Source organism: Flavobacterium sp. 90 (genome assembly GCF_004339525.1).
Classification (GTDB): domain Bacteria; phylum Bacteroidota; class Bacteroidia; order Flavobacteriales; family Flavobacteriaceae; genus Flavobacterium.
Genome location: NZ_SMGE01000001.1, coordinates 2,479,876 through 2,537,546 on the forward strand (window position 1 = coordinate 2,479,876; position 57,671 = coordinate 2,537,546).

33 protein-coding genes (2 of these 33 only partly in view) are annotated in these 57,671 nt (G+C 35.6%); 24 read left to right on the plus strand and 9 right to left on the minus strand.

Annotated features, from left to right (window positions below; genetic code table 11):
- The 4 genes from radA to panC form a co-directional block, all read right to left on the minus strand.
- A protein-coding gene (gene radA, locus C8C83_RS10030; RefSeq protein WP_099709947.1) for a DNA repair protein RadA crosses the window boundary here: on the minus strand, window positions 1–846 show its 5' portion. Its footprint begins 516 nt before the window's first position; only the first 846 of its 1,362 coding nucleotides appear in the window; it begins with the start codon at window positions 844–846; the stop codon falls past the left edge of the window.
- Complete coding sequence (locus C8C83_RS10035) at window positions 846–2,000, minus strand: alpha/beta hydrolase-fold protein (protein WP_121328316.1); 1,155 nt, start codon at window positions 1,998–2,000, stop codon at window positions 846–848. Before C8C83_RS10035 ends, radA begins: the two co-directional genes overlap by 1 nt.
- 496 nt (window positions 2,001–2,496) lie before the next feature.
- On the minus strand, window positions 2,497–2,847 hold the full coding sequence (gene panD, locus C8C83_RS10040) for an aspartate 1-decarboxylase (RefSeq protein WP_017495920.1): 351 nt from the start codon (window positions 2,845–2,847) through the stop codon (window positions 2,497–2,499).
- 14 nt (window positions 2,848–2,861) lie between these two features.
- A complete protein-coding gene (panC, locus tag C8C83_RS10045; protein WP_121328318.1) occupies window positions 2,862–3,740 on the minus strand; it encodes a pantoate--beta-alanine ligase in 879 nt (292 codons plus the stop codon).
- Between the two features lie 78 nt (window positions 3,741–3,818).
- Here panC and C8C83_RS10050 point away from each other — a divergent pair, with 78 nt between their 5' ends.
- The 12 genes from C8C83_RS10050 to C8C83_RS10105 all read left to right on the plus strand — a co-directional run bounded on the left by C8C83_RS10050 (window position 3,819) and on the right by C8C83_RS10105 (window position 18,524).
- Window positions 3,819–4,625, plus strand: coding sequence for a glycogen/starch synthase (locus C8C83_RS10050; RefSeq protein WP_041520305.1), 807 nt, complete (start codon window positions 3,819–3,821; stop codon window positions 4,623–4,625).
- A 21-nt stretch (window positions 4,626–4,646) separates the two neighbouring features.
- A complete protein-coding gene (locus C8C83_RS10055; RefSeq protein ID WP_121328320.1) occupies window positions 4,647–6,347 on the plus strand; it encodes a DUF4270 domain-containing protein in 1,701 nt (566 codons plus the stop codon).
- A gap of 9 nt (window positions 6,348–6,356) precedes the next feature.
- Entirely contained in the window at window positions 6,357–8,207 is a 1,851-nt protein-coding gene (glmS, locus tag C8C83_RS10060; protein WP_121328322.1) for a glutamine--fructose-6-phosphate transaminase (isomerizing), read from the plus strand.
- A gap of 147 nt (window positions 8,208–8,354) precedes the next feature.
- Window positions 8,355–9,281, plus strand: a complete 927-nt coding sequence (locus C8C83_RS10065) for a hypothetical protein (protein ID WP_121328324.1) — start codon at window positions 8,355–8,357, stop codon at window positions 9,279–9,281.
- 23 nt (window positions 9,282–9,304) lie between these two features.
- Window positions 9,305–10,021 (plus strand): hypothetical protein, encoded by a 717-nt coding sequence (locus C8C83_RS10070; RefSeq protein ID WP_121328326.1) that lies wholly within the window; start codon window positions 9,305–9,307, stop codon window positions 10,019–10,021.
- A 302-nt stretch (window positions 10,022–10,323) separates the two neighbouring features.
- Window positions 10,324–13,170 (plus strand): TonB-dependent receptor, encoded by a 2,847-nt coding sequence (locus C8C83_RS10075; RefSeq protein WP_121328328.1) that lies wholly within the window; start codon window positions 10,324–10,326, stop codon window positions 13,168–13,170.
- 84 nt (window positions 13,171–13,254) lie between these two features.
- A complete protein-coding gene (locus C8C83_RS10080) occupies window positions 13,255–14,811 on the plus strand; it encodes an SGNH/GDSL hydrolase family protein (RefSeq protein ID WP_121328330.1) in 1,557 nt (518 codons plus the stop codon).
- A 234-nt stretch (window positions 14,812–15,045) separates the two neighbouring features.
- Window positions 15,046–16,557, plus strand: a complete 1,512-nt coding sequence (gene atpD, locus C8C83_RS10085; RefSeq protein WP_099709938.1) for a F0F1 ATP synthase subunit beta — start codon at window positions 15,046–15,048, stop codon at window positions 16,555–16,557.
- A gap of 81 nt (window positions 16,558–16,638) precedes the next feature.
- Complete coding sequence (locus tag C8C83_RS10090; RefSeq protein WP_121328332.1) at window positions 16,639–16,920, plus strand: F0F1 ATP synthase subunit epsilon; 282 nt, start codon at window positions 16,639–16,641, stop codon at window positions 16,918–16,920.
- A 722-nt stretch (window positions 16,921–17,642) separates the two neighbouring features.
- A complete protein-coding gene (locus C8C83_RS10095; RefSeq protein WP_132011738.1) occupies window positions 17,643–17,888 on the plus strand; it encodes a hypothetical protein in 246 nt (81 codons plus the stop codon).
- A 37-nt stretch (window positions 17,889–17,925) separates the two neighbouring features.
- Entirely contained in the window at window positions 17,926–18,207 is a 282-nt protein-coding gene (locus C8C83_RS10100) for a hypothetical protein (RefSeq protein ID WP_121328336.1), read from the plus strand.
- Window positions 18,208–18,242: 35 nt separating this feature from the next.
- Window positions 18,243–18,524, plus strand: a complete 282-nt coding sequence (locus tag C8C83_RS10105) for a hypothetical protein (protein WP_121328338.1) — start codon at window positions 18,243–18,245, stop codon at window positions 18,522–18,524.
- Window positions 18,525–18,677: 153 nt separating this feature from the next.
- On the opposite strand, the gene C8C83_RS10110 is transcribed toward C8C83_RS10105, so the two are convergent.
- Window positions 18,678–18,887, minus strand: a complete 210-nt coding sequence (locus tag C8C83_RS10110; RefSeq protein WP_121328340.1) for a helix-turn-helix transcriptional regulator — start codon at window positions 18,885–18,887, stop codon at window positions 18,678–18,680.
- A gap of 2 nt (window positions 18,888–18,889) precedes the next feature.
- Window positions 18,890–19,726 (minus strand): DUF2975 domain-containing protein, encoded by an 837-nt coding sequence (locus tag C8C83_RS10115; RefSeq protein WP_121328341.1) that lies wholly within the window; start codon window positions 19,724–19,726, stop codon window positions 18,890–18,892.
- Window positions 19,727–19,910: 184 nt separating this feature from the next.
- Between C8C83_RS10115 and C8C83_RS10120 the strand changes: the two genes are divergently transcribed.
- The 8 genes from C8C83_RS10120 to C8C83_RS10155 all read left to right on the plus strand — a co-directional run bounded on the left by C8C83_RS10120 (window position 19,911) and on the right by C8C83_RS10155 (window position 27,445).
- A complete protein-coding gene (locus tag C8C83_RS10120) occupies window positions 19,911–21,047 on the plus strand; it encodes a pyridoxal phosphate-dependent aminotransferase family protein (protein WP_121328343.1) in 1,137 nt (378 codons plus the stop codon).
- A 3-nt stretch (window positions 21,048–21,050) separates the two neighbouring features.
- Window positions 21,051–21,458, plus strand: coding sequence for a DUF2007 domain-containing protein (locus tag C8C83_RS10125; protein WP_121328345.1), 408 nt, complete (start codon window positions 21,051–21,053; stop codon window positions 21,456–21,458).
- A 391-nt stretch (window positions 21,459–21,849) separates the two neighbouring features.
- Complete coding sequence (locus C8C83_RS10130; protein ID WP_121328347.1) at window positions 21,850–22,713, plus strand: TraB/GumN family protein; 864 nt, start codon at window positions 21,850–21,852, stop codon at window positions 22,711–22,713.
- A gap of 7 nt (window positions 22,714–22,720) precedes the next feature.
- Window positions 22,721–23,224 carry an RNA polymerase sigma factor gene (locus tag C8C83_RS10135; protein WP_121328349.1) on the plus strand — a complete coding sequence of 168 codons (504 nt, stop codon included), beginning with the start codon at window positions 22,721–22,723 and terminating at the stop codon, window positions 23,222–23,224.
- Entirely contained in the window at window positions 23,214–23,828 is a 615-nt protein-coding gene (locus C8C83_RS10140; protein WP_121328351.1) for a hypothetical protein, read from the plus strand. The genes C8C83_RS10135 and C8C83_RS10140 overlap by 11 nt, the downstream gene beginning before the upstream one ends.
- A 177-nt stretch (window positions 23,829–24,005) precedes the next feature.
- Window positions 24,006–24,623 (plus strand): dethiobiotin synthase, encoded by a 618-nt coding sequence (gene bioD, locus C8C83_RS10145; protein WP_121328353.1) that lies wholly within the window; start codon window positions 24,006–24,008, stop codon window positions 24,621–24,623.
- A gap of 127 nt (window positions 24,624–24,750) precedes the next feature.
- Window positions 24,751–26,022 carry an adenosylmethionine--8-amino-7-oxononanoate transaminase gene (bioA, locus tag C8C83_RS10150; RefSeq protein WP_121328355.1) on the plus strand — a complete coding sequence of 424 codons (1,272 nt, stop codon included), beginning with the start codon at window positions 24,751–24,753 and terminating at the stop codon, window positions 26,020–26,022.
- Window positions 26,023–26,275: 253 nt separating this feature from the next.
- Complete coding sequence (locus tag C8C83_RS10155; protein ID WP_121328357.1) at window positions 26,276–27,445, plus strand: beta-ketoacyl synthase N-terminal-like domain-containing protein; 1,170 nt, start codon at window positions 26,276–26,278, stop codon at window positions 27,443–27,445.
- 114 nt (window positions 27,446–27,559) lie between these two features.
- Here C8C83_RS10155 and C8C83_RS10160 read toward each other — a convergent pair whose 3' ends face one another.
- From C8C83_RS10160 to C8C83_RS10170, 3 genes are all read right to left on the minus strand, one after another.
- The gene (locus tag C8C83_RS10160; protein WP_158598147.1) at window positions 27,560–30,553 is read right to left on the minus strand and encodes a T9SS sorting signal type C domain-containing protein; all 2,994 of its coding nucleotides are present in this window, start codon (window positions 30,551–30,553) and stop codon (window positions 27,560–27,562) included.
- Between the two features lie 249 nt (window positions 30,554–30,802).
- Window positions 30,803–35,032, minus strand: coding sequence for a T9SS sorting signal type C domain-containing protein (locus tag C8C83_RS10165; protein ID WP_121328360.1), 4,230 nt, complete (start codon window positions 35,030–35,032; stop codon window positions 30,803–30,805).
- 452 nt (window positions 35,033–35,484) lie between these two features.
- Complete coding sequence (locus C8C83_RS10170) at window positions 35,485–35,958, minus strand: regulatory protein RecX (RefSeq protein WP_121328362.1); 474 nt, start codon at window positions 35,956–35,958, stop codon at window positions 35,485–35,487.
- Window positions 35,959–36,243: 285 nt separating this feature from the next.
- On the opposite strand from C8C83_RS10170, the gene C8C83_RS10175 reads away from it, so the two are divergent.
- The 4 genes from C8C83_RS10175 to C8C83_RS10190 all read left to right on the plus strand — a co-directional run.
- Entirely contained in the window at window positions 36,244–43,959 is a 7,716-nt protein-coding gene (locus C8C83_RS10175; RefSeq protein ID WP_121328364.1) for a T9SS sorting signal type C domain-containing protein, read from the plus strand.
- 205 nt (window positions 43,960–44,164) lie between these two features.
- On the plus strand, window positions 44,165–47,998 hold the full coding sequence (locus C8C83_RS10180; RefSeq protein WP_233566043.1) for a T9SS sorting signal type C domain-containing protein: 3,834 nt from the start codon (window positions 44,165–44,167) through the stop codon (window positions 47,996–47,998).
- Between the two features lie 735 nt (window positions 47,999–48,733).
- The gene (locus C8C83_RS10185) at window positions 48,734–54,139 is read left to right on the plus strand and encodes a T9SS sorting signal type C domain-containing protein (protein WP_121328366.1); all 5,406 of its coding nucleotides are present in this window, start codon (window positions 48,734–48,736) and stop codon (window positions 54,137–54,139) included.
- Window positions 54,140–54,625: 486 nt separating this feature from the next.
- Window positions 54,626–57,671, plus strand: the 5' portion of a protein-coding gene (locus C8C83_RS10190; RefSeq protein WP_158598148.1) for a T9SS sorting signal type C domain-containing protein. The gene runs 4,367 nt beyond the window's last position; only the first 3,046 of its 7,413 coding nucleotides appear in the window; the start codon lies at window positions 54,626–54,628; its stop codon lies off the right edge, out of view.

Genomic DNA, 57,671 nt, shown 5'->3' on the forward strand with positions numbered 1-57,671 from the left:
AATCAATATTTCTGATGGATTAGAAACTTCTCTTAATCCACTTCCAAGCATTTCGTAAATTCCTAATTCGGCAGTTGAGCCAAAACGGTTTTTTAAGGAACGCAAGATTCTGTAAACGTGATTTCGATCGCCTTCAAATTGTAAAACGGTGTCAACCATATGTTCCAGAATTTTTGGTCCGGCAATATTTCCGTCTTTTGTAATATGTCCAATTAAAATAACCGGAATATTGGTTTCTTTGGCAAATTTAATTAGTTCAGCAGTAGTTTCTCTAATCTGAGAAATACTTCCGGCAGTCGATTCGATATAATCGGTATGTAAAGTCTGGATCGAATCGATAATCACAATCTCAGGCTGAATCGCTTCAATTTGTTTGAATATGTTTTGCGTTTTAGTTTCCGTTAGAATATAGCAATTGTCGCTATTTGGCGTTATTCTTTCGGCACGCATTTTTATCTGTTTCTGGCTTTCTTCACCAGAAACATAAAGTGTTTTATAAGGTAATTTTAGGGAGATTTGAAGTAAAAGCGTACTTTTTCCAATTCCGGGTTCACCACCTAAAAGTGTTAAAGATCCCGGAACAATTCCGCCACCAAGAACACGGTTTAATTCGCCGTCGGTTGTATCCATACGGATTTCCAGCGCCGAATCAATTTCGTTAATTTTTAACGGGCGAGGCGCTTTACCGCTTGGAGTAGGTTCACTTTTCCAGGCTACTTTTTCCTGTTTCTGAATAATTTCCTCGGCAATTGTATTCCATTCTTTGCACGCATTGCATTGTCCTTGCCATTTGGCATATTGGGTTCCGCAGTTTTGGCAAAAAAAAGAAGTTTTAACTTTTGACATTATTTGGTCTTTTTTGCAAGTGTATTCATTTCGTCGATTTTCTCGTACATCAAATCTTTATTCAAATCACCAATTGCTTCCATTTGCGAAGCATTTTGGTATTTTTTTGAAGCGTGTTTAGGATCTCCCATTTTTTCATACATCAATCCTAATTCATATTCTCCAAGCATCGCTTTAGGATAATTTACATTTCCAATTTCAGCCATTTTTCCTAATTCGTCGTAAGCATTTCTCTTTAGAATAATATTTTCGATTACTTTAAAGTCGCTCATTCTAACCGGAATCTGAACTCCCATAACTTTAGACATCATGTCGTATTTGTTTTGAAGATAATCAGCATAACCAGTTTGAAGAACGGCAATTTTATCATTGTATTCCGCAGAATTTATAGGTCGGTAAACTTCAAAAATCTGATATAATGCGCTCGGAATTGAATGTAACACTTCTGTGTAATGAGTTGTTCCTTTAAATAATTCGTATTTATAGTTTACTAACGGATTATTTGCGATTTTAATATTACTGTCTAGTTTTTCTATTGGTTCTTTAATTTTTTTGATGTCGCCATCAGCAGCAGAAAGGTAATAGAAGAATGGTTTTGTTACTTTGGCAAATTTCTCCGGAATACGAACTTCCATTTTTGGAGCAAGTTCCGGGCTTAAACAAATATAGGCGTTAAAAAGCGGTTCTTCTTTATATAAATAAAAATTGATAAAACTTGCTGTAATATCATGGCCTGCAATAACTCTGAATGGAGATGTGCGGTATTTTTTTTCGATATAAGGAACTAATTCTGCTCCGATAAATTCAAAAAATTTAGCTCCTTTTTCAAATGGTAATCCTGTATTTTGATCAATTGTTGAGTCGTCTTCACGTTCTCCATCTTTATTTTGGTGAACACCTATGATAATCATCTCCGGTAAATCGTCCCAATAGGTTCCGTAACTTAAAGCTCCGGAAAATGGATCGAATAAATAATCACCGTCCAATAAATAAAGAACCGGATATTTTTTGTCTGGATTAGATTCGTAAGAAGCGGGAAGTCCGATGGTTATTCTTCTTTCTTCTCCAAGTTTCTCAGATTGAATGTTGTCGAATGTTTTCTGTGAAAAGACAGAAATTGAAATAAAAAGGATTAGTAAGTAAACTTTTTTCATGATTTGTGGCATTTCAGAGAATTAAAAAGTATTGAAATAGTGTAGCAATATAGTACTTTAATTTGCTTTTTTGTCAATGAGAACGTTTAAAAGAGATCAAAATTATAGTGAAAATTTGTTTTATTTGGATGAATGTGAAAACTTGCTTAAAAATATAAAATGTTTTGTATTGACTAATTGTTTTAAACGCAAAGTACGCTAAGATTTTTATCTAAGTAGTATGTTTAAAAACACAAAGTTCGCAAAGCTTTGTAGATAAAAACTTTGCGAACTTTTTTATTAGATTCCGCCACGAATTCATAAATTAACACGATCAAAATCCTTTTAATCTGTGCAATCTGTGGCTAAAAAACTTTCCAAACTTCGCGTATCCCGATAGCTATCGGGATTGTGAACTTTGCGGTTAGATTTATTTCTTTATTTTTAGGGAAAAGTAATCTTGTTTGTTCAAAATAATTTTGACAAATAGTATAAGTATAAAGTGTAAAAGAGAATCTTATGTTAACGAATTGTCGTTCTCATTAGGGAAAATGATCCATGGTTTGAAGGTTTTAGCTTCTTCAAATTCCAGGGTTGCATAAGATATAATGATAATAATATCGTCTTTTTGAACTTTCCTTGCTGCGGGACCATTTAGTGTGATCTCGCCTGAATTTTTTTCTCCTTTAATGGCGTAAGTTTCAAAACGCTCGCCATTATTGATATTTACAATAGCTACTTTCTCACCTTCAATAATGTTTGAGGCTTCCAGTAATGTTTCGTCGATAGTAATACTGCCAATATAATTTAAATCGGCACCGGTTACTTTAACACGATGAATTTTTGATTTTATAACTTGAATTTGCATGGTGCAAAGGTAAATTAATTTAATGAAATGGTATCAATCAGTCTTATAGAATTAACAAATACTGCTATAAATGCACGGTAGTTTTTGTCTTTACTCTTGTGATCGATAGGTAATAATGTGGATTCGTCAGCAATTACAAAATATTCTAAGTCAAACTTTTTATTGTCTTTGAAAGAATTTTCTACAAAAGCGATGGTTTCTTCGGGAGTATTTGTCTGGAATATTTCTTTGGCTTCAGTCAAAACTTTATAAATAATAGAAGCTTCTTTTCTTTCTTCCGGCGTTAGACGCTCGTTTCGGGAACTCATTGCGAGTTGGTTTTCTTCTCTAAAAATTGGACAACCCACAACATTTACGGGTAAATCGTTCTTTTCGACCATTTTCTTTACAATCTGTAATTGTTGAAAATCTTTCTCTCCAAAGTAAGCATTTGTTGGAGTAACGATTTCGAATAAACGTTTTACGATAGTTCCGACTCCGTTAAAATGTCCTGGTCTGAATTTCCCTTCCATCTGATTTTCCAGTCCGTCAAAGTCGAAAGATTGAGAAATCGTGTGTCCTTCATAAATATCATCCACTGAAGGTGCGTATAAAATTATTTTGTCACTTAAACCTCGCATTTTTTTTACGTCTTCTTCAAGTGTTCGCGGGTATTTTTCGAGATCTTCGGGATTGTTGAATTGCGTTGGATTGACAAAAATACTCACAACTGTGTCGTCATTTTCTTTAAGTGATCTTTGCATTAAAGCTAAATGCCCTTGGTGTAAAGCGCCCATTGTTGGTACAAATCCAATGGTTGAATTTACCGTTTTGATAGTTTTTAAATAGGCTATCAATGCTACTTTACCGTAGAAAATATGCATGCCAGTATTATTAAAATTTAGTGCAAACATAATATATTAGTTATAAACTGCATAAATTTTTGTAATTTTGCAACGTTTTTATTACCAAAAATTAAGTAAAATACTATTATGAAAGATAAGAGGATATTATATGTATCATCTGAAGTCGTGCCTTATTTGGCTGAAAATGAAGTTTCTTTAATGTCTTATGACGTTCCAAAAATGATTAACGATCAAGGAGGACAAATAAGAATTTTCATGCCAAGATATGGAAATATCAACGAAAGAAGACACCAATTACATGAAGTTATTAGACTTTCAGGAATGAATTTGGTAGTGAATGACTTAGATATGCCATTGATTATTAAGGTAGCTTCAATTCCTAAAGAGAGAATTCAGGTTTATTTTATTGATAATGATGAATATTTTAAGCGTAAAGCAACTTTTGCTGACGAAGAAGGTGTTTTGTATCCTGATAATGACGAAAGAGCAATCTTTTTTGCAAAAGGAGTTGTTGAGACAGTAAAAAAATTGAATTGGGTTCCTGATATTATCCATGTTCACGGTTGGCTTGCAGCTATGTTGCCAATTTACATGAAACATTATTACAAAAATGAAGCTTTATTTTCAGAAACTAAGATTGTAACCTCTGTTTATGGGCAATCTTTTGACGAAAATTTAGATTTGGAAATGATAAACAAAGTTAAATTTGACGGCGTTCCACATGAATCAGTTGCTGATTTAGAAACCCCAAATTACGAGAATATCTTAAAGGCTAGTATCTTACATTCTGATGCCGTGATTATAGCATCTGAGAATGTATCTCCAAGTTTAACAAAATTTATAGAATCTTCAGGAAAACCTTTTTTACCTTTCGCCACGAAAGATGCATTCGCTGAAGCGTATACAAATTTCTATAAAACGATGGGTCTTTAAAAATTAACATTATTATTAAACATGTATAATACTTCTTTTATTAAGAAAATTCTATTAGTTGCAACTGTTGTTCTTTTGTATTCGTGCGATAAAGATTTTAACGCTATCGGTGATGAATTAATTGGTGATAATCATTTTGATTTAGTTCCGGAGCAATATGGTGTTACGGCATTTAGCCAGGAAGTAACTCCTATTCAGTCAAATGGATTGCCATATTATAGTTTAGGGATTTATGATAACCCTGTTTTTGGAGAAACTACCGGGAATTTTGTTTCTCAGGTTGGATTAACTGCTTATAAACCAACTATTGGTGAAAGCCCTGTTATAGAAAGTGTAGTGCTTACAGTACCTTATTTTAGCCATGCAACTGCTGTTGACTCAAAAGGAGGTAATGTTTATGCGCTGGATTCTATTTATGGTCCAAAAGAAGGAAAACTTAAACTTAGTGTTTACGAATCCGGAGCGCAAATGTACAGTAGCTATTATGATGGTAATGGTTCTCTATTAGGAAAGTTATATTATAGTGATCAGGATACAAATACACCTCCACTAGCAGGTGAGGTGAATTTTAATACTAAAAAGCTTGGTATTCCGTTAAATGATTCTAAAGACAAATCACAGAATGATAACTTCGTTTTTAGTGCAAAACAAACGGTAGATTCAACTGTAGTAGATGCTAATGCTGCTATTAAAACGTATACGTATCAATATTCTGCACCACAAATGCATTTGGATTTGAATAAGGCTTTTTTTCAGGCTAAAATTTTAAATGCGACGGCTGCAAATCTTTCATCGGATGATGTTTTTCAGCAGTATTTTAAAGGTTTGTATTTTCAGGTTGAAAAAGCGGTGGATGGTAGTCCGTCAAATATGGCATTCTTAGATTTTTTAAAACCTGCCGGACCAGCTAAAATTACCATAAAGTATAAGGCTAAAACAGCAATTACGACTGATGGTGAAACAACAGAAGATAAAGTTATTACAATTAATTTGACAGGCGCGGGAACAAGTTTATTAAAAGATGCTAAGAGTTCTACTTATTCAAATGGACTAGCTAATAGAAATAAAGATACCGGTGATGACAGACTTTATCTAAAAGGAGGTCAGGGATCAGTTGCTGTTATTAATCTTTTTGATAAAACAGACCTTATAGGATATGATAGTAATAATAAGCTGGAAAATAAACCTAACGGTGTTTCAGACGAATTAGACGAAATCAGACATAACGTTATTGTTAAAAAATGGTTGGTTAACGAGGCTAACATAGTTTTTTATATTGATGCAGATAAAATGAAAACTGCAGAAAGAGAGCCAAAAAGAGTTTATCTATACGATCTGGACAATAATACAATTATTGCTGATTATGTTGATAATAGTACTAATGCTATAGATCCAAAACAAAACAGAGCTGTTTTTGGAGGTATAATAGCTCTTGATGCAACTACTAAAAAGGGAGTTAGTTATAAAGTTCGGGTTACCAAACATATTAGAAATCTTATAAAAGATGCTACTATAAAAAATGTCAGATTGGGCTTATCAGTAACTGAAGGAATTGATATTGTTTCTTCGAACAAATTAAGATTGAAAAATGATGTTATTTCAGAAGCGCCAAGAGGTTCAGTTATGGGGCCATTAGGAACAATATTATATGGTAATAATGTTTCTGCGGCTGATGCAGATAAGAAATTAAAACTTCTGATTTACTACACGAAACCAAATTAATAAATATATATGTGTGGAATTGTTGGATATATAGGTCATAGAGAGGCGTATCCTATTGTAATCAAAGGATTAAAACGACTCGAATACAGAGGATATGATAGTGCTGGTGTTATGTTGTATGATGACCAGGATGGAATAAAACTTTGTAAAACAAAAGGTAAAGTTTCAGATCTTGAAACAAAAGCAAAAGATAATTTTACAACGAATGGAAGTATAGGAATTGGACATACTCGTTGGGCTACACACGGAGTTCCAAATGATGTAAACTCACATCCGCATCTTTCAAATTCAGGTGAGTTGGTTATTATTCATAATGGAATCATTGAGAATTATGCACCGCTTAAAGAAGAATTAAAAAAAAGAGGTTATACTTTTAAATCGGATACAGATACTGAGGTTTTAGTGAACTTAATTGAAGAGGTTCAGAAAAAAGAAGGTCTTAAATTGGGTAAAGCAGTTCAGATTGCTTTAAATCAGGTTGTAGGTGCTTATGCAATTGCAGTTTTTGATAAAAAGAACCCAAATGAAATTGTGGCTGCAAGATTAGGAAGTCCATTAGCGATTGGAGTTGGAGAAGGAGAGTTTTTTATTGCTTCTGATGCTTCACCGTTTATCGAATATACTTCGAATGCAATTTATCTTGAAGACGGTGAAATGGCAAATATCAGATTGCACAAACCTCTTAAAGTTAGAAAAATAAAAGATGACTCTTTAGTAGATCCTTATATTCAGGAACTTCAAATGAATTTGGAGCAAATTGAAAAAGGTGGTTATGATCACTTCATGCTTAAAGAGATCTACGAGCAGCCAAGTGTTATAAAAGATACTTACAGAGGAAGACTTCATGCAAATGAAGGAATTGTTCAAATGGCAGGTGTTGAGGATAATCTTGAAAAATTCTTAAACGCTGACAGAATCATTATTGTAGCTTGTGGTACTTCATGGCACGCAGGTTTAGTAGCAGAATATATTTTTGAAGAGTTTACCCGTATTCCGGTTGAAGTAGAATATGCTTCTGAGTTTAGATACAGAAACCCTATCATTAATAAAAATGACGTAGTTATTGCAATCTCTCAATCTGGAGAAACTGCAGATACTATGGCGGCTATTAAGTTGGCAAAAGAAAACGGTGCTTTTGTTTTTGGAGTTTGTAATGTAGTAGGTTCTTCTATTTCGAGAGAAAGTCATGCAGGTGCTTATACACACGCAGGACCAGAAATTGGAGTAGCTTCGACTAAAGCTTTTACAACACAAATTACTGTTTTAACGATGATTGCTTTGCGATTAGGAAAAGCTAAAGGAACATTGTCAAACACTGATTTTCATACGTACTTGCAAGAATTAGAAATAATTCCTGAAAAAGTAGCTGAGGCATTAGAAACTAACGAAAGAGCAAAAGAAATTGCGGCAGCTTTTAAAGATGCTCCAAACTGTTTGTACTTAGGTCGTGGATATAACTTTCCGGTAGCGTTAGAAGGAGCTTTAAAGCTTAAAGAGATCTCTTATATTCATGCTGAAGGTTATCCTGCTGCAGAGATGAAACACGGTCCTATTGCGCTTATTGATGAGCATATGCCGGTTATCGTGATTGCGCCTAAACAAGGTCATTATGATAAAATTGTAAGTAACATTCAGGAAATAAAATCAAGAAGTGGTAAAATCATCGCTGTAGTTACTAAAGGTGATACGCAAGTTCGTGAATTAGCCGATTATGTAATCGAGATTCCTGAAACTTCGGATGCTTTATCTCCATTGATTACAACTATACCGTTGCAATTATTGTCATATTACATAGCAGTAATGAGAGGATGTAATGTTGATCAGCCACGTAACCTGGCGAAATCAGTTACTGTAGAATAAAGTTTATAAAACTCTATATAGTATTTAAAAGCGAGACGTAAGTCTCGCTTTTTTTATGCGCTTATTTTTCATTTAATTTTAAATTACGTAAGGTTTAGATTATAAGTATATATTTGTAAGAAAATATTTAATTTAAATTTTTTGCAAATGAAAAACTTTTTTATATTATCCTTCATTATTTTATGCTCTATAAAGGTTGCGGCCAAATCGCAATATTTCAGCAGTGCAGTATTTGTTAATGAATATGAAAGGGCAGTGACTTTTCCTGCCGGATATAATGTTGGTGATTATGTTGAATTTGTAAAGGTTAGCCCTTTATCTGCGGGGGCAAGTGGTAATTATCAAATTTCTATAAATTATTCACGTGGCAATATTGCGGCAGGGGCTACACATCTGGCTTCTCTATCTCATGCAAATCCCGCATTGTGGAGAGAAGTCGGGCGTACAAATAATAATCCGTATGTAAGTCTGCAAACAAATTTTACAATTGATTGTAATACAGAATCGTCAAATCCACGATTTCGTATTAGAGCAATTAATACTTATGGAACCACTACAGCACCTATTACGGTTTATATAAAAGTCGTTTCTTTAAATTCTAATGGTGCTTTTACTGCATTGAGTCTAGCTGGAAATGATCAGACTGTTTCAAAATTTTTGGCAATGACTACAGATTGGGATTTGTATGTAGGAAATAATTTTACCGCCACTGGAGCTTTGCTTGCAATTAAGGCAATTCAAAATGGTAATGTGGGAATAGGGACATCAAATCCAACAGAAAAGCTTACTGTTGCAGGAAATATAAGTTCAAGAGAAGTAAAAGTGACTGTGGACGCCGGAGCCGATTTTGTTTTTGAGAACGATTATAAACTCAATTCTTTGGACTTTTTAGATAAATACATCAAAGAGAATAAACATTTGCCTGAAATTGCTTCCGCAGAAGAAATGCAAAAAGATGGAATCAATCTGTCTGAAATGAATATTAAACTTTTGCAGAAAATTGAAGAATTAACTTTGTATGTAATTGAGCAGGACAAGCGTTTAGAAAAGTTGGAAAAAGGGAATAAGCTATAAAAAAGTAAAATGAAAAAAGTAAAATGAAAAAAGTATTTAAATTAACTATTGTTTTGTTATTGTTGCTGTGCTCTCAAAAAAGTATTTCACAAGGTATTATTACATCAACAGATGGGAGTGTAAATGCGATTAATGCATCTTCAACTACAATTCCTAAAACTGATTTAAGTAATGCAATGTGGACCGCAACTAATGCATATTGGGCAACGCCACTTATTTACAGATCAAGAAGATTCCCTGAAGATGGAACTGGAATTTTTCCTTTTAATAATTATGGAGAATTGATGATTCAAGGAACATCTCACGGAAATTATAATAAAGGCATTAGTTTGTTAACGTGGGACGGGGTTAGTGCATCCGCAGAAATTAGAATGAGAATTTCACCAAATGGTAATGTTGGTATTGGAACAATAACAACAGGAACTCATAAACTTGCAGTTGAAGGTTCAATTGCAGCACGAGAAATAAAAGTACAGGCTACAGGCTGGGCAGATTTTGTTTTTAAAAAAGAATACAATTTGCCAACACTTCAAGAAGTTGAAAAACATATTGCTGAGAAAGGGCATTTGGAAAATATTCCAAGTGAAGAAGATGTTTTAAAAAATGGAATTAATCTGGGTGAGATGAATGCTAAATTACTGCAGAAAATAGAAGAAATGACTTTGTATATGATTGATCAGAATAAACAAATAATCGATTTGCAAAAAAGATTAGAAAAAGTAGAAGTACACACAAGATAATTTAAGATTACAAAAGTGTTAAAAAAGCAAGATTTATGTCTTGCTTTTTTTAATTACCATATTTTTTTTCTTACCCATGTATTTTTATTAAATCCTTATTTTTTTTCTTAAAAATTATATGTATGCATAGTAATTTGTGACTTGTGTGTTTGATGTTTGATTTTAATTTAATAAATCGAACTGACGAATAGTTAAAATACTAACTAAAAACATGCTAAATATTAATTTATTTTAACGTTTTTTTATTAATATTAAAAATATTTGTATTTTGGCTATATAAACTAACCAAAAACAAACCTAACATGAGAGTGTATTTACTAATTATGTTGTTTTTCAGCGGAATATCCTTTGCGCAGAATACAATTACTGGTTCTGTTACTGACGGTAACAAACAAGCTATTCCTGGTGCCAACGTTGTTATTGTAGGAGATCGCAGCGGTGCTTCTACTGACTTTGATGGGACATTTAAATTGACTACTTCAACTAAGCCGCCATTTACTATTAAAGTATCTGCGGTTGGATTTACTTCTAAGACGGTAAATGTTACATCGGCTAACCAAAAGATAGATGTGGTTTTGAAAGATGAAGAAAATAAACTGGATGAAATTGTAGTTTCTGCTTCAAGAACTCCTGAACGTGTTTTAGAATCTCCGGTTACCATTGAGAGAATGGGAATTCAGGATATTAAAAAAACTGCTTCACCATCTTTTTACGACGGTATGGAGAATATGAAAGAGGTGCAGATGAATACCAGTAGTATGACTTTTAAATCTGTAAATACCAGAGGTTTTGCAACTGTAGCAAATACTCGTTTTATGCAATTGGTTGACGGAATGGATAACTCATCTCCATTGTTGAATTTTGTACTTGGTAATATGATCGGGGTTTCTGAGATAGATGTTCAGAGTGTTGAGCTTCTACCGGGAGCTTCTTCTGCGTTATATGGAGCGAATGCTTTCAACGGAATTTTGTTTATGAACAGTAAAAGTCCGTTTACAAGTCAGGGGATTTCGACTTACTTAAAAATGGGGCAAACTTCTCAAAATGCTGCTGGTAACAACATATATTATGATTTTGGGATTAGAATGGCTCATGCGTTCAATAAATATATTGCTGTCAAAGCTAACTTTACTTATATGGAAGCTACTGATTGGTATGCAACAGATTATAATGATAAAACAATTGCCGGAATCGACAGAAGTAATCCAAATTATGATGGTATAAATGTTTATGGTGATGAGGTTTCTACAAACCTAAAAGGAGTAGGGCAATCATTGGCAAGTTTAGGATTGATTCCTGCTGCAGCTGTAAATTTATTGCCAAGCACAAATGTTAGTAGAACTGGTTATAAAGAAACAGATCTTACAGATAATAAAGCAGGTAATACCAAAATAGATTTTTCATTTCATGGAAGACCTTTTGGAGATGAAAGATTAGAAATTATCTGGCAAAGTAAATTTGGTTTTGGTAACGCTGTTTATCAGGGAGCAAACAGATATTATCTGAACAACTTTGCAATGCAACAACATAAATTAGAATTTAAAGGAAAGAACTTCTTTTTAAGAGGATATACAACATCAGAAGATGGTGGTAACTCATATGATATGGTGTTTACAGGAATTAATGTAGATAGAAAATGGAAAGATGATAAAACATGGTTTGGTCAATACGCGGGTGCATATATTCAGTCTACTTTAGGCGGAGCTACTCCGGAACAGGCACATTCGATTGCAAGAAGTACAGCTGACACAGGACGTTACGTGCCGGGATCGCAAGCGTTTAAAAATGCTTTTAATCAGGTAATCAATGACGAAAGCGTGCTTACAGGTTCTAAATTAGTTGATAATTCAAGAATTTACCATTCAGATGCCAATTATAACTTTAAAGAAATGATAAAATGGGCTGAAATTCAGGTTGGAGGATCTTTTAGATTGTATGAGTTGAATTCTCACGGAAGAATCTATACAGATGCAAACGGTCCTATCAATTATAATGAATATGGAGCTTATACACAATTAGCTAAAAAATTCATGGACGATAGACTAAAGTTTACAGGATCTATTCGTTATGACAAATCAAAAAATTTCGACGGAAATTTTTCTCCTAGATTAGCACTTGTGTATTCTGGAGGAGAAAAGAAGAATCATAATTTCAGAGGATCTTTTCAAACAGGTTTCAGAAATCCATCGACACAAGATCAATACATTGGATTTAATATTGGAAATGCTGTGTTGTTAGGTTCTGCTCCGGATAACTTAGGAAGATTTAGTGAAACTTTTAATGTAAGTGCCGAAGGTCAGGCATATAATGGTGGACAGGCAACAAAAAATATGACAGGTTATGATGCTTATGATAATTCTTATATCGCAAGTTCAGTAACAGCTTTTGGTGCAATGGCAGGAACTAATCCATACGAAGCAGTTAAATTACTGAAAAAAGCGAGAGCAAATTTGGTGCAACCGGAAAAAGTAAAAGCTTTTGAGTTAGGATATCGTTCTGTTTATGAAGGTTTTTCTATAGATGTAAACGGTTATTATAATATTTACAATGACTTTATTGGTAACCTTAATGTTATTTCCACTTATTATGGACAAGCTCAGGATAGTCCAAACATTGGTAGTCCTGGAGTTCCTCCATCACCAGCAGATAAAGGTTTTCAATCAGTACGTGCAATCCAAAACGGAGAATATAGAGCATATCAATTATATACAAACTCAGATGTTGAAATTCATTCGTTAGGTTTTGGTATTGGACTTTCTAAAAAAGTAATTGCTGATTTTGAATTAGGATTAAACTATAACTATGCTCAATTTGATTTTGATCAGGCAAAAGATCCAAGTTTTGAAGCTGGTTTTAATACGCCAAAACACAGAATTAAAGCTTCTATTGGAAATGAGAAATTATTCAAAAACTTCGGATTCAATGTAAGCGGAAGATGGAATAGTGAATACATGTGGGAATCAAGTTTTGCTGACGGTTTAATTAAATCGGCTACAGTAATTGATGCGCAAATTAATTATGCGGTGCCGGTATTGAAATCTGTTTTCAAAATAGGAGCAGCAAATATTGGAGGAAAAGAATATACTCAGGTAATTGGAGCAGGAGCTATTGGTCAGCAATATTTTGCTTCCTGGACAATCAATCCGTAATTGCAAAATCTCAGATAAAACAAATATGTTATTTACTTTTCTTAAGTAGGATTTAGAAAGTGATAATTTTAAAATATATAAATTATGATAAAAAATTTCAAATGGCTTTTATTGGTTTCGTTGACCTTTGGAGCCTGTAATAGTGATGACAATGCTACAACTGTAGTAGATTCATCTGATGGATTGCCTTTGACAGCGGGTTCTGCTAATTTTTCAAAATACGTTGCATTAGGAGATTCTTTTGCTGCAGGATTTAGTGGGAATGCTTTATTTGTTAAAGGACAAGAAGGAGCTTATCCAAATTTATTAGCACAGCAATTTGCTTTAGTAGGTGGAGGTGAGTTTAAAACGCCTTTTGCAAATGATAATATAGGAGGGCTTTTATTAGGAGGAAATGTTATTGCCGGACCTCGTTTGTATTTTAATAATGTTATAACGCCAGAGCATCCTGCTTCAAGTGTTGATCCTGTAAGTGGAAAACCAACAACTGAAGTTACAGCGCACTTGTCTGGATCTTTTAATAATTTAGGAGTGCCTGGGGCTAAAAGTTTTCACTTGTTGGCGCCTGGTTATGGTAATCCTGCAGGAGTAGCTGTGGGAACGGCAAATCCATATTTTGCTCGCTTTGCTTCAAGTGCAACTACAACAGTTTTAGCAGATGCTCTAAGTCAGAATCCTACTTTTTTCTCCTTATGGATTGGAGGAAATGATGAATTAGGTTATGCAACCGCAGGTGGAGATCCTGCCGTAAACCCTTTAACGCCTCCTGCTACTTTTGACGGTGCATATAAAGCTTTAGTTGATCAGCTTGTAGCTGGTGGAAAAAAAGGCGTTGTGGCTAATTTGCCTGTTGTAACGACACTTCCTTATTTTCATGTTATAGCTTATAATCAATTAAGTCAGGCTAGTTTAACTGTTGGAGGAGTTAGTATGGTTAATACGTTAAATGCGCAATTATACGGACCTATACATGGTGCGTTGGCTTATTTAGGTCAGGGAGATAGAATCAAACTTTTGTCTACAACCGGGAATAACCCAATGATTATGGTAGATGAAAATTTGCCTGATTTGTCTGCGAGTTTAAAAGCGGTATTAATGGGCGGCGGATTAGATGCTACTACTGCTACAGTATTAGGACAGATTTTTGGAAGAGCAAGACAAACGCAGCCAACTGATTTAATTTGTTTAAGTGCTTCTTCAAGAATTGGTAAAGTTCCGTCGGTAGCGGCTGATGGAGTTGCTTCGCCTTCGCCATCGTTGTCGCAATTAGGAGTTACTTTTCCTTTACCTGACAGATATGTATTGTTGCCAAGCGAAGTAGCAGAGATTGAAGTGGCTACTACGGCTTATAATGCAACAATTAAAGCAGCGTCTGACGCGAACAATTTAGCATTTGTAGATGCGAAAGCAATTATGGATCAATTAGGTACGACAAACGGAATAACGACTAATAATGTCACTTTGACTTCTACATTTGTAACCGGAGCAGCTTTTTCTGTAGATGGAGTTCATCCTTCTCCAAGAGGATATGCTTTGATTGCAAATAAATTTATAGAGGCAATTAATTTAAAATACGGATCAAACCTTAAAGGTGTAGACGTAAGTAAATATCAGGTTTTGTTTCCTGCAGTATTACCGTAAAGCCAAATTTTTTTTAGTAAGAAAGCCGCGCATTTCTAAAATGTAGTGGCTTTTTTTTATTTTGGTAAAAAATGCTTTTTTCTGTATTTGAAGCCTGAGTTTTAGGAATCAAACAAAATAATAGTATTTTTTATAAAAAAAAATTGATTTTATATTTTAAAAAATTATCTTTGCGCTCTGAAAAAAGAGGTATTTTCGATAAACCTAAATAGCTATTTAATAAATACATAAGTAATGTCAAAAGTAATAGGAAAAGTTGCTCAAATCATTGGACCAGTAGTTGACGTAGTTTTCAACGGTAAAGATGTTGAACTTCCAAAAATTTATGATTCACTAGAAATCACTAAAAAAGATGGAACATTATTAGTTCTAGAAGTGCAATCTCACATTGGAGAAAACACTGTTCGTACCATTTCTATGGACTCTACAGACGGTTTGTCAAGAGGATATGAAGTAGTTGGAACTGGTAATCCAATCCAAATGCCAATCGGTCCAGATGTATATGGAAGATTATTTAATGTAATTGGAGATGCAATTGATGGTTTAGGAAACTTGCCAAAAACAGGAGAAAACGGTTTGTCAATTCACAGACAAGCACCTAGATTTGAAGATTTGTCAACTTCATCAGAAGTTTTATTCACAGGTATTAAAGTAATCGATTTGATCGAGCCTTATGCAAAAGGAGGTAAAATTGGATTGTTTGGTGGTGCAGGTGTTGGTAAAACAGTATTGATTCAGGAGTTAATCAACAATATCGCAAAAGGTCACGGTGGACTTTCAGTATTCGCAGGAGTAGGAGAAAGAACACGTGAAGGAAATGACTTACTTCGTGAGATGTTAGAGTCAGGAATTATTAAATATGGTGATGATTTCATGCACTCTATGGAAAATGGAGGATGGGATTTATCTAAAGTAGATATGCCAGGAATGAGAGAGTCTAAAGCTACTTTCGTTTTCGGACAAATGAATGAGCCTCCTGGAGCTCGTGCTCGTGTAGCACTTTCAGGATTATCTATCGCTGAGTATTTCCGTGATGGAGCTGGAACTGATCAAGGTAAAGACGTATTGTTTTTCGTTGATAACATCTTCCGTTTTACACAAGCAGGTTCTGAGGTATCAGCACTTTTAGGACGTATGCCTTCTGCAGTAGGTTACCAACCAACTCTTGCAACAGAGATGGGAGCTATGCAAGAGCGTATTACATCTACAAACAAAGGATCTATTACATCTGTACAGGCGGTTTACGTTCCTGCGGATGACTTAACTGACCCGGCACCGGCAACAACGTTTGCTCACTTAGATGCTACAACAGTATTGTCTCGTAAAATTGCTGAGCTAGGTATTTATCCAGCGGTTGACCCGTTAGATTCTACTTCAAGAATTTTGACTCCTCAAATCTTAGGAAATGAGCACTACGACTGTGCACAAAGAGTAAAAGAGATTCTTCAAAAATACAAACAATTGCAAGATATTATTGCGATCTTAGGTATGGAAGAGTTATCTGAAGAAGATAAATTATCAGTATCCAGAGCACGTCGTGTTCAACGTTTCTTATCTCAACCTTTCCACGTAGCGGAGCAATTTACAGGTATTCCTGGAGTTTTGGTTGACATTAAAGATACTATCAAAGGATTTAACATGATTATCGACGGTGAGTTAGACCACCTTCCAGAAGCAGCTTTCAACTTGAAAGGTTCTATTCAGGATGCTATCGAAGCTGGAGAAAAAATGTTAGCTGAAGCTTAATATAATTATGAATTATGAGTTATAAATTATGAGTATCAACTCACTTATAACTCATAACTTATAACTCATAACTAAAAAAAGATGATTTTAGAAATAGTATCACCAGAAGCAAAATTATTTTCAGGAGAAGTAACAGCCGTTACATTGCCTGGAGTTGATGGAAGCTTTCAAATATTGAATCACCACGCTCCTATTGTTTCTATTTTAGAAAAAGGAACTATTAAAATTGCAGCGTCAAGTTTCAATTTCCCTAAAGAGGTAGCGAGTAAATTCACGAAAGTAAATGACCAAACCTATACATTAGAGATTACGTCAGGTACTATCGAGATGAAAGACAATAAAATTATTGTATTAGTTGACTAAAACAATTTTAGAATAAATATTAAAAGCCATTCACTAAGTGAATGGCTTTTTTGTTTTTGTTTATTTTGAAGTGATGGTTTTCTATTTTTGTATTATTCCCCAAAAACTGCTGGAAACATATGCGTTTAAAGTTAATCCGGAGATAATTGCGTGATGGATAGAACAAAACAGAAATCGGGAAAATTAAAAGCGTATTTCTCAATATACAAAAGCCTAACATTTACGTTCCTGCTGCCAGATGCTCTGTATAGTTTTAGTTTTCTTTTTTATAAAACAGCCAGTAAGTGGTAAAGCCATCATCGCCATTAGATTTGAGTACTTTCTCATGAAATGAAGCGTTTTTTCTTTTCGTTCATAACGTGTATTATTTTTTCTTTTTGAACAGGATCTGAAATCGCAGTGATTTCCTGATTTCCTTTGTGAAGATCAATAAGAGGAGTTTCTTTTGGAATATTAGAAATGAAAACAAAAATAGTCGCAACAAAGAAGAAAAAAATAATATGAGAGAATTTTAAAATAAAGATGAAAAGTTAGATATCAATGTAGAGCTTTTTTATACTTCATATGCAAGGAAAGCGCATCTTTAATCATAAATATGTCAGAAAATTAACAAAATATGCGAAAAACACGCAAAAAATATGCAAATTTTTTGCTGCATATCTGATATATTTGTAAGTATATTAACACTTAAAAACATTATTATGAAAAAAGTTGTTTTAGGAATGCTATTAGTAGCATTAGGTTTTGGGACGATGTCTCTAACTACGAGTTCTGAGTATGTTGTCAAAACGTCAATGAATCAAAAAGAAGTTGTAGTTGGTCCTACTTACACAATTCCTTGGAAAAGTTGTTGTGAATCACCGCTTACGCCTATTTACATAGACTTAGCTAAACGCGGGTATCCAAGTTCAACTAATTTTACTATTAATAGTACCACAAGTACTACTGTTACTTATACAATTTGGTAATATTTGTTAGCATATTAATATTTTAAAATAATTTATTATGAAAAAAGTTTTTTTAGGAATGTTATTATTAGCATTAGGTTTTGGAACGATGTCTCTAACTACAAGTTCTGATTCTGTTGCTAAAACTTTACTGTCCCAAAAAGAGGTTGAAGTTGCAAAAGTTACATTTGGTCCTACATATACCATTCCCTGGAATAGTTGCTGTGAGTCACCGATTTTTACTATTGAGCGTGATATTGCGGCGCGAGGGCTACCAGCAAGTACTAATTTTATAATTAAAAGCACCACAAGTACTACTGTAACTTATAATATTTTTTAATACACCCAAAATATTAAACATTTAAAGAATTTACTATGAAAAAAGTTTTTTTAGGAATGCTGCTAATAGCATTAGGTTTTGGGACAATGTCTCTAACTACAAGTTCTGATTATGTTGCTAAAACTTCAATGAATCAAAAAGAAGTTGAAGTTTCAGTTGTTGTATTTGGACCTACGTATACCTGTTCTTGGAATAGCTGTTGCGAGTCGCCAATTACTGCTGTAGAACGCGATCTTATTCGTCGTGGATTGCCAGTTACAACAAATTATAATTTTAATAATACTACAAGCACTACCGTTACCTACACACTTTATTAATCTGTTAATAGGTAAAGTGTTTATTTGAAAATAAATTAAAAAGCCATTCGCTGCGGCGAATGGCTTTTTTGTTTGTACTATTTTCAATTTATATATTTTGCTAATTGTATAGTGTTTGATGTAAGATGAGAACAATACTTTTTAATTAAAAAATTATTCGTCCTTAACAAACTCCATAATATCTCCGGGTTGGCATTCAAGAACTTCACAGATAAGTTCTAAAGTCGAAAACCGAATAGCCTTTGCTCTTCCTGTTTTCAGGACAGAAAGATTGGCTGTAGTAATGCCAATTCGTTCTGCTAATTCGTTTGAACGCATTTTTCTTTTCGCAAGCATTACATCAAGATTTACGATGATTGGCATAATTATATTGTTAAGTCATTTTCATTTTGTAGATCGTATCCATAGCTCAATAATTTTGCTAAAACTACCAAACATAATCCCATAAACAGCGTTTGCCAGTTATATTCAATGTATGTATTAAGATTCATGAATTGAAATTTTGAATTTTCAACTTTTGGAATATAATGATAATAACTTATAGTTGATAAATATTGCGTTGTTATAATACTAATTATCATGTTTATAATTTGATATGATATAAACGAATATCCTATAATTTGGATCCTGTTATTTAATAATTGATCAAATGCAAAGTTAGCTCTTAACTGTTTAAATAATAGCATAAGATGATAGCTGACAAATAACGCTAAAAGTATTGCTAGATAATTTTTTACTAACATAGCAGCTTTAAAAAAGTAATTTTTGGGATTAACTAGAACATTAAAATCAGAACTGACACCCTGTGGTTCTATATTATCAAATTTCTTTTTAGCATTAAAATCATGATCACCAGAATTATAAATATCAAAATTATTGATTTGATAGGTTTTGCTTAATTTTTTATCGTTTTTTATTTTATTAAAAATAGCATTGTATTCACTATTGCTTGTTTTTGCGGCTGATCCACTTGTTCCTGTTTCTTTATTGTTGTAAAAAATTACTGTGTCCGGAATGCTTAACTGAATTTGGGTTTTTACTAAATATCCTTTTGAATGATGGGTGGTAGAATTGAATCCTCCTAAACTTCCATCTGGAATACATTCAAAAATTAAGGCAAATAATAGAATAAGTTGAAAAGCGCGAAAACTTAATCGTGATATAATATAAAGCACTGTTACTAATCTGTTGTTGTTTTTCATAACTTTTTAGATTTTTATTGGATGTAAATATATTAAAATTATCGATAAACAATAATAAAAAATCAATAAACGATAATTTTTTTATTATGGTGAATTTTGTTTCGATTAATCAAAACTTGGTAGAATGTATTTCTGTCTAGTGAATTAACGTCACATCACTTTATTTTTTTCTAACTTTGCTTTTATGAAATTACCCGAAAACCTGATTCAAAAGCTCGAAAATCGAAAGCAAAATAATTCGTTAAGACAATTGCCAAGTTTCAATAATCTTGTCGATTTTTCTTCAAACGATTATATTGGATTTTCAAAATCTGAAGCTATTTTTAAACAGGCACATCATTATCTAATCGAAAATGATATTATTCAAAATGGAGCGACAGGTTCAAGATTAATTTCGGGAAACCATTCCTTATACCAAATTGCCGAAACCTTTATTGCGCAATTTCATGACGCTGAATCGGCTTTAATCTTTAATTCGGGTTATGATGCCAATGTTGGTTTTTTTAGTGCTTTACCGCAGCGAAACGATGTTATTTTGTATGATGAATTAAGTCATGCTTCTATTCGGGACGGAATCGTAATGTCGAACGCAAAATCATATAAATTCAATCACAATGATTTTGAAGATTTAGAACGTCTTATTGTAAAATTTCCCAATACAACCATTTATATTGTTACCGAAACTGTTTTTTCTATGGATGGAGATTCTCCAAACTTAGAAGAACTTGTTATGCTGTCTGAAAAATACAATTGTTATCTTGTAGTTGATGAAGCACATACTTTGGGTGTTTTTGGAGAAAAAGGCGAAGGTTTGATGCAATATCTCGAATTGCACAACAGGATTTTTGCAAGAATCATGACCTTCGGAAAAGGTTTGGGATGTCATGGCGCTGCCGTTTTAGGAAGTGTAGAACTTAAAGAATATCTGGTAAATTTTGCCCGAAGCTTTATTTATACCACAGGATTATCCCCACATTCGGTTTCTACAATTTTAACCGCGTATCATCAACTCGAATTAGAAGCAGAAACAATCGAAAAACTGCGTCAAAATATTGTGCTTTTTAACCAGCAGAAAAACTTATTAGGCTTAAAGCCAATGTTTGTTCGAAGCAAATCAGCCATACAATCAGCAATAATTCCGGGTAACGAAAATGTAAAACGTCTGGCGCAACAACTACAAGATAAAGGTTTTGATGTAAAGGCAATACTTTCGCCTACAGTTCCGGAAGGACAAGAACGCCTTCGTTTTTGCATTCACAGTTATAATTCAGAGGAAGAAATTAATCAGATTTTGGAGTTGTTAAGAGACTTTGTATTTTAAATCATGGAAGAAAATTTTAAATTAGTTAAAAGTTTCCAATATTCATCGGAAGCACAGATTTTTAGTGGAAAATTAGAATCTGAAGGGATTGAAGTTTACTTGCGCGATAATAATATAGTAGATTCAAATCCTATTTGGAGCAATGCTGTTGGAGGAGTCAAGCTTTTTGTAAAAAGCGAAGACTTCGAGAAAGCAAATATAATTTTATCAGATATTAGTCAATTTTCCTTCGATGAAAATAATAGGCTACTTAAATGCCCAAATTGTGGTGCTGAAGAAATTGAAATGGTAACCACGATAAGAGATAATAAGACATTTTTTGCTTTTCTCTTCTCATTGCTTTTTGTTTTGTTGCCTTTATATGCAAAACATAGGTATAAATGCAATAAGTGTAAATTTGAATTTAATTAGTTTTAATATGACTGTCAGGCTGAGCGAAGTCGAAGTCCATTTCAATTAGCGAGCCTTCTCCCGAAGCTTCGGGATCGCTCAGGGTGCCCCATTGGTTTTAAATTTCGGTGAAACCCCAGATTTCAAAAGATTAGTTTACACCAATAACAGAAAGTCAAACTTAAAAAATCTACAATAAAGTATTCAGGAAAACATAGTGTCAACTTTGTTTTTAGCAAGAATAAAAAAGCAGTAAAGATCCGTTAAACCCGCGTCATCTGTGAGCGAAATCCCAGTGTTAAAAAACTTTCAATTTTTTTTGTAACGTTTTGACGATTCCATTACTTACGAGTCGTAATCAAAATCGCAAACCGTAAAGAGTTTCAATCATCAACTTAGATCAATCGACAAAATGAAAAATTTATTCAAATTAATAGCATTATTATTTATACTTATTTTTAGTGGAACAGCAAGAGCACAGATAAAATCTGCAAAACTTGAAAACTCTCTTTTGTGGGAAGTCTCAGGAAACGGATTGTCAAAACCAACTTATTTGTACGGAACGATTCATATGATTTGTTCAGGTGATTATTTCCTTTCGGATAAAACAAAAAAAGTATTTGATGCCTCTGAGAAATTAGTTTTGGAAATCAATTTTAATGACCCAAAAGAAATGGCAGAAATGCAGCAATTGGCGATGGGAAAAGAACCTTTAACTAAAAAATTAAGTCCGGAACAAATATCTAAATTGGATGCGATATTGAAAAAATCAGCTGGAATGACTATTCAGCAAGTAGATGCTTTTAGTTTAGTGACGGTGATGAGTTTAATTTCGATGAAGACTTTTGGTTGTAATGATTTGAAATTCTATGAAATGGATTTTATTGAAAAAGCTAAGGCTAAAAATCTGGAAATTGCCGGATTAGAAACCGTAAAATCTCAGTTTAAAACGTTGGATGATGCTTATTCAGATTCAGAAATGATTGCTATGCTTGAAGAATCAGATGTTGAAGAAACCAAACAATTGGTGACAGACTATAAACAAGAAAACTTAGAATCTTTATATAAAAATACAACGGCTGAAAATATAATGAATGCAAAAGCCAAAAAATATATGCTGGACGACAGAAATTTAAATTGGGGAAAGATTTTGCCTGAAATGATGAAAAAAGAGAGTTTGTTCGTAGCAGTTGGAGCGGCACATTTGGCTGGTGATTTAGGATTAATTAATTTATTGAAAAAAGCAGGATATACAGTGAAACCAGTAATGCAATAGTATTGTTTTGAAAGAAAAAGAGCAAGAATTTTTAAATCGGATCGAAAAGCACAAAGGAATCTTGTACAAAGTTTCTAAGATGTATATGGATAATCATGATGATCAACAAGATTTGTTTCAGGAGATTGTTTGTCAACTTTGGAAATCATATGAATCCTTTAGAAATGAAAGTCAGTTTTCGACCTGGATGTATCGCGTTGCCGTAAATACTGCAATTGTTTTTCTTAAAAAAGAGAAACGAAAGGTGGATAAATACGAAATCGCTTCAGAAAATATTAAAGAAGACGAAGGTGATTCGCATATAAAAGAAAGTCAGATTGATCACTTTTATAAAGCTGTTCAAAAACTGGAAAAAATAGACAAAGCGATTATTTTTTATCAACTCGAAGGTTTCTCACACAAAGAAATAGGAGATAATCTTGGAATTTCTGAAGGAAACGCCAGAGTGAAATTGAACAGGGCAAAAGAAAAATTAAAAGAAATTATTAAAAATCAAGGATATGGATTTTAACGATATACAAAACGCCTGGAACAACGAAAAGACTGAAAATGTCGTTCTTCCGAGTAATTTAGAAAAAATACAAGAAGCAAATACACCATTAGACAGAATCAGGAAAAATCTTAAAAATGAATTTATTTACCAGATCGTTTCTATTATTTTAGTTGGATTTGTGCCATTGATGTACAGTTTTCCCGAAAAAATGATGACTTACTATTATCTAATTTTTAGTTTTTATGTGGCAGTGTGTATTTACTATTTACTAAAGTTTTATGTGTTTTACAAAAGATTGAGCTCAATCACTTTAAAAACAAAAGACAATTTATACGAGACTTATTTTGATATAAGACTTAATATGGAATTGTATAAAACTTTTGGATTTGCTTTGACTCCGTTTTTGATTCTTTATTTAATTAGTTTTTTGTGCTTCGAGTTTTCTAAAATTCCGGGTTTTATCTCTAAAGAGTTTACCAATTATCAATTAATCTCTTTGTTCTCGATTATAGTTTTTAGCATGTTGTTCATGGGGATTTCTCTGGAATGGTGGGTGAAAAAGTTTTACGGTAAATATGCTCAGGAAATCAGGAAAGTGATAGACGAATTAAAAGAAGAATAGAAAAAACAGAACCCATCGTAATGATGGGTTTATTGTTTATTGGTATTTTTGCATCATGGCTCAAGGATATGACGGATCGAACAGATTTACACCGATTATCTTGTTGGGTTTTTGCAAATAAAAAAATAAATCCGCGGTAAACCTGTTCAATCAGTGTTATCTGCGGTCCATATCATTATGAAAATATTCGTAACAGGAATTTCAACGGATGTTGGTAAAACCATAGCTTCCTCAATTATTGTTGAGTCTTTAGAAGCTGATTATTGGAAACCCATCCAGGCAGGTGATCTTGACAACTCAGACAGTCACAAGATCAAATCAAAAATCTCCAATCAAAAATCTAAAATTTTCGAAAACGCTTATAAGCTAAATACGCCTGCAAGTCCGCATTTGGCTGCAGAAATAGATGAAATTACAATTGATTTAAAAGAAATAAAAGAACCGGAAACGGAGAATCATTTAGTAATCGAAGGTGCCGGAGGAATTTTTGTTCCGCTAAATGAAACAGATACAATTGTAGATTTGATCAAACCCGATTATAAAGTAATTGTGGTTTCGAGACATTATTTAGGAAGTATCAATCATACTTTATTGACGATCGAAGCAATTCGAAATCGTGGTTTTGAAGTTGCCGGGATTATCTTTAGCGGAAGCGAAAACAAATCTACCGAAAGTTTGATTCTGAATAAAACAGGAATAAAAAGCATTGGAAGAATTGACGAAGAACCGTATTTCGATCAAAATGTCATTAGAGAATATGCCGATTTATTTAGAGAGAACTTATTAAAATTGTAAAATGTGGTTTGTAAAATGTAAAAAGGAAAGCATCTTATGCATTTGAAACTAAAATTGTAAAAGTAATTTGTGAAAAGTAAATGACAGAATTTTACATCTCACATCTCACAAAAAACATTTCACTACTATGACATTAACAGAAAAAGACAGCCAATATCTTTGGCATCCTTATACACAACACAAAACGTCACAAACTCCAATCGCGATTTCCAGAGGTGAAGGCGCATTGCTTTGGGACGAGAACAATAAAGAATATATTGACGCAATTGCTTCTTGGTGGGTAAATCCGTTTGGACACAGTAATAAAATTATTGCAGATGCGATTTACAAACAATTGACGACTTTAGAACACGTTTTGTTTGGAGGTTTTACACATGAACCTGCAATAAATGTAGCGGAGAAACTTATTGAAATCCTGCCGAAAAATCAGCAAAAAATATTCTTTTCTGATAATGGTTCAACTGCAGTTGAAGTTGCGATAAAAGTCGCTTTACAATATTTCTTTAATAAAGGCGAAAAACGAACTACGATTATTGCTTTCGAAAATGCTTTTCACGGAGACACTTTTGCGGCAATGGCAGCAAGCGGAATTTCATTTTATACACAAGCTTTTCAAGGAATGTTTATTGATGTGGTCAGAATTCCGGTGCCGGTAAAAGGGCAGGAGCAAGAGAGTTTTGATGCTTTGCGAAATGTGATTCAAAATCATAATTGCGCCGGATTTATTTTCGAACCTTTGGTACAAGGTGCAGCAGGAATGGTAATGTATGAACCGGAAGCTTTGGCAAAATTAATCCAGATTTGTAACGAAAATAAAGTCCTGACTATTGCCGATGAAGTAATGACAGGTTTTGGTAAAACAGGAAAAACCTTCGCAATGGATTATGTTTCGGAAGTTCCGGATATGATTTGCTTGTCTAAAGCGCTAACCGGAGGAACAATCCCAATGGCAATTACAACATTTACGCAAGAGGTTTTTGATGCTTTTTATGATGATGATATTAATAAAGCATTATTCCACGGACATACTTTTACAGCAAATCCAACAGGTTGTGCGGCAGCGCTGGCAAGTATTGATTTGTTGCAAACAGAAGAAATGCAAGCCAATATTCAAAGAATCAACGCAAGTCATTTGAACTTTCAAAAGAAAATTGAAAAGCACTCAAAAGTAATTACTGCCAGAACTCTGGGGGTTATTTTTGCGGTTGAAATTAAATCAGATTCAGAGGAAAGTTATTACGGATCAATGCGAACAAAACTCTATAATTTCTTTATCGAAAATGGTATTGTTTTGAGACCGGTTGGTAATATAGTTTATATTCTTCCGCCGTATATTATGACAGATGAACAACTTCAGAAAGTATATAAAACAATTGAAAAAGCTATTGAAATGGTATAATTTTAGCCTACGGATTTAACGGATGTGGCGGATTTCTGCGGATTATTAATTTTAATTGGCTAGATCAAAGTTCAATTTTTTACAAAATTTAGATATTAAATTAATATTGTATAATATTTGACTAAAGAATGAATCAGATAAAAGAGATTTTTGCTAATTAATTTAAAATCTGTGATAATCAGTTTAATCCGTGTTATCAGCGTGCCATCTTTCATAAAACTTCGCGAACTTTGCGATTAAAAATATCACAACATTGAATACAAAAATATCTATAACAGCTTTTTCGTCTATTTCTCCTTTAGGAAATAGTGCTGATGCCGTTTGGGAAAAATATCTGGAGAACGAACATTGTTTTACGAGACAATTTTTAGATCAACAAGAAACTTCGGTTGCTTCTTTAAGTGCTGAATCAAAACAAATTATTGCTGAAGTCCGTGAATCGGATATTAAATATAAATTTTTAGACGATTCGGTTTTGTTTGCTTTGGCAGCTTCTCGAAAAGCGGTTGAACAGGCGGGATGGAAATCAAATGATGTTTTTGGAATTAATATAGGTTCGTCTCGTGGCGCTACAGATTTATTCGAAAAGCATTATAAAGAATACTTAGATACCGGAAAAGCACAGACATTAGCATCGCCAACAACAACTTTAGGGAATATTTCGTCTTGGATTGCGCACGATTTGCAAAGTGTTGGTCCAGAGATTTCACATTCTATAACGTGCTCAACAGCGCTACATTCTTTATTAAACGGTTTTGCATGGTTAAAATCAGGAATGGCTGATAAGTTTTTGGTTGGCGGAAGTGAAGCTCCTTTAACAGATTTTACGATTGCACAAATGCGTGCTTTAAAGATTTATTCACGTATTAATCAAACAGAAGAAGACTGGCCAAATCTGGCTTTTGATTTTGAGAAAACTCAAAACACTATGATTCTGGGTGAAGGTGCTGCGGTTTGTTGTCTGGAAGCTGGCGAAAAAGAAAATGCAATCGCTTATGTAACCGGAGTTGGATATGCGACAGAGATTTTGGAACATAATATTTCGATTTCTGCGGAGGCAGATTGTTTTCAGAAATCAATGAAAATGGCTTTGAAGGATGAAAATTTAGAAGATATTGACGTAATTGTAATGCACGCGCCTGGAACAATAAAAGGGGATTTAACAGAATTGCGCGCTATCGAAAAAGTCTTCGGATCTAAGTTGCCATTATTGACTACTAATAAATGGAAGATTGGACACACTTTTGGTGCTTCGGGAATATTGAGTTTAGAACTTGCCCTTTTAATGATGCAAAACGACACTTTTATTGGAGTTCCGTTTGGAGAAAAACAAAATCAATCTGGAAAACCAATTAAGAAAGCACTAATAAATGCTGTTGGATTTGGAGGAAATGCCGTTAGTATCTTAATCGAAAAACGATAATTTATACTTTAAGAGAGATTCAATAATATCATTAAGATGAATAAAAAATCCATTCCGTTTTGCGGAATGGATTTTTTATTTTTTGAAGATACTTAACGTTATATTGTTAGGTTCCTATTGAAATATTATTTTTTCGGTTACTGTAAAGTCATTTTCTAAAGTAACTTTTAGCAATAAAACCTGAGTGCTTGATTGAAGGTTTTGTATTTGTAGTTCAGTAGCGCCAATTTTATTCTTATTATAAAGAAGTTTTCCGGTGATATCATAAATAGCAACTTCTTTAATGTTTTCTTTAGTAGAAGTTACTTTAATCACTTTCTCTTTTACAGAAACTAAAAGATCGTTTTCAGTGTTTTCAAAATCTCCTGTTCCAAGAGTTTTCTTGGTATAAGCAATTGTAAAACGGTCTGTAAAAGTTCCAATCGCAGTTGTAAAAGTATAGTTACCTGCTTTTAAGTCAGTAACTTTTCCAGTTGTTTTATCTTCCAGATATACTGCCTGATTATTGAAAAATCCGTCAGCATGATCGATTGCAATTATGAAATCACCCGCAACAGTAGTTTTATATCCTAACGGAATTCTATCTGTATCTGCAAATGGTAAAGCACGTCCCTGAATAATCAATTTATCTGCTTGATTGATACTGTAGAAATCTACAAAACTATTACCATTATTTGTAGCAGCATCATAATTAACATCCCAGTCATTTGTTGCGCCTTCGATATAACCAACCAAAACTTGTTTGAAAGCTCCCTGATTACTGGTAAGATTTAACCAAATACGATTTTTCTCGAGCTCATTTACTTTTGTAGTTTTATAAAATTCATTATTGCTTCCGCTTATACGCATATCATTTGTGAACTTAACAACACCCGGAGCAGAAGCCAACATAAAGAAAGACTGACAGGCAGCTATTTTGCCTGATGGAGGAGGTGTTGCGCCTGTTCCCGTTGAGCCGGATAAATTAAAGACGGCATAATCGTTACTGGTGTAATCATATGAACCACCTGCTGAAGGTAAACTACTTGGAGGGGAATTATGCGTCCAAAAGTATAGTGATCCAACATCTACAGATGGTGAAGCATCATGGTTAATTTTAATAAATTTTTCTGCATCTATTGCTGATGGATACGGGTTTCCTATTAAACTCCATTTTGCACCATATATCGCAACTGAATAATTACCGTTATTAGGAACTCCTGTAAAGACTGCCGGATAAACTGTAGGAGCAGTAATCGAAAAAGTTTGCGGAGCTCTTACTGCATAACCTACAGCAGGTTCCATATCTTTCAATCCGTTTAAATGAATGTTCCATGATGATGATGTCGAATTATAGCTCTGATACTTGTCTAATAAAGTACCCGGAGATAAGTCCTTAAGCTTATAAGGTTGGGCAGTATTTGTTATTGGCGTTGACCAATAAGTAAAATCATATCGACGAACAGGTTGTGTATTACGTTGATAGATAATATTGCCGGTGTTTGCATTGGTAACTCCATTAGTTTGTAATAAACTTGAATTGTTCTGAAATGTTAGAGATCCTCCAGAGACAACATTAAGTGCATTTTTAATGTTTAAAGTACGTCCTGCAGGAACAATTATATTAACCCCTGAATTAATGGTACAAGAACAAGCTTCTATGTCTGCTGTTATTGTAAAAGGTCCGGCAAATATGGCACTTTTGGTCGCATTTGGATCACCAGTTGACCATGTGGTTCCGTCCCAGGTTGTAGAAGATTGATTTGTAATGGTAACTTCAGCGCTTGACGGAGACATGAAGCAGGAATTATAAACTTTATAAGTATATTTTCCAGCCGGAATTCCTGTAAGCGTAATTGATGTTCCTGAACTCGTAGTTTTCACTGCTCCCGGACTTCTTTCAACAGTCCATGTTCCGCTAGCGGGTAAATCACTTAATGTAATAGTTCCCAAAGTGGTACATGTGGTATTTGTAAAACTAGTGATCGTTGGCGGTGTTAACAAAAATGTCGTTGTAGGTGTATTATTAAATTCAACGGTGTTTAATGATGGATCGACTCCGGTAACTTTTCCTGTGTTTATAATTTTACCTGCAGTAACATCTGCTGCGGTAATGGTATAAACTCCCGTTAGCGTTGTTTTTGCGCCAACAGCCAATGATGCAATAGGATTTCCTGATATTGCTATTCCGGTTAAGGCATCGGTAACTTTAATATCAGTGATAGGAACTTCGCCGGTGTTGGTTACCTCGAAGGTGTAGTTTATTTTGTCTCCAGCTTTCCCGCAAGATGTTAATGTACCTTTTGTAACCAAAGTTAGCTCGGCTATTTTTAGTGAATTGGTATTAAAAGCGATAAAAGCACAATCTGAACTTCCGGAAAAAGTAACTACAAAACGATCTACACTTGCCGCATTTGCTGCTGTAATACCAAATTCGCTGGTTTCAATTGCCAGCATTCGAATGTCTCTGGTTGCAGCTGGTGTAAAAGCTCTGGCAGCATTATCAGCGCGGAATAAATCCAGGCTGTAAGTACCAATAGCTGACATCGAACCAAAATTTGTAGATAAGGCATGACCGACAATATTATTGTCTTTGTCTACAAATTTGAAAGTATCTGGGTTACCTCCCGGCTCTGCTACTTGTGTTACAATTAAATCAGGAATATTATCGCCAAGACCACTGAGGTTTAGATTATTTGTTCCCACTTTAAATTCTGCTGAACCTGCTTTTATATTGGCAATACCCGTTCCAAGAGTTAAACCGTTAATACCATCTGTAAGTCGGGAAGCAAGTTCGGCGCCTGTTGACGTCGCTCCTGCAAGTGGCGGAATTAATTTTGTGATTGCGTCATCTCCGTCTATTTTTGAACCTTGTAAAAAATACATGGAATTTGCGTCCAGACCTAGGGTTTGAATTTTTAGTGCTCTAAATTTTTGTGGGCTATACGTTATAGGTTTTCCATTTAGGATATTGTCATTTACTCCTGTTGAATATGTTTTGCTATTCCATTCAAAAGCAAGTAAATTGTTTTCGGTGTCAGGTCTGTTTCCGGCAGCAGTTACGCCATTTGATTTCCAGTAGCCATTCCAGTCTGTATATATTGTTGTTATTTTGGTTTGACTCGACATCTTGAAAGAAATCAATAAAAAAAACAGTACGATTTTCGATATAGAAAATGTATGATTAGGCAATAGTGATTTATGGAGCATGGTGGGCTTGGTTTTTTTGTAGAGTTGGTTATAGATTTAGAGCTGTCGTTTTAGGAGATCTTTAAATGATAGATTTTTTTTAGTGTTTATAATTCAGTTTTAGGGGAGTTATTACATACAAAAATCCGGCAGCTTTCGCTGTCGGATTTTACATATAAAATTGTAGGTTTAATTAAATATGATTTTTTTTGTTACAACATAGTCATTGTCTAATGTTATTTTTACCAATAAAACCTGTGTGGCTGATTGAAGGTTTTGTACTTGTAATTCAGCTGCGTCAACTTTCTTTTTATTGTAAAGAATTTTTCCTGATATATCATAAATAGCAACTTCTTTAATGTTTTCTTTAGTAGAAGTTACTTTGATTGTTTTCTCTTTTACAGAAACCAAAAGATCGTTTTCAGTAGTTTCAAAATCTCCTGTTCCAAGAGTTTTCTTCGTATATGCAATTGTAAAACGGTCTGTAAAAGTTCCTATTGCAGTTGTAAAAGTATAATTACCAGCTTTTAGATCTATAACTTTTCCTGTCGTTTTATCTTCTAAATATATTGCCTGATTATCGAATAATCCGTCAGCATGATCGATTGCTATGGTAAAATCACCTGCAACAGTAGTTTTATACCCAAACGGAATTCTGTCAGTATCTGTAAATGGTAAAGCACGCCCTTGAATACTCAATTTATCTGCTTGATTAATACTATAAAAATCTATAAAAGAATTCCCATTCATAGTACTAGCATCATAATTAACATCCCAGTCATTTGTTGCACCTTCGATATAACCAACCAAAGCTTGTTTGAAAGCTCCCTGATTACTCGTAAGATTTAACCAAATACGATTTTTCTCAAGCTCATTTGTTTTTGTTGTTTTATAAAACTCATTATTGCTTCCGCTTATACGCATATCATTTGTAAACTTAACAACACCAGGACCAGAAGCCTTCATAAAGAAAGACTGACAAGAAGCTATTTTTCCAGATGGTGCAGGTTCGTAAGTTCCGTCAGGTCGTTTTGCACCTGTAGAAGTTGATCCTGATAAGTTTAAAACAGCATAATCATTACTGGTGTAATCATAAGATCCTCCTGCTGAAGGCTTATCACTTGGAGGCGTATTGTGTGTCCAAAAGTACAATGATCCAACATCTACAGATGGTGTAGCATTGTGGTTTATAGTAATAAATTTCTGTGCATCTATCGCTGATGGATAAGGATTTCCTATTAAACTATAATTTGTAGCATAAAGTTGAATTGAATAATCACCATTATTAGGAATACCATTAAAAATTGCCTGATAAGTCACTGGATTTGTGATTGAAAAATTCTGTGGCGCTCTAATTGCGTATCCCACACCAGGTTTCATTTCATCTGTTCCGTTTAAATTGATCTTCCATGCATTTGCTGAAGAATCATAGCTCTGATATTTGTCTAATAATGTACCTGGTGACAAGTCATGCATTGTATAAGCCGGAATTTTGGTTAGTGGTGCTGACCAATACGTAAAATCATAACGTTTCACCAAATCTGTATTTCTTAGTACCTGAAAAGAATCTGCTGCACCTTGATAAGAATTTGTCGTGGTACTAGTTTGTAGTAATGAAGCTCCATCTTCAAGCAGAAGTTTTCCACCCGTTCCAACAGTTATATTTTGGTTAACCGTCAATGTTTTGTTAGAAGGTACGGTAAGAACCACATTTGGACTAATTGTACAAGAACAAACTTCGATATCGTTATTTAAAGTTGTATTTGTGGTTATTTTAATAGATGTTGAGTTTGGGGGTATAGTTCCCGTGCCATTATTATATTCAGTTGGTGTATCAATAAAATTAAGAGCAATATTAGCATCACCAGCATCTTCTCTAAGGCGTACTTCTACTGTAGAGTTTTCGTTTAGGAAATATGTGGTAGTTCCATTTACTTGTACATTAGCATTGCTGTAACCATTTTGAGTAAAAATGTCAACTCCATTAATGAAAATTTTTGCCACATCATCACAATTTGGCAGCACAAGTTGATAGCGACCGCATGGAAAGCCCTTACGTTTATAAGTAATAGTAAAATTGTCGATAGGCATTGGTGCTCCTTGCCAATTAGAGTAATATGAAGGTGATTTTGTTTTATTCCAAAAAAGTTGTGAGTCAAAGTTTAGATTTGGATCAACATACATTCCTGCGAAACTCGAAGCTTGTAAATTGATATCTGGTAAATTGAAACCGTAAACGTTCCATTTATTAATTCCAAACTCAAGTGAGGCGTTAGTTGCTATAACCGCGCCATGTGAAAAGGATACTCTTGCGATTCCTCCTTTTTCATAATATTCAAGTATAAAGCTATGTGATGCTGCAGTTAACGGAACCTGAGCAGTATAAACGTTATAGCCGTGATCACCCCATGAACCTGTTGGCGAAAGAGTAATTAAGTTTCCGTCAATATACAATCGAACACCGTCATCTCCTCCTATTGTAAAATTATAAGTGTCAGCTGTGGTAGTGGTTTGCATTAAATAGCGCACCATAAAATTTTCAGCCGGTACCGGACCACAAAAGTTATCAGCAGCAACACTTTGGTCACCTGTTATTGTTCCGTATTGTACATCTCTTTCAAAATTTGGATTTTCGTAAACCGTTCCAACATATGTAGTTGGTGCTGGTGTTCCTGTATAGGTGTAAACATATCCGTTCCATTGATTTATTCCAGGTGTTGGAGTAGCAGCACATGGTGGTGGTGTAACGGTTACATAAACAATTGCCGACGAATAAGCACTTCCGTTATAAAGAGTATATACAAATGATGTTTCACCAGAAAAACCTGTAGTTGGGGTAAAAGTTACATCAGTAAGACCATTAGCTACAGCGACACCATTTAGAGATTGTGTTGATATAGTCATAGTTTGTAATGGAATTGATCCTATGATATCATTATTCAAAACCGGAATGTGTACTGCTTGATTCGCTGGTGTAGTTGCCGTATCATAGTTAGCAGTTAAGGTATTGGTACTTGAAACAACGCCTGAAATTGTTGGACCTAGTTCTCCTCCGTTATCATGTACAAGATAGTAATCTGAGTAGTATTGATCATTTTCATAAACGTAGATTCGGATATAAAATACTTGATTTTGTGTCGCTACAACGCCAGGAGGGAAATTAGCTGTTACAGTTGTCTGTGTATTTAATACAGCAGTTGTTTCAGCTATTAAACTCGTTCCGTTTCCTGGAAAAGCTGGGTCTAAAGAGTATCGAACCTGATATTTTTTTGGACCTGCATTATTTGAAGATGTTGAATTGTAAGTAAATTTAAATTGCGTAAGGTCTATTTTATACCCCGTTTTAGGGCTAACACTCATTTGAATATATTTTGAGTAATCTAATGAAGTTGGAGATCCATTTACTCTAAAGCCACTATTTACTGCACCAAAAGACATGGTGTTGTTTGTTGTGATATCTGAGGCGGTAATATTAGAATCTGAAACCGCAGCAGTAGGTTTTGGAGTAGATCCTGATCCATTCCAGATCACAAGGCTTGGAGTAATGTCATCTACATTTACAAATACAGTTCCTGTGGATGATTTAGTTGAATTGGAAATGGTGTATTTAAAAGAAGTTTGTCCCGTAAAATTGTTTCCAGGATTAAAAGTTAAAGATTTATCCGGGTTTACGGTTACGGTACCTTGCCCTGTTGCAGGTTGATTTGCTATTACAATGTTGTTAATAGAACTGGTTCCAGCTGTATCATTATTTAAAACGCCTATTGTGATTGCCGTATTTTTTTTGGTAGTTACATTGTCATCATTAGCATTTATATCACTTGCATCATATGTTAAAACTGTACCGGTGATTGTAGGTGTCGTATTTCCTGTTTGAGTGATAGTATTTGAATTGGCTAAAAATATTGGAGCATTTAGATCTCCGTATACCATTAACTTATAACCATAAATTCTTATAGTTAGTGTTTCTCCTTGCGTCAAAGTTAAATTGGCAAGGCTTAATGATCTGTTTATTTTTCCTGTTGTAGTTGCTTCATCCAGTAATAGATAGCTTGTTGTAAAGTTGTCTTTGGAATATCGTACCTGATATCTTTGTACATCAACATGAGATTCACCATTGTAAGTAAAATTGAAAGCTCCTAATTTAAGTTTGTATCCTGTTTTTGCACTTACCGCTACTTGAAAATACTTGTTGTCGTCTTTAACGAAAGTAGTAGGCCAACCTGTTCCTTTAAAACCTTCGTATGCTAAAATTTGTAAATTTGAGTTTGGACCTGCTGTAATTTGGGCTGCTGAAACTGCCGCTGTAGAAGCTACGATTGTTCCGTTAGCGTCGCTTGGCCCATTCCATTTTACAAGATCAGTTTGTGCAATTCCAAAAAAAGGTAACAATAAAAATAAAAGTAGAGTTTTCTTCATGTTAAATGTTTTCTATCAGATTGTTATGTTGGCATAGGATTTTTTTGCCCACGCAAAGATAGATACATCTACGTTTTGGATATCGGAACGGTTTTTAGAAGAACGATATAGTCGATGAAATGTTAAAATAATCGATGAACTACATCATAAAATTGATCAAATTGCGTTATTTCTTATAAATCAGCTTTTTTAAATATAAGAAAAATCGCAAAATACGCTTTGAAATTTAACCTTTTTTGAATATTTAATTATAAAAAAGTGATTTATGATGCAGATTGTGCAAAAAACGGAAGATTTATGATTGGTGGTTTTTCTTATAAAAACGCAATTTTATGTCTTGTTGCATAACGTAGTTTTTTGGATTTGCTATTTTAAAATTTCAGTGAATTATTTTTTTATTTTTTAGATCTTAAAATAGATTTGGGTCTAAATTTTCAAACGATAAAATTGAGTTATGAGTTTTTTTCCAATTCTTTTACTTTGTCGTAAACTAAAAAACTTTCGAAACCACGTCTTAGCATATAATCGCAGAATTTTTTTCTCTTTTTCAGTACGTCTTTTTCACGTAAATTTTCCCAACATCTTTCTGATAATTGCTGAAAAGTAGTGTCATACTCTTCAGGAGATATTTCTTTTAATGCTATTTTGATATTTGTCGAAGAAATTTGCCTTGCTTTTAGTTCATTTGTGATTCTGATAGTTCCCCATTGTTTGATTCTGTGTTTGCCTCTGGCAAAACTGCAGGCAAAACGAGTCTCGTTCAAAAAGTTACTTTCGATTAGCTGAACTATGATTTGTTCTGATTCATCATTGGTCATTTTTAAGCTGTATAATTTCGTAACAACCTCTGCATGACAGCGCTCCTGATAGGCACAAAAGTGTTCGAGCTTAAGTAAGGCTTCCTTGGGAGTGCAGAATGGTTTCATGAGTTTTTTCTTTCTTTTTAACTATTTGTTCTAAAAATAGTCATTTTGTTGTTAAAATTGTACGTCTTTTTTTGCTTTTTCCTAAAAATATTGTTTGCTAAAATGTTGTGTATGTGTGGAATTATAATATTTTTGTACGAGATTTTGATAAGTTTTAATCTGTCTAAAAAACAGGATTTTAGCTTTAATTTTCAGATTAAAAGCCAAATTTAAAGTATTGTTTTAAAAATGCAGTGCTGTTTTATTTCTTTTAACGCCAAAAACTAATATAAATACCGCGCCTATATGATTCGAAAACTACTTACGAATAAAAAATTACTATTAAGTCTTGTATTATTTTTTACTTTTTTTATTAATTATGGACAATCAGCCAGTAATTATTGTTTTACAGCAAGATCAGGGACCTACCCAACTTTAACCGGGACTACTAACGTTCCGGGGTTAGCTGCTACAGATGATGAGGCAGTCTCTAACGCAATAACCCTGCCTTTCAATTTTACGTTTGGAGGATCGGCATATAATCAAGTTAAAGTTTCAAGCAATGGTTGGCTTACTTTTGGATCTACAACAAATGCGGCTTATGTTAATACATCAGGAAATGCAGCATCATCAAAGCCAATTTTATTTCCGTTATGGGATGATTTACAGAACAGAACGATTCCGAGGTATGTTGTTTCCGGATCTGCTCCAAATAGAATTTTTAAACTTGAATGGTCGCAACAAGAATGGGATTTTAATGCGAATAATGATGTTATTTCTTTTCAGGTATGGCTTTATGAAACTAGTAATGTAATTGAATATTATTATAAACAAGGAGGAACGGCTGTAAATAATGGATCTGCTTCCATAGGTATTTATGACGCGAATGATACGTATTTGACGTTAAATACTCCAAGCGCTGCACCAACTGCGCAGTCGTCAACTTTTACTACAAGTATTAGTGCTAAACCAGCAACTAATCAGATTTACAGCTTTGCTCCGCCAACAACTATTTCGCAAGCAGGAGCAGATCAATATAAAAATACTCCATTTACATTAGCGGCAAATGCTGCGGGAAGTGGTAATACAGGAACATGGTCAATAGTTAGTGGCCCAAGTACTTCAACAAGTCAATTTAGTGATGTTTCCAGCCCCACGGCTCTATTTACACCTTCGGGATCAGGAACATGGGCGTTAAACTGGACTATAACGAATGGCTGTTGGACATCGACAGATCAGGTTCTTATTACTAATTGTGCTGGAAATTCAATTACTAATGGCGATTTTAGTGGTGGAGCTACTAGTTGGACACCTGCTATTAATTCAAAAGGACCTGTTAGCGGTACTTCTTATGTTGAGGTTTTGAATGAAAAAGTCTATTTTGGTAATAATAATGATGATAATACAGCAGAATTAGATAGCCAGGCATCTCTTGGTCAAACTGTATCCGTTATTCCAAATGTTCAGTACACACTAAATTTTCTTTATGCTCGAAGACCGGGATCTCCGGCTACTGTTGCGGTTGACGTCAGAGTATATGAAGGTGGCTCAATTACAGCATCAAAAAATATTACTACCAGTGATACTAATAATACTCCTCAAGTAGGTACTTTAACGTTTACGCCAACAAGTTCTTCAATAGTGCTTGAATTTTTCAACTCCTTAGGAGGATCAAGTACTCTGGGGTCTATTGTAGATAATATAGTTTTAGTTCCATCTACTCAGGTAGTTCCCATTGCGATAACAAATCCTAAAGGGAGCTATAAAACCTTAACTGTTTGTGTCGGAGGATCTGCAGGATTAGATGTGGATAATATTTCTGCTTCAGGTGTAACTTATGCATGGTCAACACCGTCTGCGGGAACAAGTTTTACTACAGCTACAAATATTAAAAGTCCTGCAGTTACATTTACAACAACTGGAATGAAGGAATTTAAAGTATTGGCAACCAATTCAAGCGGTTGCGGAAATGTCTCTTCCAGTACATTTGTATATGTAGTTGATCTTCCGGTAGTTTATAATGTTACAGGAGGAGGACCATATTGTTCTGGAGGTACCGGAGTTTTGGTTGGTCTGGATGGTTCGGCTAGTTCGTCTTTAAATATTAGCTATCAGTTGCAAAGAGACGGAGTTGATGTTGCGGGTGCTGTTGTTACGGGAACAGGGTCTGCGATTAGTTTTGGTCTTCAAACGGTAGCTGGTACATACACAGTGGTTGCTAAAAATGCTGGTTGTACTTTAAATATGAATGGTTCTCCAGTCATATCAATAACTACTCCACCAACTGTAAGTATCACAGGTAGCAGCAATATTTGTGTGAATGGTACAACTAAATTATCTCCTACAACTGGAGGCACATGGGTAAGTAACAATCCTTTGATTGCCTCTGTAACGAATAGTGGTGATGTAGTAGGTTTAGCAACAGGAACAGCTACATTTACTTTTACCAGCAACATTGCACCTAATTGCTCAGCTACTACGGCAGCAGTAAACGTTTCATCATCAACTATTGTTTTTGATTCCACAGGTTCTTATACTATTCCTGCAGGAGTTACAAATATTCAAGTGGAATGTTGGGGAGCTGGCGGTGGCGGTGGCGGAGCGTCTAATAACCCATCGGCTGGTGGTGGTGGAGCCGGAGGTTCTTATGTTAAAAACGCATCTTTTACAGTTACACCTAATACTGCATATACAATTAATGTTGGTACTGGAGGGACTGTGTCTACAACTGCTGGTGGAGGAACTGGAGGATCATCTTGGTTTGGTTCAGCGACAACAATTGTGGCCGTAGGTGGTAGAGGCGGACTGGTAGGAAATAATACAACTAATAATGGAACCGGAGGTACGGCTGTTTCAACTGGAAATGTTGGTGGTACAACTACTAGTACATACGGTGCGGCCGGAGGTTCAGCAAATTTAACTGGTACTAATCGTATTGCAGGTAGTGGAAGTGCAGGAGCTAACGGAGGCGCAATAGCTGCTGGTACTACTACTAATGGTAAAGGAGCAGATGGAAATGCCCCTGGTGGTGGTGGTGCAGGAGGACGCAACACAAACGGTACTAATAGTTCTGGAGGTGTTGGTGGTATGGGTAGAGTTACTATAACCTTACCTACTCCAACAGCAAGTGCAGGAGGTAGTCAAACAATATGCCAAACTGGAACAGCATTAGTAAGTGGTGCAAATGCAACAAATGGAACTATATTATGGTCACATAACGGTGCAGGTTCATTAAGTAATGCAACAACGTTAGCACCAACATATACAGCTGCATCAGGAGATGCAGGAAATGCTGTTGTTTTAACCATGACGGTATCAAATGGACCTTGCTTAGTAACTACGGCTACTTATACTGTGAATGTTACACCGACAGTTGGTACGCCAACAGCAATTACTCCAGCTTCACCAGCAACAGCAACAATTTGTCAGGGAAGTGCAAACACTACTTATACTACATCTGCTACTAATGCTACGAGTTATACATGGAGCGTTAGCGGTACAGGAAATACAATATCAGGAAGCGGAACAACAGGGACGGTTACCTGGGCAGCAGGATTTTCAGGTCCGGCAACGGTGAGTGTTGTGGCTAATGGTTGTGGCACTTCATCAACAGTTTCAACAACAATTACTGTGACACCAACAGTTGGTACGCCAACAGCAATTACTCCAGCTTCACCAGCAACAGCAACAATTTGTCAAGGAAGTGGAAACACTACTTATACGACATCTGCTACTAATGCTACGAGTTATACATGGAGCGTTAGCGGTACAGGAAATACAATCTCAGGAAGCGGAACAACAGGAACGGTTACCTGGGCAGCAGGATTTTCAGGTCCGGCAACGGTGAGTGTTAAAGCTAATGGTTGTGGCACTTCATCAACAGTTTCAACAACAATTACTGTGACACCAACAGTTGGTACGCCAACAGCAATTACTCCAGCTTCACCAGCAACAGCAACAATTTGTCAGGGAAGTGCAAACACTACTTATACTACATCTGCTACTAATGCTACGAGTTATACATGGAGCGTTAGCGGTACAGGAAATACAATATCAGGAAGCGGAACAACAGGGACGGTTACCTGGGCAGCAGGATTTTCAGGTCCGGCAACGGTGAGTGTTGTGGCTAATGGTTGTGGCACTTCATCAACAGTTTCAACAACAATTACTGTGACACCAACAGTTGGTACGCCAACAGCAATTACTCCAGCTTCACCAGCAACAGCAACAATTTGTCAAGGAAGTGGAAACACTACTTATACGACATCTGCTACTAATGCTACGAGTTATACATGGAGCGTTAGCGGTACAGGAAATACAATCTCAGGAAGCGGAACAACAGGAACGGTTACCTGGGCAGCAGGATTTTCAGGTCCGGCAACGGTGAGTGTTAAAGCTAATGGTTGTGGCACTTCATCAACAGTTTCAACAACAATTACTGTCACACCAACAGTTGGTACGCCAACAGCAATTACTCCAGCTTCACCAGCAACAGCAACAATTTGTCAGGGAAGTGCAAACACTACTTATACAACATCTGCTACGAATGCTACCAGTTATACATGGAGCGTTAGCGGTACAGGAAACACAATATCAGGAACCGGAACAACAGGAACGGTTACTTGGGCAGCAGGATTTTCAGGTCCGGCAACGGTGAGTGTTGTGGCTAATGGTTGTGGCACTTCATCAACAGTTTCAACAACAATTACTGTCACACCAACAGTTGGTACGCCAACAGCAATTACTCCAGCTTCACCAGCAACAGCAACAATTTGTCAAGGAAGTGCAAACACTACTTATACGACATCTGCTACTAATGCTACAAGTTATACATGGAGTGTTAGCGGTACAGGAAATACAATTTCAGGAAGCGGAACAACAGGAACGGTTACCTGGGCAGCAGGATTTTCAGGTCCGGCAACGGTGAGTGTTGTGGCTAATGGTTGTGGCACTTCATCAACAGTTTCAACAACAATTACTGTTACACCGACAGTTGGTACGCCAACAGCAATTACTCCAGCTTCACCAGCAACAGCAACAATTTGTCAGGGAAGTGCAAACACTACTTATACTACATCTGCTACTAATGCTACAAGTTATACATGGAGCGTTAGCGGTACAGGAAACACAATTTCAGGAAGCGGAACAACAGGAACGGTTACTTGGGCAGCAGGATTTTCAGGTCCGGCAACGGTGAGTGTTAAAGCTAATGGTTGTGGCACTTCATCAACAGTTTCAACAACAATTACTGTGACACCAACAGTTGGTACGCCAACAGCAATTACTCCAGCTTCACCAGCAACAGCAACAATTTGTCAGGGAAGTGCAAACACTACTTATACGACATCTGCTACTAATGCTACGAGTTATACATGGAGCGTTAGCGGTACAGGAAATACAATCTCAGGAAGCGGAACAACAGGAACGGTTACCTGGGCAGCAGGATTTTCAGGTCCGGCAACGGTGAGTGTTGTGGCTAATGGATGTGGTACTTCATCAACAGTTTCAACAACCGTTACTGTAACTCCAACTTTATCAGCAGTTGGAATTTCACCAACAGGTGGTCAGGCATTATGTCTAATAGGTACAGGAACACTTTTAACGGTAGCAGAAACCGGAGGAGGTACAATTTCTCGTCAATGGGGTAAACGCTTAGTTTCTGGAGGAGCGATTACAAATATATCAGGTCAAACTGCACAAACTTTTACTCCAACAGGAGCAAATTTAGGAGTTGGTGACTGGCTTATAGTTTGTACTTCAACGCCATCATGTGGAAGCGCAATTATTTCTAATGAAGTATCAGTGAAGGTTTCACCAGACCTTCCAGCAAGTGTTAATATTGCAGCTTCACCATCGGGAGCAATTTGTGCGGGAACACTGGTAACTTTTACAGCAACACCAACTAATGGAGGAACTACTCCAACCTATCAATGGTACAATGGATTAACTGCAGTAGGGACAGGTTCAACTTATAGCAGTTCAACTTTAGCTAATGGCGACGCTATCAAAGTTGTAATGACATCGAATGCAAGTCCTTGTTTAACAGGAAGTCCAGCGACGTCTAATACAATAACAATGTCAGTAAATGCATTACCAGGAACACCAAGTCCGGGAACTCCAACACAACCAACATGTGCTTCACCAGTAGGTAGTGTTTTGTTGAGTAATTTACCGTCAAGCGGAACTTGGACAATCACACAAAGCGGTTTTGCTCCAGGTTCATATAATGGTACAGGAACAACATACAATGTGCAAAATCTTGCGCCGGGTAATTATACTTTTACGGTTGTGGGTGCTGCTAATTCTTGTAGTTCTTTAGCTTCTACAAATGTGACAATAAATGTTTCTTCATCTAAAGTATGGACAGGAAACTCAGATGCAAACTGGAGTAATCCTGCAAACTGGAATCCTTCAGGAATACCATTACCGTCAGATTGTGTTGTAATACCAGATGCGTCAGTGGTACTAAATGTTCCAACGATTACAGGAGCTGGAGTTGTTGCAAATGCTTTTACACTTAATGTAAATGACAATGCTTCATTAACAGTAAACAGCAAAAATACTTTAAGAGTAGTAGGTAGTGTAACAGTAGCGCCTTTAGGTTCTTTAGTTTTTAAAGACGAAGCCAGTTTAGTGCAAACAACAAATGCTACAAATACAGGAAATATTACTTATAATAGAAATACAGAACCAATTCGTCGTTATGATTTTACTTATTGGTCAACACCAATAACAAATACTGCTCAGCCTTATAAACTTAAGGACTTATCTCCGGGTACTTTATTAGACAAGTATCAGAGCTATAATTCGACAACATCATCATGGGACATCCATCTAAACGGATTGAAAGATATGGAACCTGCCGTAGGTTATGCAGTAAGAGCTCCGCAAACTTTTTCGATCACTGCTCCCATAGTTTATCCGGCAGTTTTTACGGGAACCCCTAACAATGGAGATTACACAGTTGCGATATATGGTGCAAAATGGAGTTTAATAGGTAACCCTTATCCATCAGCAATAGATGCAGAAAAATTAATTCAAATTAACCATGATGCTTCACCATCTGTAGATGTTGGATCATTATACTTTTGGACGCATAATTCTCCTCCAAGTAGTACGCCTTCAGCAGGGGGATCTTATGATTACACCAGTAACGATTATGCTGTATTTAATTTATCCGGCTCAACAGGAACAGGGCCAACACCACCGCCAACAGGCGATATAGCTTCATGTCAGTCTTTCTTTATGTTGGCTTCTGCTCCGGGTGTTGTTAAATTCACAAATGATATGAGAGTTGACGGAAGAAACGAGCAATTTTTCAAAACAGCAAAAACAAATGCTATCGAGAAAAATCGTGTATGGTTAAATCTTACGAGTAATCAAGGAGCTTTCAAACAAGTTTTGGTTGGTTATATCGAAGGCGCAACAAATGACTGGGATGTTAATTATGATGCTGCTACAAATAATGGTAATAGTTTTGTAGATTTCTACAGTATCAATCAAGCAGACAAATTGATTATTCAGGGTCGTGCTTTACCATTTGCAGATACAGATCGCGTTCCATTAGGATATAAAACTACAGTTGCAGGTGATTTCATAATTGCGATCGATCATGCTGACGGATTATTCAATAATCAGGCTGTATATCTGGAAGATAAAACAACAGGAAAAGTTACAGACCTAAAAGCTGGTAACTATACTTTTACAACGGCGATAGGAACTTTTACAGACCGTTTTACAATTGCTTATACCAAGAAAACTCTTGGAACAGGAGATTTTGAAAATCTTGAAAACACGGTCTTTGTCTCTATAAAAGACAAAACGATCAAAGTAACTTCTAGTAAAGAAACGATCAAAGAAGTTACGATTTATGATATCAACGGACAGCTTCTTTATAACAAAAAGAAAATAGACGTTAATGAATTGCAAATACCAAATTTACAATCAAGTAATCAGGTGTTATTAGTAAAAGTTACTTTAGACAATGGTTTTACAACAACCAAAAAGATTATATTTCAATAAATGATCTAGAGATTAAAACATCTTTAACATTTTAAATTATCTAAATCCATTCCGTTTTTTCGGAATGGATTTTTTTTGCAATAACCATAAATTTAACCAAAAGTGGGTATTGCTGTAGTCATAAAAGAATTTTACATTTCGGTTTATTCTTACAAATAGTAATAACCTGAAAATTTAAATTTTGATTAGAAAATTATTTTGTTCCTTGATTTTAATTAGTTCGACATTTACGCCACAACTTTATGCACAGCAAGGAAAAGTAGATATTACCTTTAACACATTTGATGATGGTTTAAATGGAGATGGTTTCGACAATACAGTCAGGACCTTATCGCTGCAATCAGATGAAAATCTAATAGTTGGTGGAGATTATTTAGGACTTAACGGAATACCAAGTACTTATTTAACCCGATTAAAACCTGATGGAACTAACGACTTAAGTTTTAGTACCGGAACTGGTTTCAATGGTAAAGTATATACAACTCACATTCAGCCTGACGGCAAAATACTGGTTGGCGGAAGTTTTACATCTTACAACGGTGTAAGTTCAGGAAGGTTGATTCGTCTAAATAAAAATGGAACAAACGACACATCCTTTAATACATCGATCGCGGCCACAACAGGTATTATCTATAATATTTGTCCACAACCAGACGGCAAAATTATTATTGTAGGCAGTTTTACAAAATATAATAATATTACAGCAAATCGAATTGCACGTTTACTTCCAAATGGAACCTTAGATCCTACTTTTATTACAGGTTCCGGTTCATCAGTAATTATCTCAAATGCCAGAGTTTTAGCCAGCGGAAAAATTCTGATTTCCGGAAATTTTTTAGCATTTAACGGCGCTTCAAAGAATAAAATTGCCCGTTTAAATTATGATGGAAGCATAGACGAAACCTTTAATATCGGAACTGGTTTTAATGATGATGTCGATGCAATAGCAGTTCAGGAAGATGGTAAAATTATTCTGGGCGGAAGCTTCACAACCTATAACGGAATTATAGCAAATCGGATCATACGTCTAAACGAAGACGGCACCTTAGACAATAGTTTATTATCAGGTTCGGGCATAAACGGAGGCGCTGTTCAAGCAATCAAAATAGATGCTTCAGGTCGAATAATGGTTGGAGGATCTTTTGCAGGCTTATATAATGGCAATGCAATTAATAGAGTTTTTCTTTTAAATTCTAATGGAACTCTAAATTCAGATTTTGATATAGAATCCGGACCAGGTTCAGGCTCTGTTTTAGCATTAATAAATGACTCAAATGGCTCTTGGTATATTGGAGGCTCTTTTTTAACTTTTGACGGGCAAAATCAAGGCAGATTAGTAAAAGTTAACCCAGACGGAGATCATGATAGTAGTTACCTGTCTGCAGGAGTTGGTTTTGATAATTCGGTTTTAAAAATTTTGCCATTAGAAGATCATAAAACAATGATTTTTGGAAGTTTTACCAAATTTAATGGTGACCCAATTTTTAGAATCGCCCGACTTTTAGAGAACGGATTTTCTGATTCATCTTTTAATTCCAATAAATCGGGAGCAAATAATCTCATAAAATCTGCCGTATTACAAACAGACAGGAAAATTGTTTTTGGAGGAAACTTTACGAAGTATAACGATGTAATCTCCAATCGGATTACCAGAGTTTTTCCGGATGGAACAATTGATCCTACTTTTAATATCGGATCCGGATTTAATAGTCAGATATATGCAATGGCAATTCAGCCAGATGGAAAAGTAATTGTTGCAGGCAATTTTACCACTTATAATGGTTCAACTGGAGTGGGAAGAATCATTAGATTATTATCAAATGGCTCTCGTGATAATAGCTTTAATACAGGTCTTGGTGCTGACGCTATTATTGAGGCGATTTTAATTCAGCCTGACGGAAAAATTTTGGCAGGAGGAAGATTTAATAGTTTTAATGGGAATAGTTTCGCTCGTTTAGTCCGTTTAAATCCCGACGGAAGTATTGATTCCGGTTTTAATATTGACGATGGTTTCGATAAAAATATATATGCGATCGCACTACAATCTGATCAGAAAATAATCATTGGAGGTTCTTTTTTAAGCTATAATAAAGTTGCACAAAAACGAATACTTCGGCTAAATTCTAATGGTGATTTAGATACTACATTTGATTCAGGTACAGGTTTTAGCAAAGGAGAAGTTCGCAGTATTCTTGTTCAGCCCGATGATAGAATTCTCGTAGGAGGAACTTTCTCAGGAACCTACAAAAATTTGCCTTCTCAGCGATTTATACGTTTGTTGAAAAATGGCGATAATGATGTCTCTTTTGATGCTCCTTTGAACAATACTCTTTTTGCAATGAGTTTTACATCAGATTACAGAGTATTAATTGGAGGGAATTTTAATTCTGTTTCCAGGATTGCAAAACATAGAATTGCACGTCTCAAACTCTGCGTTGATTCTACAATCTGGAATGGTATTTCCTGGAATAATGGAAAGCCATCAGCAGGTAAAGAAGTGTTTTTTAAAGAAAATTTTGCTTCGTTGACAACTACAAATATTTGTAGTTGCTCAATTGACGAAGGAAAAACAGTAACGTTATTAAGTGGTAATACTTTAGGAATTGAATTTTCATATGTAGGTTTAGGAACGTTAGTTTTAGAAGATTCAACAAGTTTATATCAATCAGACGATGATATGATAAATACAGGAATTATTCATTTTAAAAGAAAAACAAACCCAGTCTTAAGATATGATTTTACTTATTGGTCTTCTCCCGTTGAAAATCAAAAATTGATTGATGTTTCTCCAAATACGTTATTCGATAAATATGAGTCTTATGATAGTTTAACAGAAAGCTGGACATTCGAGAAGCCTTCCAATATCATGATTGTAGGCAAAGGATATGTTATTAGAGCGCCACAGAATTTTTCAATTACAGAACGATCTGTATTTGAAGCTACTTTTAAAGGGATTCCAAATAATGGGAAAATTAACGCTGATTTGGGAATGGAGGACAGTTATAATTTAGTTGGAAATCCCTATCCGTCGGCAATTAATGCAGATGTTTTTTTGACGAATAATGACTTACAAATAAAAGGAGCACTGTATTTCTGGACTCATAATACGCCAATAACCAATTTTAAATATACAGCTGATGATTATGCAACTTATAATTTGCTTGGAGGTGTTGGCACAGCCGCAACAACTTCTGTTTCTAATAAAACAGAGCCGAATGGTGCGATTGCAGCAGGACAATCCTTTTTTCTGCAAAGTAAGGATTTAGGATTTGTCAGTTTTACAAACGAAATGAGGATAGTAGGAAGAAATGCAAGTTTTTTTAAGCCGGCAAATCACAATAAAGAATCAGATCAAAGCACGATTGAAAAACATAGATTTTGGTTGAATCTAAGAAATGATGAAGGTGCATTTAAGCAAATTTTATTGGGTTATATAAAAGGAGCAACCAACGAGTTCGATGATAAGTATGATGCTTTAAGTATGAACGGAAATCCGTATGCTGATTTCTACAGTATTATCGAAAACAAAAAATTAGTAATCCAGGGACGTGCTTTGCCTTTTACTGAAAAAGATTCTATCGTATTAGGTTTCAAATTAGGAATCGAAGGTAATTTTAATTTTAGCATTGATCATAAAGACGGAATTTTTGAGAAAACAAATGTTTTTATTGAAGATAAAGATTTGAAGACCATTCATAATTTATCTCAATCGCCCTATTTTTTTAATTCTTCAATAGGAACTTTTAATGAACGTTTTATAGTAAAATTTACTGATAAAACATTAAGTATTGATAATTTTGAAGTTCAGGACAATGATGTTGTAGTTTGGAAAAAAGATAAAATGATTTTTATTATTGCCAAAAATCAAAATATAAATGAAGTTGTTGTTTTTGATATTTCCGGAAAAAGTATCTACAGAAAAGATAAATTGGATACAAATAAATTAACCATTCAGAATTTGTTTTCAGCACATCAAATTTTATTTGTAAAAGTGAGATTGGAAAATGGAAATTCGATAATAAAAAAAATACCTTTTTAAGAAGATGTTTTTCAAAATATTTACAATCCATTCTGCAAAACGGAATGGATTTTTTGTGCAATAATTTTTGATTTTATGTACTTGTCAGACGTTTTTTGAGATTAAATTACCTCTTGTTTTTCCAAATCAGGTATTAAAACCACAAAAAATTCAGAATTAGCATTTTATTTATTTGGATGAGCTACATTATTTAAATGATGAACTACATTAAAAAAAAAACTTTATGCGAAATTACTTAAAAATATTTAATTTTTTAATTATAAGTATCTGTTTTTTAATAAGTTAAATAATATTTTGTAAATTGTTAGTACACTTTTTTTAACGGAATTCTACTATTACATTTTGTTAAAACTGCTCTTAGAAGTATTAAAAATGTAAACAAAAAAATTTTTTTTCGGGGCCCTTCTACCTACTTACAACTACTGATTGTTTAATTTAAATGCCACACTAAATAAACAAAAAAGTACATCTTAATGACTACGATCTGAATGTCAAATAAAAAAAGTAAACACAAATTTTACGAATTAGTTCGTACAATTAAATTCACCAACTAAACATTAAGTTTAGTATCAGTTTGTGAAACTCATGTTCAAATTTTTCTATAACATTTTGTGTTCATGCGTAACGTCTTAATCATTTCCTTTTTATTGTTCTGATTCAAAATTGCGGTATTTAAATAGTCTAAAAATGATTTTCAACTGAATCTGATTTTTTAATGATTTAAAACGCCTTGATATGAAAAGATCTTTACTTATTCCATTATTGATTTGTTTTCCTGTTTTTTTCTATGCACAGACTACAACTACATTTTCAGCTGCTGGTTCACAAACATTTGTTAGTCCTGCTGGAATAACTTCAATCAATGTACAAGCTTGGGGAGCCGGTGGTGCAGGAGGTAGCTCGACTGCTCCTCCCGGATTTAGTGGTGCAAGAGCTGGTTCCGGAGGTGGTGGAGGTGCATTTGCAAGTGCCTCTTTGACAATAACCTCCGGGGCTTTATTACCAGTAATTGTTGGAGCTGGAGGAAAAGGAGTTTCCGGAGCAAATGGAAATTTTGGAGGTTTTTCGGCCATTACCGGATTTTCACTTAAAGCAGATGGAGGAAAGGGAGGTCTTGTAAATACAGGAAACCAACCTGCAGGAGGTTTAGGAGGTGCGAGTGGAGCATCTGTTGGAACAACAACAATTTCAGGATTTCCAGGTCTTGCCGGAGAATCTGGTTTTGTTGATGACACAGGATCTGTTATTAGTTCAGGTGCCGGTGGAAATGCTGCAAATGGCGGAGGAACGGGTGGTGCTGCAATTACAGGTGCCTTTGTGACCAATGCAGGTAATCCGGGTAATCCTCCGGGAGGTGGTGGTAGTGGTGGTAGATCTTCTTTTTTTCAAAGTGCTAGAGTAGGTGGAGATGGAGGAGACGGAAAAGTAATTATTTCTTATAATTGTCCCACCTATAGTTTATCTGGTGCAGTGGCTTCTGCAGTAAATGTTTGTTCCGGAAGCTCTTCAGAGATTACTTTAACGGGAAATTTGCCTGTTGGTCTTTATAAAGTTTCTTATGAAATACAGGGAGTAGCACAAACTCCTTCTGCAATGAATGTAACAACAACCGGGACCGGATCCTTTATTGCCAGTGGTTTTACTGCGGTTGGATCTAAGTTTGTAAAAATTACTGCCTTAACATCCGGATCAAGTACAGTAGCTTCTGAAAATTGTACTTCACCAATTACAATAAATAATTTAGCAACAGTCGTAGTAAATTCATCAGGAACTGCTCCGGTAGCTGTGGCTGGTTCTGGTGCTACATGTACGCAAATAACCGCCAATTGGCAAGCTGTCTCAGGTGCATCGTATTACGAATTAGATGTTTCTACAGATAATACTTTTGCGACTTTTGTTACAGGTTACAGCGCGCGTAATGTTGGCAATGTGCTTACATTTAATATAACTGGTTTGGTAAATGATACTTATTATTATAGAGTAAGAGCTTATAATGGTACTTGTGTTAGTGCTAATTCTAATATTATAACATACGCAACTACAGTAGCTCCTGCTACGCCAACCTCAAATGCAGGTTCTGGGAAAACGTGTTCACAAATAACCGCAAATTGGACCGCAGTATCAGGTGCAACTAGTTACTTTTTAGATGTATCTACACAAAATGGAGCTAATTTTAATACAAATATGTTAGTTGGCTACAATAATTTAAATGTTGGAAATGTTGTAACGAAAGATGTTACAGGATTGGCTGTAAATACAAACTATTATTATAGAGTGAGAGCTACTAATAGTTGTGCTACAAGCTCAAGTTCGGCTATTATTAACTACAGTACCTCAACGACTGTTGCTGGAATTCCTGCAACACCTACTGCGAATGCGGGATCAGGTCAGACATGTTCTCAATTTACGGCAAATTGGGCTTTGGCTGCAAGAGCAACAAGTTATATTATAGATGTCTCTACCCAAGCATCAGGAACTGCTTTTACAAATAATATATTACCTGCTTACAATGGCTTGAATGTTGGAAATGTGCTTAGTTTCGATGTAACTGGATTAAATGCGAATACCACCTATTATTACAGAGTCAGAGCTACTAATACTTGTGGTACAAGTAGTAATTCGGGTATTATTATGTATGGAACAACAACGGGAGGTTCAGGGACGCCCACTGTACCTACGGTAAATACACCTACAGGGCAAACATGCACTCAAATTACAATAAATTGGAGTTCAGCTACTCGTGCAACAAGTTATATTATAGATGTCTCAACCCAAGCATCTGGAACTGCTTTCACGAATAACATATTACCTGCTTACAATGGTTTAAATGTTGGTAATGTGCTTACAAAAAACATTACAGGATTGTCGGCAAATACGATCTACTATTATAGAATCCGAGCCACAAATAATTGTGGTACAAGTGCAAATTCTACAATAGCAAACACTTCAACTACGCCTGTACCTGCGGTTCCGGCTATTTTGCCAACTTCTACCACAATTTGTCAGACAGATGGTGTAAGTCTTAATGTAGTTTCTCCTAATGCTGCATATACATATGTTTGGTCTACAGGCGAAATGGGTTCGTCTATATATGCAACTGCAGCTGGTAGTTATACTGTAAAAGCAGTTAATTCAGGTGGGTGTTCAAGTGCAGATTCTCCAGCAGCAACCGTCATAGTACAAGGTTTGCCAACTGCAATTGCTGGAGGAAGTGTAACAATATGCTCTAATCAACCTGTGACCGTAACAGGAGCATCGGCAACAAATGGAACAATAAAATGGACGTTTAGCGGTGGTGCGGGAACCTTAACTGGTGATACTACATTGACACCGATCTATACTCCGGTTCAGGGCGGAGCAGCAAGAACGGTTGTTTTAACAATGACTGTTACAAGTACTAATGCTTGTATGCCACAAATTGCCACAGCAGCTTATACTATAAATATTCAGGCTGCGCCCACAGCGTCAATTTCTGGTACGCAAAGTACGTGTTCAAACGGATCAGTTACACTCGCCGCCGGAGAGGCAAATGCGTCAAACGGAACCATCTTATGGACACATAATGGTGCCGGATCAATTTCGGCAGGAGCAACAACATTAACACCTACGTATACTGCCGCCGCCGCCGATGCTGGAAAACAGATCACATTAACAATGACGGTAACTGCATCGCCATCTTGTTCAACTCCTTATATAGTAACAGATATTTATCCGGTTATTGTTAATGCAGAAAACACTGTTACAGGGGCTTCTTCATCTCCAATATTATGCATAAATACCTTGATGCCTAATATTACGCATACTACTACTGGCGCAACAGGAATTGGAGCACCACTAAATTTGCCAGCGGGAGTTTCTGCCAGTTGGGCATCTAATACAATTACAATAAGTGGTATGCCAACACAATCTGGAACTTTTAGTTATACTATTCCATTAACGGGAGGTTGTAGTATAGTGAATGCCACGGGAACAATTGTTGTAAAATTAGATACAGTTGGAGCAGCGTCAACATCTCCAATAATTTGTTCTCACACCGTAATGCCAAATATCACACATACCACTACAGGTGCAACAGGAATTGGTGCGCCGGTAAATTTACCAACGGGAGTTTCTGCAAGTTGGGCATCCAATACAATTACAATAAGTGGTACTCCAACACAGTCAGGGACTTTTAATTATAGTATTCCTTTAACAGGAGGTTGTGGACCTGTTAGTGCTGTGGGAACTATTGTGGTAAAACCTTTGCCGTCTACTCCAATATCCGGAACAATTACACAACCTACCTGCAGTAATACAACAGGAAGTATTGTATTAAATGGTTTGCTTTCTACATCAACATGGATTATTACTCAAAGCGGAACTGTTTTGAAAACTTATTCGGCTTCTGGAACCACTTATACAATTTCTAATTTATTACCCGGAAATTATAATTTTACGATCGAAGATGGGGTCAATTGCGCTTCGTTACCAACAATAAGTTTAGAGATTAAGGCGCCAGTTACAAATATTTGGGACGGAACATCTTGGTCAAAAGGTGGCATTCCCATAAATACGGATGGTGTTGAGTTTTCTGCAGATTACCAATCAACAGGAGATTTAAATGTCTGTTCATGTAAGATTGATTCCGGAAAAAGTGTAACAATAAATTCGGGACATACTTTAACAATAGAAAAAGAATTAAATGTTGATTCAGGAGCAGGAACCAATTTGATATTTCAAAATGATGCCAGTCTGGTACAAACAACAAATGCAGTCAATACAGGAAACATTATATATCATAGAGATACAGAACCGGTTCGCCGATATGATTTTACCTATTGGTCAACACCAATAACAAATCCTGCACAACCTTATACGCTTCATGATTTGTCTCCAAATACATTGTTAGACAAATATGAAAGCTACAATTCTTTAGCGGGAGCATGGGATATTAGCTTAAATGGAACGCGAGTAATGGTTCCGGCAGTAGGTTATGTGGTTAGAGCACCACAAAATTTTTCTATTACTGCTCCTGCAATTTATCCTGCAATTTTTACAGGTGTTCCTAATAATGGAGACTATTCAGTTCCGCTTTTTGCAACAAAATGGAGTTTAATAGGAAATCCTTATCCATCAGCAATAGATGCAGAGGAATTTATTAACATAAATCATTTCGCATCACCGTCTGTAGATGTTGGAGCCTTATACTTTTGGACACATAATACTCCTCCAAGCAGCACAGCTTCATCTGGTGGTTCTTACGATTATACCAGTAATGATTATGCTGTTTTTAGTTTGTCCGGAGGAATTTCAACAGGAGCCAGATTGCCTGACGGAACTTATGGACCTGCACCATCAGGAAAAATAGCTGCTTGTCAGTCTTTCTTTATGCTGGCTTCAGGTCCGGACGCTGTTAAGTTTACAAATGGCATGCGAGTGGGCGGAAACAATGGAGAATTTTTTAAAACAACAAGACCAAGAGTGTTAGAAAAAAATCGATTATGGTTAAATTTAACTAATACCCAAGGGGCTTTCAAACAACTTTTAATAAGTTATATCGAAGGAGCATCAAATAGTTGGGATGTTAATTATGATGCAACTACAATGGAGAGTAATAGTTTTATAGATTTTTATAGTATTAATGAAAGTGAAAAACTAACGATTCAAGGTCGCGCATTACCATTTGTAAATACTGATAAGGTTCCGTTAGGATATAAAACGACCATTGCGGGTAATTTTAATATTGGAATTGATCATGCCGATGGGCTTTTTAATAATCAGGAAGTATATCTGGAAGATAAAATAACAGGAAAGGTTACAGACTTAAAAGCCGGTAATTATACATTTACAACTGCAATAGGAACTTTTACAGATCGCTTTACTATTAACTATATTGACAAAACCCTTGGAACAGGAGACTTTGAAAACCCTGAGAATGATGTTTTGGTTTCGGTAAAAGATAAAATTATAAAAGTAACATCTACTAAAGAAGAACTTAGAGAAGTCGTTTTATTTGATGTTTCGGGAAAAATGCTTTATCATAAAAACAAGATAACGAATAAGGAATTAGTGATACCAAATTTGCAATCAGGAAATCAGGTTTTATTAGTTAGGATTGTTTTAGACAATGGATATTCAAGCTCCAGAAAGGTTATATTTTAACGATAGTATTTTAAAAAAGAAGGAATCCATTTCGTTTTGCGGAGTGGATTTTTTTTGTGCAATATTTTTTTCTCAGTACTTTTTTACTATTAACACTCTTTTTCTAAAAGGGATGTTATTGATTTCAATATGTTAAAAAACAATTCTTTACGTTAAAATATTTTTCTGTTGTAAATAAAATCGTACCTTGTTGGAGGTTATAATCGACGAACTTACATAAAAGCCTGTTGTAATACAATTTTACTCACTACCTCTCAAAAACTAAGATTATTTTTTTAGTTTTTTATTCGCCTAAATACTGATTGTTAAATTTAAATACCATTAAATAAACAAATAAGTACTTAACGTTTATTTCTACATCTTTTCCTAGGTTTTAGGACGTTTTTTAAGCGTTCCTGTTCCGCTTATATGGTATTTAAAGTTTTTTAAGAGAATTCATGCTTTGATTGTGGATCTGTTTTTTTTTAATTATCTAAAATGCCTCTTATGAAAAGAATCTTACTTAACTATTTGATTTTTATTCCTGTTCTAAAGGAACATTTGTTTCTAAATGAGCAATATAAACCAGCATTTTTTAATAGAAAGTTCAAACTAGTTTTAGTTTTATCTTTTGTATGCACTTCACTGTGGGCTCAGCCACCTCACATATTTACAGCTGATGGCACAGTAGTTATTCCGGCAGGAATTACCTCTATGGATATTAAAGCATGGGGTGCCGGTGGTGCTGGTGGAGGTGCAGGTAGTTCTCCTTTACTTAGTGGAAGAAGTGGTGCAGGCGGAGGAGGAGGAGCATATGCAAATGGTCTCATAACAGTTAATCCATTATCAGGAGTGCCTTTAAATATTAAAGTTGCCGTAGCGGTTACTGGAACAACTTCAAGTGGAACAGCAGGAGGCAGTTCAACAATACAAGGTTTTGAAGCAGTTATTTTAGCAGTTGGAGGAGGAGGAGGTACAGCCAATACAGCAGGCGGTACACCCAGTGGCGGAGCAGGTGGATTAGGCAGTGCTTCGATTGGTTCCATTTCAACAGCTTCTGGGATAAATGGAGGAAACGGAAGTGCTGCCTTATTAAGTTTGGGGCTTTCATCTGGGGCTGGTGGTAATGCAGGTGGTACCGGAGGAGGTGCCGGAGGTGCAGCTCTTTCAACTTTATTATTAGGTAATGGACCAGGAAATGCAGGTAGTCCACCCGGTGGTGGCGGGAGTGGTGGATTGCAGACCGTAGGAAATCCTTCTCAAGTAGGAGGTTCAGGTGCTCACGGACAAGTTACAGTTACTTATACATGTCCAACTTATAATATTACGGGAATATCAGCAACGAATGTTTGTATTACATCACCAACATCTTCAGTAACAGTTACATCGAGTGCTGCATCTTTGCCTATTGGTATTTATACGGTTACTTATAATCGAGGTACACCCGCAGCTACTGGATTGACAGCAGCAATGACAGTAAATACAGCAGGTACTGGAACTTTTACAGCAGTAGGCCTAACAACTGCAGGTACAAGTTCGATTGCTGTTACAGGATTAACATCAGGTGTTTGTGTTTCTCCCATTTCAGGAATAACTACTAATGTAACAATTTCTCCGGACACAGTAGCGGGATCCGCTGGTGGAGGAACAACAATTTGTAGTGGTTCAACAAGTGCTGCTTTATTATTAACCAGTAGTGTAGGCTCAGTTCTTAGATGGGAATATTCAATAGCTCCGTTTTCAACTTGGACTCCCACATCTGTTGCAAATACAACAACAACATATACTTCGGACGCACTTACACAAACTACACAATTTAGAGCTGTAGTGCAAAGTGGTACTTGCTCGACATTAAATTCTACAGCAACTACCGTAACTGTTAACCCGTCTCCACAAGGAAGTTTGTCAGCCAATGGCCCATTTTGCGCGACTGGCGCTGGACAATTAACTTTTACTGCAACATCCGGAACCGGACCGTTTACGGTGGTTTATAATGATGGCGTTACAAATCGCACTGCAAATAGTGTAGTAAGCGGAACAGCTTTTGCAACGGCTGTCACTCCGGTTTTAAGTACAACAACCTATACTTTAGTTTCCGTTACCGATGCCAATACTTGTATAAGAAGTTCTGGTTTCACCGGAAGTTCAGCGACTATCACCGTTAATCCATTACCACAAGGAACCTTATCGGCTAATGGTCCTTTTTGTGCGACTGGCGCGGGACAATTAACTTTTACAGCAACATCAGGAACAGGACCATTTACTGTCGTTTATAATGATGGAATTGCCAATCGCAGCGTTAGTGTTGCAAGCGGTACAGCTTTTGCAACGGTTGTCACTCCGGTTTTAAGCACAACAACCTATACTTTAGTTTCCGTTACCGATGCCAATACTTGTGTACGAAGTTCAGGTTTCACTGGAGGTTCAGCCACGATAACCGTTACCCCATTACCACAAGGAAGTTTGTCAGCCAATGGTCCTTTTTGTGCGACTGGCGCGGGACAATTAACGTTTACCGCAACATCCGGAACAGGACCATTTACAGTGGTTTATAATGATGGAGTGGCAAATCGTAGTGTAAGTGTTGCAAGCGGAACAGCTTTTGCAACGGCTGTCACTCCAGTTTTAAGTACAACAACTTATACTTTAGTTTCAGTTACCGATGCCAATACTTGTATAAGAAGTTCTGGTTTCACCGGAAGTTCAGCGACTATAACTGTTAGACCTTTACCACAAGGAACCTTATCGGCTAATGGTCCTTTTTGCGCGACTGGCGCTGGACAATTAACTTTTACCGCAACATCCGGAACAGGACCATTTACGGTGGTTTATAATGATGGAGTGGCAAATCGCAGTGTAAGCGTCGCAAGCGGAACATCTTTTGCAACGGCGGTCACTCCGGTTTTAAGCACAACAACCTATACTTTAGTTTCAGTTACCGATGCCAATACTTGTGTACGAAGTTCTGGTTTCACCGGAGGTTCAGCCACGATAACCGTTACCCCATTACCACAAGGTAGCTTATCAGCCAATGGTCCTTTTTGTGCGACTGGCGCGGGACAATTAACGTTTACCGCAACATCCGGAACAGGACCATTTACTGTGGTTTATAATGATGGAGTTGCCAATCGCAGTGTAAGTGTGGCAAGCGGTACAGCTTTTGCAACTTTCCAAACTCCGGTTTTAAGTACAACAACTTATACTTTAGTTTCCGTTACCGATGCCAATACTTGTATAAGAAGTTCTGGTTTCACCGGAAGTTCAGCAACGATAACCGTTACCCCATTACCACAAGGAACCTTGTCAGCCAATGGTCCATTTTGTGCGACTGGAGCGGGACAATTAACGTTTACTGCAACATCCGGAACAGGACCATTTACTGTGGTTTATAATGATGGAGTTGCAAATCGTAGTGTAAGTGTGGCAAGCGGAACCGCTTTTGCAACTTTCCAAACACCGGTTTTAAGTACAACAACTTATACTTTAGTTTCCGTTACCGATGCCAATACTTGTGTACGAAGTTCAGGTTTCACCGGAGGTTCAGCCACGATAA

Bases quoted from the DNA above. Each gene is read 5' to 3' on its own strand.
- C8C83_RS10035 (WP_121328316.1), bottom strand. From the start codon at position 2,000: ATGAAAAAAGTTTACTTACTAATCCTTTTTATTTCAATTTCTGTCTTT.
- panD (WP_017495920.1), bottom strand. From the start codon at position 2,847: ATGCAAATTCAAGTTATAAAATCAAAAATTCATCGTGTTAAAGTAACC.
- panC (WP_121328318.1), bottom strand. From the start codon at position 3,740: ATGTTTGCACTAAATTTTAATAATACTGGCATGCATATTTTCTACGGT.
- C8C83_RS10050 (WP_041520305.1), top strand. From the start codon at position 3,819: ATGAAAGATAAGAGGATATTATATGTATCATCTGAAGTCGTGCCTTAT.
- C8C83_RS10055 (WP_121328320.1), top strand. From the start codon at position 4,647: ATGTATAATACTTCTTTTATTAAGAAAATTCTATTAGTTGCAACTGTT.
- glmS (WP_121328322.1), top strand. From the start codon at position 6,357: ATGTGTGGAATTGTTGGATATATAGGTCATAGAGAGGCGTATCCTATT.
- C8C83_RS10065 (WP_121328324.1), top strand. From the start codon at position 8,355: ATGAAAAACTTTTTTATATTATCCTTCATTATTTTATGCTCTATAAAG.
- C8C83_RS10070 (WP_121328326.1), top strand. From the start codon at position 9,305: ATGAAAAAAGTATTTAAATTAACTATTGTTTTGTTATTGTTGCTGTGC.
- C8C83_RS10075 (WP_121328328.1), top strand. From the start codon at position 10,324: ATGAGAGTGTATTTACTAATTATGTTGTTTTTCAGCGGAATATCCTTT.
- C8C83_RS10080 (WP_121328330.1), top strand. From the start codon at position 13,255: ATGATAAAAAATTTCAAATGGCTTTTATTGGTTTCGTTGACCTTTGGA.
- atpD (WP_099709938.1), top strand. From the start codon at position 15,046: ATGTCAAAAGTAATAGGAAAAGTTGCTCAAATCATTGGACCAGTAGTT.
- C8C83_RS10090 (WP_121328332.1), top strand. From the start codon at position 16,639: ATGATTTTAGAAATAGTATCACCAGAAGCAAAATTATTTTCAGGAGAA.
- C8C83_RS10095 (WP_132011738.1), top strand. From the start codon at position 17,643: ATGCTATTAGTAGCATTAGGTTTTGGGACGATGTCTCTAACTACGAGT.
- C8C83_RS10100 (WP_121328336.1), top strand. From the start codon at position 17,926: ATGAAAAAAGTTTTTTTAGGAATGTTATTATTAGCATTAGGTTTTGGA.
- C8C83_RS10105 (WP_121328338.1), top strand. From the start codon at position 18,243: ATGAAAAAAGTTTTTTTAGGAATGCTGCTAATAGCATTAGGTTTTGGG.
- C8C83_RS10110 (WP_121328340.1), bottom strand. From the start codon at position 18,887: ATGCCAATCATCGTAAATCTTGATGTAATGCTTGCGAAAAGAAAAATG.
- C8C83_RS10115 (WP_121328341.1), bottom strand. From the start codon at position 19,726: ATGAAAAACAACAACAGATTAGTAACAGTGCTTTATATTATATCACGA.
- C8C83_RS10120 (WP_121328343.1), top strand. From the start codon at position 19,911: ATGAAATTACCCGAAAACCTGATTCAAAAGCTCGAAAATCGAAAGCAA.
- C8C83_RS10125 (WP_121328345.1), top strand. From the start codon at position 21,051: ATGGAAGAAAATTTTAAATTAGTTAAAAGTTTCCAATATTCATCGGAA.
- C8C83_RS10130 (WP_121328347.1), top strand. From the start codon at position 21,850: ATGAAAAATTTATTCAAATTAATAGCATTATTATTTATACTTATTTTT.
- C8C83_RS10140 (WP_121328351.1), top strand. From the start codon at position 23,214: ATGGATTTTAACGATATACAAAACGCCTGGAACAACGAAAAGACTGAA.
- bioD (WP_121328353.1), top strand. From the start codon at position 24,006: ATGAAAATATTCGTAACAGGAATTTCAACGGATGTTGGTAAAACCATA.
- bioA (WP_121328355.1), top strand. From the start codon at position 24,751: ATGACATTAACAGAAAAAGACAGCCAATATCTTTGGCATCCTTATACA.
- C8C83_RS10160 (WP_158598147.1), bottom strand. From the start codon at position 30,553: ATGTCGAGTCAAACCAAAATAACAACAATATATACAGACTGGAATGGC.
- C8C83_RS10165 (WP_121328360.1), bottom strand. From the start codon at position 35,032: ATGAAGAAAACTCTACTTTTATTTTTATTGTTACCTTTTTTTGGAATT.
- C8C83_RS10170 (WP_121328362.1), bottom strand. From the start codon at position 35,958: ATGAAACCATTCTGCACTCCCAAGGAAGCCTTACTTAAGCTCGAACAC.
- C8C83_RS10175 (WP_121328364.1), top strand. From the start codon at position 36,244: ATGATTCGAAAACTACTTACGAATAAAAAATTACTATTAAGTCTTGTA.
- C8C83_RS10185 (WP_121328366.1), top strand. From the start codon at position 48,734: ATGAAAAGATCTTTACTTATTCCATTATTGATTTGTTTTCCTGTTTTT.